This is a genomic window from Mesorhizobium sp. M0152 (assembly GCF_040322415.1).
In the GTDB taxonomy this organism is placed as follows: domain Bacteria; phylum Pseudomonadota; class Alphaproteobacteria; order Rhizobiales; family Rhizobiaceae; genus Mesorhizobium.
In genome coordinates this window covers 1-55,356 of sequence record NZ_JAMYTH010000026.1, presented here as the reverse complement: position 1 = coordinate 55,356, position 55,356 = coordinate 1, and the positions used below count along the sequence as shown (strand labels likewise).

The 55,356-nt window shown below is 64.3% G+C and carries 61 protein-coding genes; 47 read left to right on the top strand and 14 right to left on the bottom strand.

The window, feature by feature from the left end:
- Nucleotides 1-54: 54 nt before the first annotated feature.
- The gene (locus tag NKJ26_RS23355; protein WP_352697400.1) at nt 55-1,245 is read right to left on the bottom strand and encodes a TMEM43 family protein; all 1,191 of its coding nucleotides are present in this window, start codon (nt 1,243-1,245) and stop codon (nt 55-57) included.
- Nucleotides 1,246-1,746: 501 nt separating this feature from the next.
- Between NKJ26_RS23355 and NKJ26_RS23350 the strand changes: the two genes are divergently transcribed.
- On the top strand, nt 1,747-2,457 hold the full coding sequence (locus NKJ26_RS23350) for a helix-turn-helix transcriptional regulator (RefSeq protein ID WP_352697399.1): 711 nt from the start codon (nt 1,747-1,749) through the stop codon (nt 2,455-2,457).
- On the top strand, nt 2,454-3,224 hold the full coding sequence (locus NKJ26_RS23345; RefSeq protein WP_352697397.1) for a helix-turn-helix transcriptional regulator: 771 nt from the start codon (nt 2,454-2,456) through the stop codon (nt 3,222-3,224). Before NKJ26_RS23350 ends, NKJ26_RS23345 begins: the two co-directional genes overlap by 4 nt.
- Before the next feature lie 22 nt (nt 3,225-3,246).
- On the opposite strand, the gene NKJ26_RS23340 is transcribed toward NKJ26_RS23345, so the two are convergent.
- The 6 genes from NKJ26_RS23340 to motA are packed head-to-tail and all read right to left on the bottom strand — an operon-like array spanning nt 3,247 to nt 8,077.
- Entirely contained in the window at nt 3,247-3,681 is a 435-nt protein-coding gene (locus NKJ26_RS23340; protein WP_352603217.1) for a BspJ family T4SS effector nucleomodulin, read from the bottom strand.
- Nucleotides 3,678-4,760 (bottom strand): flagellar biosynthesis protein FlhB, encoded by a 1,083-nt coding sequence (gene flhB / locus NKJ26_RS23335; protein ID WP_352603215.1) that lies wholly within the window; start codon nt 4,758-4,760, stop codon nt 3,678-3,680. Before flhB ends, NKJ26_RS23340 begins: the two co-directional genes overlap by 4 nt.
- Nucleotides 4,761-4,763: 3 nt before the next feature.
- Complete coding sequence (locus tag NKJ26_RS23330) at nt 4,764-5,774, bottom strand: flagellar motor switch protein FliG (protein WP_352697445.1); 1,011 nt, start codon at nt 5,772-5,774, stop codon at nt 4,764-4,766.
- Nucleotides 5,775-5,817: 43 nt separating this feature from the next.
- Nucleotides 5,818-6,204 carry a flagellar motor switch protein FliN gene (gene fliN / locus NKJ26_RS23325; protein WP_352603213.1) on the bottom strand — a complete coding sequence of 129 codons (387 nt, stop codon included), beginning with the start codon at nt 6,202-6,204 and terminating at the stop codon, nt 5,818-5,820.
- 17 nt (nt 6,205-6,221) lie between these two features.
- Complete coding sequence (locus NKJ26_RS23320) at nt 6,222-7,169, bottom strand: FliM/FliN family flagellar motor switch protein (protein WP_352697443.1); 948 nt, start codon at nt 7,167-7,169, stop codon at nt 6,222-6,224.
- A gap of 32 nt (nt 7,170-7,201) precedes the next feature.
- The gene (gene motA, locus NKJ26_RS23315) at nt 7,202-8,077 is read right to left on the bottom strand and encodes a flagellar motor stator protein MotA (RefSeq protein ID WP_352603211.1); all 876 of its coding nucleotides are present in this window, start codon (nt 8,075-8,077) and stop codon (nt 7,202-7,204) included.
- A gap of 148 nt (nt 8,078-8,225) precedes the next feature.
- On the opposite strand from motA, the gene NKJ26_RS23310 reads away from it, so the two are divergent.
- From NKJ26_RS23310 to NKJ26_RS23160, 31 genes are all read left to right on the top strand, one after another.
- Nucleotides 8,226-9,347: a DUF1217 domain-containing protein gene (locus tag NKJ26_RS23310; protein ID WP_352697394.1), complete on the top strand. Its 1,122-nt coding sequence runs from the start codon at nt 8,226-8,228 to the stop codon at nt 9,345-9,347.
- 2 nt (nt 9,348-9,349) lie between these two features.
- The gene (gene flgF, locus NKJ26_RS23305; RefSeq protein ID WP_352697392.1) at nt 9,350-10,072 is read left to right on the top strand and encodes a flagellar basal-body rod protein FlgF; all 723 of its coding nucleotides are present in this window, start codon (nt 9,350-9,352) and stop codon (nt 10,070-10,072) included.
- A gap of 1 nt (nt 10,073) precedes the next feature.
- Nucleotides 10,074-11,486, top strand: a complete 1,413-nt coding sequence (gene fliI, locus NKJ26_RS23300; protein WP_352697390.1) for a flagellar protein export ATPase FliI — start codon at nt 10,074-10,076, stop codon at nt 11,484-11,486.
- Nucleotides 11,467-12,147: a hypothetical protein gene (locus tag NKJ26_RS23295; protein ID WP_352697388.1), complete on the top strand. Its 681-nt coding sequence runs from the start codon at nt 11,467-11,469 to the stop codon at nt 12,145-12,147. The genes fliI and NKJ26_RS23295 overlap by 20 nt, the downstream gene beginning before the upstream one ends.
- A gap of 86 nt (nt 12,148-12,233) precedes the next feature.
- A complete protein-coding gene (flgB, locus tag NKJ26_RS23290) occupies nt 12,234-12,614 on the top strand; it encodes a flagellar basal body rod protein FlgB (RefSeq protein WP_027024236.1) in 381 nt (126 codons plus the stop codon).
- 2 nt (nt 12,615-12,616) lie between these two features.
- The gene (gene flgC, locus NKJ26_RS23285) at nt 12,617-13,033 is read left to right on the top strand and encodes a flagellar basal body rod protein FlgC (protein WP_027024235.1); all 417 of its coding nucleotides are present in this window, start codon (nt 12,617-12,619) and stop codon (nt 13,031-13,033) included.
- Nucleotides 13,030-13,353: a flagellar hook-basal body complex protein FliE gene (gene fliE, locus NKJ26_RS23280; RefSeq protein ID WP_027024234.1), complete on the top strand. Its 324-nt coding sequence runs from the start codon at nt 13,030-13,032 to the stop codon at nt 13,351-13,353. The genes flgC and fliE overlap by 4 nt, the downstream gene beginning before the upstream one ends.
- Before the next feature lie 11 nt (nt 13,354-13,364).
- Nucleotides 13,365-14,153, top strand: coding sequence for a flagellar basal-body rod protein FlgG (gene flgG, locus NKJ26_RS23275; RefSeq protein WP_352603198.1), 789 nt, complete (start codon nt 13,365-13,367; stop codon nt 14,151-14,153).
- Nucleotides 14,154-14,159: 6 nt separating this feature from the next.
- Nucleotides 14,160-14,684, top strand: coding sequence for a flagellar basal body P-ring formation chaperone FlgA (gene flgA, locus NKJ26_RS23270; protein ID WP_502903180.1), 525 nt, complete (start codon nt 14,160-14,162; stop codon nt 14,682-14,684).
- On the top strand, nt 14,681-15,922 hold the full coding sequence (locus NKJ26_RS23265) for a flagellar basal body P-ring protein FlgI (protein ID WP_502903179.1): 1,242 nt from the start codon (nt 14,681-14,683) through the stop codon (nt 15,920-15,922). Before flgA ends, NKJ26_RS23265 begins: the two co-directional genes overlap by 4 nt.
- Before the next feature lie 3 nt (nt 15,923-15,925).
- Nucleotides 15,926-16,513: a MotE family protein gene (locus tag NKJ26_RS23260; RefSeq protein ID WP_352697383.1), complete on the top strand. Its 588-nt coding sequence runs from the start codon at nt 15,926-15,928 to the stop codon at nt 16,511-16,513.
- A complete protein-coding gene (gene flgH / locus NKJ26_RS23255; protein ID WP_352697381.1) occupies nt 16,510-17,214 on the top strand; it encodes a flagellar basal body L-ring protein FlgH in 705 nt (234 codons plus the stop codon). The genes NKJ26_RS23260 and flgH overlap by 4 nt, the downstream gene beginning before the upstream one ends.
- A gap of 20 nt (nt 17,215-17,234) precedes the next feature.
- Nucleotides 17,235-17,726 (top strand): flagellar basal body-associated FliL family protein, encoded by a 492-nt coding sequence (locus NKJ26_RS23250; RefSeq protein ID WP_352697379.1) that lies wholly within the window; start codon nt 17,235-17,237, stop codon nt 17,724-17,726.
- Nucleotides 17,723-18,454, top strand: a complete 732-nt coding sequence (gene fliP / locus NKJ26_RS23245; RefSeq protein WP_352697378.1) for a flagellar type III secretion system pore protein FliP — start codon at nt 17,723-17,725, stop codon at nt 18,452-18,454. Before NKJ26_RS23250 ends, fliP begins: the two co-directional genes overlap by 4 nt.
- Nucleotides 18,455-18,708: 254 nt before the next feature.
- Nucleotides 18,709-19,695: a flagellin N-terminal helical domain-containing protein gene (locus tag NKJ26_RS23240; protein ID WP_352603186.1), complete on the top strand. Its 987-nt coding sequence runs from the start codon at nt 18,709-18,711 to the stop codon at nt 19,693-19,695.
- A 281-nt stretch (nt 19,696-19,976) separates the two neighbouring features.
- Complete coding sequence (locus tag NKJ26_RS23235; RefSeq protein ID WP_352697376.1) at nt 19,977-21,041, top strand: flagellin N-terminal helical domain-containing protein; 1,065 nt, start codon at nt 19,977-19,979, stop codon at nt 21,039-21,041.
- Between the two features lie 133 nt (nt 21,042-21,174).
- Complete coding sequence (gene fliF, locus NKJ26_RS23230; RefSeq protein WP_352697375.1) at nt 21,175-22,824, top strand: flagellar basal-body MS-ring/collar protein FliF; 1,650 nt, start codon at nt 21,175-21,177, stop codon at nt 22,822-22,824.
- 3 nt (nt 22,825-22,827) lie between these two features.
- The gene (locus tag NKJ26_RS23225) at nt 22,828-23,454 is read left to right on the top strand and encodes a hypothetical protein (protein WP_352697374.1); all 627 of its coding nucleotides are present in this window, start codon (nt 22,828-22,830) and stop codon (nt 23,452-23,454) included.
- Nucleotides 23,451-24,785: a MotB family protein gene (locus NKJ26_RS23220; RefSeq protein ID WP_352697373.1), complete on the top strand. Its 1,335-nt coding sequence runs from the start codon at nt 23,451-23,453 to the stop codon at nt 24,783-24,785. Before NKJ26_RS23225 ends, NKJ26_RS23220 begins: the two co-directional genes overlap by 4 nt.
- Entirely contained in the window at nt 24,782-26,305 is a 1,524-nt protein-coding gene (locus tag NKJ26_RS23215) for a MotC family chemotaxis protein (protein WP_352697371.1), read from the top strand. Before NKJ26_RS23220 ends, NKJ26_RS23215 begins: the two co-directional genes overlap by 4 nt.
- The gene (gene fliK / locus NKJ26_RS23210) at nt 26,302-27,675 is read left to right on the top strand and encodes a flagellar hook-length control protein FliK (protein ID WP_352697369.1); all 1,374 of its coding nucleotides are present in this window, start codon (nt 26,302-26,304) and stop codon (nt 27,673-27,675) included. Before NKJ26_RS23215 ends, fliK begins: the two co-directional genes overlap by 4 nt.
- On the top strand, nt 27,605-28,192 hold the full coding sequence (locus tag NKJ26_RS23205) for a transglycosylase SLT domain-containing protein (RefSeq protein ID WP_352697367.1): 588 nt from the start codon (nt 27,605-27,607) through the stop codon (nt 28,190-28,192). The genes fliK and NKJ26_RS23205 overlap by 71 nt, the downstream gene beginning before the upstream one ends.
- A 221-nt stretch (nt 28,193-28,413) precedes the next feature.
- Nucleotides 28,414-29,082, top strand: a complete 669-nt coding sequence (locus NKJ26_RS23200) for a response regulator transcription factor (RefSeq protein ID WP_027024218.1) — start codon at nt 28,414-28,416, stop codon at nt 29,080-29,082.
- Nucleotides 29,083-29,161: 79 nt separating this feature from the next.
- Nucleotides 29,162-30,421 (top strand): flagellar hook protein FlgE, encoded by a 1,260-nt coding sequence (locus tag NKJ26_RS23195; RefSeq protein ID WP_352603172.1) that lies wholly within the window; start codon nt 29,162-29,164, stop codon nt 30,419-30,421.
- A 28-nt stretch (nt 30,422-30,449) separates the two neighbouring features.
- A complete protein-coding gene (flgK, locus tag NKJ26_RS23190) occupies nt 30,450-31,904 on the top strand; it encodes a flagellar hook-associated protein FlgK (protein WP_352697365.1) in 1,455 nt (484 codons plus the stop codon).
- Nucleotides 31,905-31,908: 4 nt separating this feature from the next.
- On the top strand, nt 31,909-32,952 hold the full coding sequence (locus tag NKJ26_RS23185) for a flagellar hook-associated family protein (protein WP_352697363.1): 1,044 nt from the start codon (nt 31,909-31,911) through the stop codon (nt 32,950-32,952).
- Nucleotides 32,953-32,980: 28 nt separating this feature from the next.
- Nucleotides 32,981-33,328: a flagellar biosynthesis regulator FlaF gene (gene flaF / locus NKJ26_RS23180; RefSeq protein ID WP_352603166.1), complete on the top strand. Its 348-nt coding sequence runs from the start codon at nt 32,981-32,983 to the stop codon at nt 33,326-33,328.
- Nucleotides 33,325-33,771, top strand: coding sequence for a flagellar biosynthesis repressor FlbT (flbT, locus tag NKJ26_RS23175; RefSeq protein ID WP_352603164.1), 447 nt, complete (start codon nt 33,325-33,327; stop codon nt 33,769-33,771). The genes flaF and flbT overlap by 4 nt, the downstream gene beginning before the upstream one ends.
- Nucleotides 33,768-34,175 carry a flagellar hook assembly protein FlgD gene (gene flgD / locus NKJ26_RS23170; protein ID WP_352603162.1) on the top strand — a complete coding sequence of 136 codons (408 nt, stop codon included), beginning with the start codon at nt 33,768-33,770 and terminating at the stop codon, nt 34,173-34,175. The genes flbT and flgD overlap by 4 nt, the downstream gene beginning before the upstream one ends.
- A gap of 22 nt (nt 34,176-34,197) precedes the next feature.
- Nucleotides 34,198-34,464 (top strand): flagellar biosynthesis protein FliQ, encoded by a 267-nt coding sequence (gene fliQ, locus NKJ26_RS23165; protein WP_027024211.1) that lies wholly within the window; start codon nt 34,198-34,200, stop codon nt 34,462-34,464.
- Nucleotides 34,465-34,731: 267 nt separating this feature from the next.
- Nucleotides 34,732-36,375, top strand: a complete 1,644-nt coding sequence (locus NKJ26_RS23160) for an MFS transporter (protein ID WP_352697360.1) — start codon at nt 34,732-34,734, stop codon at nt 36,373-36,375.
- Between the two features lie 43 nt (nt 36,376-36,418).
- On the opposite strand, the gene NKJ26_RS23155 is transcribed toward NKJ26_RS23160, so the two are convergent.
- Entirely contained in the window at nt 36,419-37,030 is a 612-nt protein-coding gene (locus NKJ26_RS23155; RefSeq protein ID WP_352697358.1) for a TetR/AcrR family transcriptional regulator, read from the bottom strand.
- A gap of 75 nt (nt 37,031-37,105) precedes the next feature.
- Here NKJ26_RS23155 and NKJ26_RS23150 point away from each other — a divergent pair, with 75 nt between their 5' ends.
- A complete protein-coding gene (locus NKJ26_RS23150; protein WP_352697356.1) occupies nt 37,106-37,834 on the top strand; it encodes a hypothetical protein in 729 nt (242 codons plus the stop codon).
- Here NKJ26_RS23150 and NKJ26_RS23145 read toward each other — a convergent pair.
- Together NKJ26_RS23145 and NKJ26_RS23140 are read right to left on the bottom strand one after the other, a co-directional pair.
- Nucleotides 37,831-39,612 carry a chloride channel protein gene (locus tag NKJ26_RS23145; RefSeq protein ID WP_352697440.1) on the bottom strand — a complete coding sequence of 594 codons (1,782 nt, stop codon included), beginning with the start codon at nt 39,610-39,612 and terminating at the stop codon, nt 37,831-37,833. The two genes, NKJ26_RS23150 and NKJ26_RS23145, sit on opposite strands and share 4 nt — an antisense overlap.
- Nucleotides 39,613-39,767: 155 nt before the next feature.
- Nucleotides 39,768-40,067 (bottom strand): putative quinol monooxygenase, encoded by a 300-nt coding sequence (locus tag NKJ26_RS23140; RefSeq protein WP_027024208.1) that lies wholly within the window; start codon nt 40,065-40,067, stop codon nt 39,768-39,770.
- A gap of 116 nt (nt 40,068-40,183) precedes the next feature.
- Between NKJ26_RS23140 and flhA the strand changes: the two genes are divergently transcribed.
- From flhA to NKJ26_RS23125, 3 genes are read left to right on the top strand one after another with little or no spacing between them, the layout of a single operon-like run.
- Nucleotides 40,184-42,271, top strand: a complete 2,088-nt coding sequence (flhA, locus tag NKJ26_RS23135) for a flagellar biosynthesis protein FlhA (RefSeq protein WP_352697353.1) — start codon at nt 40,184-40,186, stop codon at nt 42,269-42,271.
- The gene (gene fliR / locus NKJ26_RS23130; RefSeq protein WP_352603154.1) at nt 42,268-43,020 is read left to right on the top strand and encodes a flagellar biosynthetic protein FliR; all 753 of its coding nucleotides are present in this window, start codon (nt 42,268-42,270) and stop codon (nt 43,018-43,020) included. Before flhA ends, fliR begins: the two co-directional genes overlap by 4 nt.
- Before the next feature lies 1 nt (nt 43,021).
- A complete protein-coding gene (locus tag NKJ26_RS23125) occupies nt 43,022-43,405 on the top strand; it encodes a hypothetical protein (RefSeq protein WP_352697351.1) in 384 nt (127 codons plus the stop codon).
- Between the two features lie 46 nt (nt 43,406-43,451).
- On the opposite strand, the gene NKJ26_RS23120 is transcribed toward NKJ26_RS23125, so the two are convergent.
- Nucleotides 43,452-43,910, bottom strand: coding sequence for a nuclear transport factor 2 family protein (locus tag NKJ26_RS23120; protein WP_352603150.1), 459 nt, complete (start codon nt 43,908-43,910; stop codon nt 43,452-43,454).
- A 235-nt stretch (nt 43,911-44,145) separates the two neighbouring features.
- Between NKJ26_RS23120 and NKJ26_RS23115 the strand changes: the two genes are divergently transcribed.
- From NKJ26_RS23115 to NKJ26_RS23090, 6 genes are all read left to right on the top strand, one after another.
- Complete coding sequence (locus NKJ26_RS23115) at nt 44,146-44,724, top strand: TetR/AcrR family transcriptional regulator (RefSeq protein ID WP_352603275.1); 579 nt, start codon at nt 44,146-44,148, stop codon at nt 44,722-44,724.
- Between the two features lie 217 nt (nt 44,725-44,941).
- Nucleotides 44,942-45,757, top strand: a complete 816-nt coding sequence (locus NKJ26_RS23110) for an oxidoreductase (protein WP_352697349.1) — start codon at nt 44,942-44,944, stop codon at nt 45,755-45,757.
- Between the two features lie 84 nt (nt 45,758-45,841).
- Nucleotides 45,842-46,414, top strand: a complete 573-nt coding sequence (locus NKJ26_RS23105) for a rod-binding protein (protein ID WP_502899529.1) — start codon at nt 45,842-45,844, stop codon at nt 46,412-46,414.
- Nucleotides 46,415-46,427: 13 nt separating this feature from the next.
- Nucleotides 46,428-46,853: a hypothetical protein gene (locus NKJ26_RS23100; RefSeq protein WP_352603146.1), complete on the top strand. Its 426-nt coding sequence runs from the start codon at nt 46,428-46,430 to the stop codon at nt 46,851-46,853.
- 29 nt (nt 46,854-46,882) lie between these two features.
- On the top strand, nt 46,883-47,398 hold the full coding sequence (locus tag NKJ26_RS23095; RefSeq protein WP_352697347.1) for a hypothetical protein: 516 nt from the start codon (nt 46,883-46,885) through the stop codon (nt 47,396-47,398).
- 208 nt (nt 47,399-47,606) lie between these two features.
- Nucleotides 47,607-47,891 carry an SCP2 sterol-binding domain-containing protein gene (locus tag NKJ26_RS23090; RefSeq protein ID WP_352603142.1) on the top strand — a complete coding sequence of 95 codons (285 nt, stop codon included), beginning with the start codon at nt 47,607-47,609 and terminating at the stop codon, nt 47,889-47,891.
- A 97-nt stretch (nt 47,892-47,988) separates the two neighbouring features.
- Here the strand turns inward: NKJ26_RS23090 and NKJ26_RS23085 are convergent, their stop codons facing one another.
- Nucleotides 47,989-48,570, bottom strand: coding sequence for a GNAT family N-acetyltransferase (locus NKJ26_RS23085; protein WP_352697345.1), 582 nt, complete (start codon nt 48,568-48,570; stop codon nt 47,989-47,991).
- A 157-nt stretch (nt 48,571-48,727) separates the two neighbouring features.
- Nucleotides 48,728-49,861, bottom strand: a complete 1,134-nt coding sequence (odc2, locus tag NKJ26_RS23080) for an ornithine/lysine decarboxylase (protein ID WP_352603138.1) — start codon at nt 49,859-49,861, stop codon at nt 48,728-48,730.
- Nucleotides 49,862-50,403: 542 nt separating this feature from the next.
- Between odc2 and NKJ26_RS23075 the strand changes: the two genes are divergently transcribed.
- On the top strand, nt 50,404-51,600 hold the full coding sequence (locus tag NKJ26_RS23075) for an amidase (protein WP_352697343.1): 1,197 nt from the start codon (nt 50,404-50,406) through the stop codon (nt 51,598-51,600).
- A gap of 3 nt (nt 51,601-51,603) precedes the next feature.
- Nucleotides 51,604-52,503 carry a LysR family transcriptional regulator gene (locus tag NKJ26_RS23070; protein ID WP_352603134.1) on the top strand — a complete coding sequence of 300 codons (900 nt, stop codon included), beginning with the start codon at nt 51,604-51,606 and terminating at the stop codon, nt 52,501-52,503.
- A 65-nt stretch (nt 52,504-52,568) separates the two neighbouring features.
- Here the strand turns inward: NKJ26_RS23070 and NKJ26_RS23065 are convergent, their stop codons facing one another.
- A complete protein-coding gene (locus NKJ26_RS23065; protein ID WP_352697342.1) occupies nt 52,569-53,039 on the bottom strand; it encodes a nucleoside deaminase in 471 nt (156 codons plus the stop codon).
- 310 nt (nt 53,040-53,349) lie between these two features.
- Here NKJ26_RS23065 and NKJ26_RS23060 point away from each other — a divergent pair, with 310 nt between their 5' ends.
- On the top strand, nt 53,350-54,018 hold the full coding sequence (locus NKJ26_RS23060; protein ID WP_352697340.1) for a DUF1007 family protein: 669 nt from the start codon (nt 53,350-53,352) through the stop codon (nt 54,016-54,018).
- A 58-nt stretch (nt 54,019-54,076) separates the two neighbouring features.
- Nucleotides 54,077-55,216 (top strand): nickel/cobalt transporter, encoded by a 1,140-nt coding sequence (locus NKJ26_RS23055; RefSeq protein ID WP_352697439.1) that lies wholly within the window; start codon nt 54,077-54,079, stop codon nt 55,214-55,216.
- The last annotated feature ends 140 nt before the right edge of the window (nt 55,217-55,356 follow it).

Sequence of the window (55,356 nt, the reverse complement as noted above, 5' to 3'; positions counted from 1 at the left end):
GGCGGGCATCAACGGGCATGAAGGAAAGGGCGGCATGGCCGCCCTTTTTTCAAGCTACGTCGCGGCGCCGGTGCTCGCGGCAATCGGCACTGCTGCCTTGCGTGAACGGCCGAGGTAATAGACGGCCGCCGCCGCGATCACGCCGGCTGCCAGGATGGCGATCGCCAGGACCGGCCGGTACCAGAACCAGGCGATCGCAATCGTCGTCGTGCCGACCAGGATCGACAGGAAGAAGGCGATGATGCCGGTGCCCATCCGCGCCATGCTGCCGAGGAACGGGATGAAGTCGAGGATCACGCCGATCGGGCTCAGGAGCAAGGCGAAGCCGATCGTCAGCAACAAAAGACCGGCAGCGCGCAGGAGCCAGGTGACCAGCGTGTTGGCGCTGACCGCCTCGGCGAACATCTTGCCGGCCGGCACCGAGCCGGTATCGACCATCAGCAAAGCGTCGCCCGCTTCCGTCTGGTAGGGCTCGAACCGGCTGCCGGCCTGGCGAGCCACGATGCTGATCACGCCAAGCGGCGCCAGTTCGTAGCCGATGCGGTAATCGCCCAGCGCCGGCGTCGTGGTGTCGGCGCCCAGATAGATCTTGCCGTCGACGACGCTGAGCGGTTTCGTCCCGGTATAGCCGGCCTTAATCGCCGCCGATTTGTCGGACGAAATGGAATAGTCCTTGTCGCCCTCGATGCGGTCGAGCATCGGTGTGTCGAGGTCGAAGGCGACGAGTTTGCCCTCGGGGACCTGGAAGGTCCGGCTGTGGATCGCCATCGGCGGATTCTGGTGACCGTCAGGCTTCTTGAACTCCGACGAGTCGATCGCGCTGTCGCCCCACACTTTCGAATAGCTGTAGGTGGTCACCGTCTCCTCGCCGCCGCCAAGCTTCTTGGTGGTTTCGGATTTGGACTCTTCCTTCCACTGGTACATTTCCGCCGCCCGCGACAGGCGCAGCCCTTGTGCCGCGATGCCGAAATCCGGGTCCGTCAGGCCGCTGTCGGCCGTCACCGGGCCGCTGACATGCACCAGCCTGCCGTCGTTGGCGGTATCGACGCTGTCGGCGCCGATCGAGACCACCGCGCCGGCGCCTTCGGCCAGCGAGCGCGCCGTCTGCACCGCGCGGCCCTCGTTCCAGAACAACCCGATCACCATCAGCACGATCAGAAGCAGCCCGAAGATGACGCCGCCAACCGCACGCTTGATCCGTCCGAACCACGAGACGGATGTAGTTTCCCGAAATGAATCGCTCATCGTTCCCCCGAAACCAACTTTGCCATGAGCCGCGAACTGCGGGCAACCAGATCGGTCCTGCCGCTCACGCGCTCGATTGCGAGAGGTGCCCACCCCATCAGCCGCTCACGAATCTATCGCAACAACAGGCCCGCCGATATGGCCGGCTTGCGCAATCCCGGGCATTTTCATGCCTCGAAGGTCGGAAAATCGGCCTCTGAGTCGCAGCCGGAGTCCACAGGATTCGATTTTGTCAAATCGCGTTTGATGTCAGATTCAACTGCGGCTAGATTAGGCCCGAATCAGCCGGTCCTCGGGGGGCGCGGCAACCACCAAAGTCTCACGTTCCGGAATTTTCCGGCGCCAGACGCGGACGGCTTCGCGTTCCCTGAATGGATTCCGTCTGGTCGGGCGCGGCCCCGCGCCGCGTGTGTGTCTTCGTCAAAGTAACGCGTTTTCGAGTTCGGCGGCTGGCGTCTCCAGCATCCGGACAGCAGAAACGATTCCGGCCAAAAGCAGCAGATGAGCAGTCCCGCCGCGCCTCTTCAATTCGACACTTTGAGCTCGCGCCTGACGTCGCGCGGCGACCTCACCGGCTTCTTCATGGAGTTGACGGCCGAGATCGGCGCCGACAGCTATATGCTGGTCGCGATCGTCCACGACCAGGACCGCAACGATGCGCGCATCGTCTCGTCGAACTGGATCTTCGATGCCATCGAGCTGATCGGAAAGCGGCTGATCGCCGGGCTCGCGCAAGGCGCGCTCACGGTCGCGCCCGGTATCCGCCCAAGACCGCTGGTGGCATCCCAGGCGCCCGAGGCGGACGGATTGGTCTCCGGCGAAGAGGCGCGCCTTCTCGACGTGCTCGGCCATGCCGAGATCTATTCGCTGAGGCTGAATGTCGGCCGCCAGCGCCTGTTCGCCTTGTTCTCGGCCGCAACGGCCGGTCAGATCGACCAGCCGGCGCTGATGAAGGCGCAGTTGAAGTGCTGCTATGCGCTGTCGCACATCCCGCAACTGATCGCCGCCGCCGCCATGCAGGATCCGTTGTCGGATCGCGAGCGCGAATGCCTGTTCTGGGTCTCCGAAGGCAAGACCACCGACGAGGTCGCCGTCATCCTTGGCGTGTCCTCCAACACGGTCAACAGCTACATCACCCACGCCATCCAGAAATTCGCGGCCAGCAACCGTGCGATGGCCATCGCCACGGCGATCAGGAGTGGCATCATTTGAGACACGCCGACATCAAGGACGCCGCCGAGGCCCTTTTCGACGACCAGCGCAGCCCGTTCGGCGCCTTCTCGCTCGGGTCCGAAACGCATCACGCCGTCACCATTCCCGATGCCGTGCGCCGCTGCCGCTGGATTGCCATCGACATCAATGCCTCGGCCTTCGGCATGTTCTTCGTCAGCCCGTCGCCGGAGCGGGCGCGGCTGGTCCCGTGCTTCGATTCCGACTATCCGAGCAACGCGGCGGCGACCAAGTTCATCGCCGGCGCCAATGGTGAAGAGATCGTGCGCCATACACGCATCTCGACCGGACCGCGCTGGTGGACGGATGACGGTGTCGCCGCCATGGCGCAGATGTTCGGCAATCTCGCCTGGAGCGAAGAGATGGCGCCGCTGGTGCCCGGCACCAGCGGCATCGCCTTTCCCGTCCATGCGGACCGAGGCCAGTGCGGCCTCGTGGTATTCCTTGGATCGGAGATCGCGTTGCCCCAGGATGCGCTCTACGAAATCCACGCCCGCTGCTTTTCGCTCTTCGCCGCCGTCGCGCGCATGCGCCCGAGCGACGCCGGCAAGATGCGCGCGATCTCCAAGCGCGAGCTCGAATGCCTGAAGCTGACCGCCAACGGCAACACCAGCGAGGAGATCGCGCGGCTGCTGAAGCTGTCGGTGCACACCGCCAACCAGTACCTCACCCAGTCGACCCAGAAGCTCAACGCCGTCAACCGCAACCAGGCGGTTGCCAAGGCGCTAAGGCTTGGATTGATCGAATGATGCTTGTCGCCGCAACGGCGCGTCAGAACGCCAGCGGCTCGACCTTGCGGATACGCGCCTGTTCGACCACCGCCTCGAGCAGGGCCGTATTGTGCTCGGGGTCCTCGCCAGGCTTCTCGAACGAGACGTAGTTGACCGCGACCGAAGCGCCGTTCTCGTTCAGCGTCAGCTGGAAATACACGGTCACCCCGGGCGGCCTGAGCTCCAGGTCGAGCACGATGCGCGGGCTTCCGCTCCAGTCGACGTGAGCCTCGCCGCCATGGCCGAGCCTGAGCGTGCCCGGCATGAAGAACAGCTCCGCCGCGGAATCGACCAGGTCCGACAGGCAGGCGAAATGCTCCAGCCGGATGAAGGCTATATAGTCTGCGACGTCGATCAGCCTCAGTTCGCCCACCACTTGCTCGATGGCGCTGGCGACGATGATCTCGCGGGATTTTGCGTGCGGTTGCCGGTTCATGAAATCTGTCTGCGCTCAGCCTTTTTCGAGTAGACGATCCGCACCAGTTCGGCGACGGCCTGGTAGAATTGCGACGGGATCACATTATCGACCGAAACTTGCTTGTACATGGAGCGGGCGAGCGCCACGTCCTCGAAGACCGGAATGTTGTGCTCCCTGGCGATCTCGCGAATCTTGAGCGCTACCAGATCCTGCCCCTTGGCCAGCACGAGCGGCGCCGAATCCTCGTCGCGCACATATTTCAGCGCGATCGAGAAGTGCGTCGGGTTGGCGATGATCAGCGTCGCGCGCGGCACCGCCGTCATCATCCGCTTGCGCGCCCGGTCGCGCGCCAGCGAGCGCAGCCGCGACTTGACGATCGGGTCGCCCTCGGACTGCTTGAACTCGTCCTTGACCTCCTGCTTGCTCATGCGCAGGTCCTGCTTCCAGTGGAAGCGCGACCAGACGATGTCGATCGCCGCGATCAGTCCCATGACGAAGACGATCGCCACCAGGATGTCGACGGCGATGCCGCGTATGACGAGGCCGAAGGCGACGGGATTGGTGATCATGCCGGCGAGCAGCTTGCGATGATCTTCCGACAGGGTGAAGACGAGCACGGCGGTGGCGAAGCCGACCTTGCCGAGCGACTTCAGGAACTCGACCCAGCCCTGGACGCCGAACATCCTGTTCCAGCCCTTGACGATAGAGATGCGCGAAAGCTGCGGCCTGATCCGCTCGCCGACGAATTGCGGCATGTTCTGGAGCACCGAGGCGCCGATGCCGGCAACCGTCAGCAGCACCAGCAGGCTTAGGACGGCGCGGCCCACTTCCAAAATGACGATCTTGTAGAGGGCGATGACGTCGGTCTCGGTGTCCATCGGCCAGGCTTCCGGCTTCTCCAGGAACATCGACAGGAACATGCCGAGGTCGACGACGGCATCCTTGGCGTAGAAGACGGTGAACACCAGTATGGCGACGAAGGATGCCAGGATCGCGGTTTCCCTCGAATGGGGCAGCTTGCCCTGTTCGACGGTGTCGCGGATCTTCTTTTCCGTCGCCTCTTCGGTTTTCGAGTCCTTGTCGACCGCTTCGGCCATGCCTTAGGCGGCGTTCTGGGTCGAGGGAAGTTCGAACGCGCCTTCGCGCGAGAGCCGGATCGTCGTCGTCACGATGGTCTTGCGCGCCGCCACGATGTCGGCGGCGGGAATCCCCTCGGAACCCTGTCCGAGTTCGGACTCGATCATGCGCCGGGAGCGCGCGCCGATCGCCGACAGCACCGATTCGGCGAGTGCGGCCGAGGTACCGCGCAGCGCCAGCGTGACCAGTTCGGTCGACAGCCCGTCGAACAGCAGCACGCGAGCCTTCTGGGCGAGCAGCGGCAGATCGTCGAAAGCGAACAGCCGCGCTCGCACGCCCTCGAGATCGGGCGTGCCGGCAGCTTCCAGATCCTGCATGACCTCATCGAGCTGCGGCTTGTCCAGCTCATTGAGCACGCTGGCGACGCGGGCCTGTCCGGCAGAGGTGTCCTTGGTCGAGGTTTCCGCCAGCACGCTGATGCGCAACCGGTTCTCGACGATCCTGGTGGCGGCGGCCGGGACGTTGGCCATGGTCACCATGCGTTTGATGATTTCACCGCGCATCGGCTTCGCCAGCGTCAAAAGCACGCCCGCCGCCGCCTGCGGCGCCAGTTTCGACAGGACCATGGCTGCCGTCTGCGGATGTTCGCCGGCGAGGAAAGCGCTAAGCCGCGCCGGTTCGAGCTTTTCCAGATCGGGCCAGATCGGCGGCGGCCCTTCCGGCGCCGCCTCCGGCTTCTTGTTGCCCATGATGGCGCTCATCTCTTCGGGCGAAAGCGATTCGTTGAGGATGGTGTCCATCCTGTCGGCGGAATCGAGCAGCCCCGCCCCCTCGGTGAATTCGGCCTCGAATTCGGCGACGATGCGTTCGAGATCGCTTTGCGGAATCGTCCTGAGCAGGCGGGCGCCTTCGATCAGCGCCTTCAGTTCTTCCTGCTTGAAGAATTTGAGCAGGCGGCTGGCCGACGGCTTGCCCATCGCCACGAGTATGGCGGCCGCCTTCTGCGCGCGCGTCAGGGTCGCCGGCGTCGTCATGCCTTTCGCCTCCGCTGCCATCGGCAAGCCCTCCGACCCATGTCTAGGCGCCCTTCGTGCCGGCGATGATTTCGGTCAGCCTGATGCCGAAGCGAGAGGGGTCGCTTTCGAGCACGGTGATCTCGCCGCGCGCGATCTTGCGGCCGTTGACCACCACGTCGACCGGCTCGCCGATACGGCGGTTGAGCGCCACCGTCGACCCCTTCTGCAGCGCCATCAGGTCGGACACCGGCATTTCGGTGCTGCCCAGGATGATCTGGACATCGACGGGGATGTTCATGATGACGCTCGAATTGGCCTCTGAAGCGGCCCTGAACGCCAAGTCGGGGCGCTGCTCCTCTTCATGCAGGACCCCGCGCAATTCCTCGATGGCGCGATCGAGCTGCTCGTCCGGCTGGTCGAGGTCTGGTTCTGCCTTGGTCTTGCCCATGCGTCGTCTCCAAAAGCTCAGGCGCGTCCGGCACCAGCCGGCATGAGCCCGTCGATAAAGTCCTTCCCGGCATCGAACGGATGCTTGATTCGGACGGTGTAATTCTGTCCCAGCTTGCCGAACTCGCATACGAACAGCGTCTTGCCGCGCGCGCTGAGGCGCACCCGCGATTGCGCCGTCTCGTCGAGATCGATGACCTGGCCCACTTCCAGATTGGCGAGATCGCCGAGCGTCAGCCGCGCCAGCGGCATGGTGGCCTCGAGCGCCACGGTCGAGCGCATCACCTCTTCCGAAAAGCGTGCGCGCCAGCTGGTCCCGTGATCGTCCTCGCCGATACTGGCGGTGCCGCCGCGGCTGGCCAGCACGACACGCTGCGGAATCGTCACCGTGATGGTGCCGCTATCGGCCGGCGTCGAGATACTGAGCACGATGCGGACCGCCGCGCCGTCGCGCAGCACGTGGCGCCTGGCCTCGGTGCCCGACATGGCCCGCGGTGCGGGCAGGCGCAGGTCGAGCGAGCGCCGGCCAGATCCGTTCAGCGCCTGCGCCACCTCCTGGAATACCATGGTCGAGACATCAGCCTCGATCTGCGACAGGTCGCGCTCGATCGGCGACGCCGGCACATCCGGGTCGCCGCCGAACAGCGTCGAGACCATAATGGCGATCGCCTGGGCATCGATCACCAGCGTCATCGCGTCGGAAGATGCGGGCGAGCCGACGACGGTCATGGCGAAATTGTCGCCGGCGCGCGAACGCGCCTCGGGGACGCGGCCGATCTCGACGGCCCTGAGGTCGACGATCACCGGAACGCCAAGCTCGCCCGCCAGACCTTTCTGCAGCACTGGCACGGCGCGTTCGGCCATGGCGCGGCCGGCGTCGATGACCTGATCGGCCTCGCCGCTGTCGCCGACCAGGCGCTCGATGATCAGCGAGCGCGCTTGCGCGGGATTGCCCGGACTGGTCATGACAATTCCGGCACCGGTCTGTCGCGCATCGCTCAAGCCGCCTTCTTCTCGGCGCTGCCGGTGTTCATCGTGCTCTGCTCGACGGCGTCGATGGTCGGGCGCTCATAGGACGAGATGGTCTTGCGGCCGAACTCGATCGCCACCTGCGGCAGCGCACCGTTCATGTAGGCGAGCAGCGTCTGCTTGACGATTATGTAGAGGCGGTTCTTCTTCTCGCGCACTGTCTTGACCTTGGTGGCGACAGGCCCGACCACCGCGTAGGACAGGAAGATGCCGAGGAAGGTGCCGACCAGGGCCGCGCCGATCAGGCCGCCGAGGATTTCCGGCGACTGGTCCAGCGCGCCCATCGCCTTGACGACGCCGAGCACTGCGGCGACGATGCCGAGCGCCGGCAGGCCGTCGCCGACCGCGACCAGCGCGTGATAGGCCTTCATCTTGTCGGATTTGATGGTCTGGATTTCCTCGTCCATCAGCGCCTCGATCTCATGCGAGCGGGCATTGCCGATGATGATGATGCGGCAGTAGTCGCAAATGAAATGCGTCAGGTCGTGGTTCTTGAGTACGGTCGGAAAGGCCTGGAAGATGGCCGACTCCTCGGGATTGTCGATATGCGCCTCGACCTCGCTGCGCGACTTCGAGCGCAGTTCGCGCATCAGGCTGTGCAGCACGCCGAGCGTTTCCAGATAATCCTGCTCCTTCGGCACCGCCTGCTTGAAGGCTTCCAGAATGCCCTTGCCGGTATCCTTGACCGTCTTCATCGGATTGGCGACCAAGAAGGTGCCCAGTGCTGCGCCGCAGATGACCACGGCTTCCCAGGGCTGCACCAGCACATGCAGATGGCCGCCCATGGCCATGAAGCCGCCCAGGACGCAGCCGAGCGTCACCACCAGTCCAATCAGAATGCCCACGACAGGTCCTTCCGCATTTCACATCAGAAGCAAGGGATAGTCCCCGTGCCTTGTGTGAGGCTTGAATCGGAGCCGCCGTAGACGATTCAGTTTCGCGCAAGGAAGTGGGGTTATCGTACTGGCAAAGCTTCGGCCGGAGGCACATCCTTTGCTCAGTACCTATACCAGCTATCAGCTGATTGCCAAAGACATCGGCAAGTCGATCGACCGCATCGAGCAGCAGCCGACGGTCGATCGCGATACCCAATATTACCTAGCCAACATCACCAAGGTGAAATCGATCGACGATTTCGTCAAGAATGACCGGCTGTTCAAATATGCCATGAAAGCCTACGGGCTGGAGAACATGGACTACGCCAAGGCCTTCATGGTCAAGGCGCTCAAGGAAGGCGTCTCCAATCCCAACAGCTTCGCCAACAAGCTGACCGACAAGCGTTACGCCGAGTTCGTCAGCGCCTTCAACTTCGCAGCCAACGGCGCCGACGCGACCATCTACAACAAGGCGCAGCAGCTGGTCACGAAGAACTACGCCACGCAGGCCGAAATCGCCGGACTTGATCCGAACTCGAGCTATGTCAAGGCCGAGACGACCTACTACCTCGCCAACATCACCAAGGTTAAGTCGGTCGACGAACTGATGTCGAACAACCGGCTCTACACCTATGCGCTTGCCGCGTTCGGTCTCGATTCGGCGACCGAGAACAAGGATCTCATAAAGCAGGTCCTGCAAGGCGGCGTGCGCGACCCCGACAGCATCGCCAACAAGCAGACGAACCCGGCCTATGCCGGTCTTGCCTCGGCCCTCAATTTCGAGGCTTACGGCGCGACCGCCACCACCATCAATTCCGCACAGCAGCCGACGGTCGACAAGTACATGCGGCAGACGCTGGAGGAGGATGCCGGCGAAACCAACGAGGGCGTACGGCTGGCGCTTTATTTCGACCGCAAGGCGCCTGATATCACCAGCTGGTACGATGTGCTGGCCGATACGGCACTTGCCAGCGTGGTGCGCACCGCGCTCGGCCTGCCCGATTCCTTCGCCACCGCCGACATCGATAAACAGGCGCAGCTGTTCGAGCAGAAGCTCGACATCGCGGATTTCTCCGACCCCGAAAAGCTCGGCAAGTTCCTGACCCGCTTCACCTCGATGTACGAGATCAATCACCCGACCTCGACGGCCGTGACGTCGATCAGCGTGCTCTTCGCCAAGCCGGTCACGGCGGGCATCTCCACCGACCTTATGATGGCCATGCAGAAATTGAAGTTCTGATCATGCGGGACAGTCTCTACGTTGCCCTTTCCGCGCAGATCGCGCTCGAGCGCCGGCTCGACACGATCGCCGACAATGTCGCCAACGCCTCGACCGTCGGCTTTCGCGCCACCGGCGTGAAGTTCGAGGACGTTGTGTCGGGTGTCGGCCAGAAATCGGTGTCCTTCGCCTCGCCGGGCAAGACCTATCTTTCCGGCGCGCACGGTGCCTTGACCGAGACTGGCAATCCGTTCGACTTCGCGATCCAGGGCGATGCCTGGTTCGCTATCGATACGCCGGTCGGCACCGTGATGACCCGCGACGGCCGCTTTTCGATGAACGAGAATGGCGAGTTGATGTCGGTCGAGGGTCATCCGGTGCTCGACGCCGGGGGCGCGCCGATCCAGCTCGACCCCCGCAATGGTCCACCCAAGGCCGGGGCCGACGGATCGCTGCGCCAGAACGAGCAGCTCGTCGGTTCGATCGGGATCTACAATTTCGACCCGGGCGAGAATTTCGTGCGCTACGGCAATTCCGGCATCGTGCCTGCGCGCACGCCCGAGCCGGTCACCGACCGGTCCGACGTCGGCGTCGCTCAGGGTTTCGTCGAGGAGTCCAACGTCAATCCGGTGCTGGAGATGACGCGGCTGATCATGGTCCAGCGCGCCTTCGAGAACACCGCCGCCCTGATGCGGCAGACCGATTCCTCCACCGACGAGGCGATCAAGACGCTCGGCTCGAAGTAGCATGCCGCTCCAGCCATCCTTACGCGCACCCGAAAGACAGCTCCAGCCCGCGCCGGAGGACCGGCTTGCCGCGCTTGAACGGATATTGCGGCGCTTCGGCAACGCCGACGCGTTGGTCAAGCGCGGCGGCCTCGTCTCCGAAGTAACGCCCACCCACTACAAGGTGCGCGGCCTTTCCGACTTCGCCAGATTGGGCGACATCGTCGAGCAGCGCGGCCAGGCCGGCGCGCGCCGCGGCGAGATCGTCAAGATCAGCCGCGACGAGGTCGTCGTGGCGCCGTTCGAACGCAGCGCCGACGCCGGTATAGGCGACGCCGTGTTCCGCCGGGGTCCGCTCGCGGTGGCGCCGCACGCCTCGTGGCGCGGCCGCACCATCGACGCGCTCACCCGGGTGATCGACGGCGGCTCGCCGTTGACCAGGGGTGGCGACATGCCGGGCGGTGCCACGACGCCCGGCGCCATGGCCCGGCAGCGCGTTGGCACGGCGTTCATGACCGGCGTCAAGGTCATCGACATTTTCACGCCGCTGTGCCTGGGCCAGCGCCTCGGCGTCTTTGCGGGTTCTGGTGTCGGCAAGTCGACGCTGCTGGCCATGCTCGCCGGCGCCGACGCGTTCGACACCGTCGTCGTGGCGCTGATCGGCGAACGCGGCCGCGAGGTCCGCGAATTCCTCGAGGACACCATCGGCGACAGCATGGCCAAGACCGTCGCCGTCGTGGCCACCAGCGACGAGAGCGCCATGATGCGCCGACGCGCGCCGGACACCGCCATGCGCGTCGCCGAGCATTTTCGCGACCAGGGCCACCGTGTGCTCCTGGTGCTGGATTCGATCACCCGCTTCGCACACGCGCTGCGCGAGGTTGCGACCGGAACCGGCGAGCCGCCGGTCGCCCGCGGTTATCCAGCCTCGGTTTTCACCGAGCTGCCGAAGCTGCTCGAGCGCGCCGGACCGGGCGCGGAAGGACCCGGGATTGAAGGCAGGGGATCGATCACCGCCATCATCTCCGTGCTCGTCGATGGCGACGACCACAACGATCCGATCGCCGATTCCGTGCGCGGCATCCTCGACGGCCATGTCGTGCTCGACCGTATGATCGCCGAACAGGGCCGCTATCCGCCGGTCAATCCGCTGTCGTCGATCTCGCGCCTGGCCGGCAAGGCCTGGAGCGTCGAACAGCGCGCGCTGGTGACGCGGCTGAAGTCCATGATCTCACGCTTCGAGGATACCCGCGACATCCGCCTGCTTGGCGCTTATCAGGGCGGTGTCGATGCCGAGCTCGACATTGCCGTGCGCCAGGTGCCGCTGATCTACGAGGCGCTGGCGCAATCGCCGAAGGACCGCCCGTCGGCCGATCCGTTCTCGGATCTCGCCCGCTATCTCAAGGGAAAGCAAAATGCCGAACCAGGGGACTGAACTCCAGCAGACCGAGCGCATCCTGCGCGAGATGATCGCCGAGGCAAAGGCCGAAGAAGAGATCGAGGTCAGCCGCAACTCGGCCATCGACGGGCTGTTTTCGCCAGGAAAACGGCAGGCGCCTTCAAGGCACGAATGGCCGCAGCCGCCAAGGCCGCAGTTTCCCAAATTGGGCAAGAAGGCGGACCGGCGCGGCGACCTCGTCATCGCCGCGCTCGGCGTTACGCTGGGCCTGACCTGTGCCTTGTTTCCCTGGTACATCTTCTTCAACCAGGAACAGTTCGGCGTTCAGGCGATCAAGTTCGGCGGCACCGGCAGCAATTCGGGACGCGAGGGAGGCGGCGTGATGGCCGAACGCAGCGCGCCGCTGACGGTGAGGGACGTACCCAACGCCAGCGTCGACCTGTTTGCCACCGGAACGTTGCAGGACGATGTCAATCCGATACCGCCCGGCGAGCAGCCCTTCCCGGCCGACGTGGCAAAATTCCGCATGGTTCATGTCGCCAACGGCCGCGCCATGATCGAGGACGATTCCGGCCTGTGGATCGTCCAGCGCGGCTCCACGCTGCCGGATTCCAGCACAGTGTCGTCGATCGAGCAGCGCAACGGCAAATGGGTCATGCTCACCAGCGCCGACCAGGTGATCGAGCTTTCCAGGTAAGTCAGTCGCGGCTCTGCCTTGCGGCCGTCCGCAAGGTCCGCGCAAGACTGGCGGCCTAGTCTTTGGGCACATGCCCGGAGATTCCCATGGAGCCCGTTTCCCTTTTCGATCTCGCCGCCAAGCAAGCGCAGTGGTTGGCCGTTCGCCAGTCGGCGGTCGCCGGCAACATCGCCAACGCCAATACGCCGGGCTACACGGCAAACGATGTCGAGCCGTTCGAGAAGGTGCTCGACCGCGCCGCGGTATCGCTGCAGACGACGCAGGCCGGCCATCTCGGCAACGCGGCGACCAATGCCGGCTTCGCGATCAAGCCGCAGGAAGACGACGGCGTCGTCATGCCGTCCAAGAATTCGGTGGTGCTGGAAGACCAACTGCTCAAGGCCGGTGAGGTGCGCCGCTCCTTCGAGCTCAACACGGCGATCGTCAAAGCGTTTCATTCGATGATGATGATGGCGGTGAAGAGCTGATCATGGACGCACTGACCGCAGCCCTGAAAGTCGCAGCTTCCGGCCTCGGCGCTCAATCGGAGCGCCTGCGCGTGGTTTCGGAAAACCTCGCCAATGCCCAGTCGACCGGCACCACGCCCGGCGCCGACCCATATCGCCGCAAGACCATCAGCTTCGTTTCCGAGCTCGACCGGACCTCCGGCAGCTCGACGGTTGAAGTGAACTCGATCGATCGCGATCCCAGTGACTTCCCCGTCGAGTTCCAGCCCGGCAACGAGGCCGCCGACGACAAGGGCTACGTCAAGATGCCCAACGTCAACGTGCTGATCGAAATGGCCGACATGACCGAGGCCAACCGCTCCTACGAGGCCAACCTGCAAGTCGTGAAGCAGGCGCGCGACCTCATTTCAATGACCATCGACCTGATGAGGAACCAATGATCGTGAACGGCATCGGCGCGCTCAACCTCAAGCCTGGGCTGGGCGACACGGCGACCGACCTGCTTCAGGGCGGCGTTGCACCCACGACATCAGGCAATCTCGGCACGTCCTTTGCCGAAGCGCTGAGCCAGGCGGCCTCCAAGACGGTCAGCACTTTGCAGAATGCCGAGCAGGTGTCGCTCCAGGCGCTCAAGGGCGACGCCGACACCCGCCAGGTCGTCGATGCCGTGATGAGCGCGCAGCAGGCGCTTCAGACCGCCGTCGCCATCCGCGACAAGGTCGTCTCGGCCTATCTCGAAGTCAGTCGCATGGGCATCTGAGGAGCCAGGTCATGAAAGCACTCGCCATCGCCGCCACCGGCATGAATGCCCAGCAGACCAATCTGGAAGTCATCGCCAACAATATCGCCAACATCAACACCACCGGTTACAAGCGCGCGCGCGCCGAATTCTCCGACCTGCTTTACCAGGTCGACCGCACGCAAGGCGTGCCCAACCGCTCCAATGCCTCGCTGGTGCCGGAAGGCGTTTCCATCGGCCTCGGCGTCAAGACGACCGCCGTGCGCAACGTCCACACCCAGGGCGAGCTGACCAGCACCGGCAACAGTTTCGACATGGCGCTTACCGGCAGGGGCTGGTTCCAGATCGAGGGCGGGGACGGCGGTACGCTCTATACCCGCGCCGGTGCCTTCAACACCAATGCGACCGGCCAGTTGGTGACCGTGGACGGCGCCAATGTCATTCCGGCCATTAGCGTGCCTGTCGACGCCGTCGAGGTCATCGTCAACAAGACCGGCCAGGTGTTTGCCCGTATCGACGGCCAGACCGATTTGCAGAATCTCGGCCAGCTCCAGATCGTCAACTTCGCCAACGAGGCGGGCCTCGCGCCGCTCGGCGACAATCTGTTCCAGGAAACGACGGCGTCCGGCCCGGCCAATGCCGGCGTGCCCGGAGATCCCGGCTTCGCCACCATCCAGCAAGGCTATCTCGAGGCTTCCAATGTCGACCCGGTCAAGGAAATCACCGAACTGATCTCGGCGCAGCGCGCCTATGAGATGAATTCCAAGGTCATCCAGGCCGCCGACGACATGGCCTCGGTCGTTTCCAAGAACATCAGGTAACGGATGATGGCGATGCCGGTCTCCTGCTCCGCTTTGCGTCGCACCGCGCTTGTCCTGGCGCTGGTGGCCGGCGGCATGCCGGCTTTCGCTCAGGAGACGGCAAACCAATCGGCCACCCGGATCGCCAGCAATCAAGCTGCCGGCGAGGTCGTGCTGATCCCAAACCGGGTCATCTATCCGGGCGAGACCATCGAGCTCGCCGCCTTGAAACAGGTGACCCTGGTCCCGGGCAAGCACAAGCCGGACGCTGTCGCGACACGCGCCGAGGAGCTGCAGGGCAAGGTCGCCAAGCGCACGCTGCTGCCCGGCCGCTACATCCCCGCCACCGCCCTCCGCGAGGCTTGGCTGGTCGAACAGGGCGCCGCCGTGCAGGTCTTCTTCATCGCTGGCGGACTGACGATATCAGCCACCGCCGTGACGTTGCAGCCGGGTTCGGCCGGTGATCTGGTCAAGGTCCGCAACGTCGACAGCGGCAAAATTCTCTCCGGCACTGTGATGGCCGACGGAACCATCCGGGTCGGCACTTCATGATGCGCGCGCTTGCCCTTTTGCTCGCGGCCGCGCTCGGCCTGCAGCCGGCGCTCGCCGACGGCCTCACGCCGAAGGCCAAGCGCGAGCTTGCGGCCAGGAATGGTGGCGCCTTCGTCGATCCGGAATATGATCCGGCCACCACCACCCGCATGTTCCGCGTCTCGCCCGGGCCAAGCACGCTGCCGCCGGGCCAGGTCGCTTCTCGCATCAAGGACATCGCCCAACTGCAAAGCTCGCGCGACAACCAGCTCGTCGGCTACGGTCTGGTCATCGGGCTCGCCGGATCGGGCGACAGCCTGCGCAATTCCCCCTTCACCGAGCAGTCGATCCGCGCCATGCTCGAAAATCTCGGCATCGCCACCGAAGGCGGCAGCGCGCGCGCCAAGAACGTCGCCGCCGTCATCGTCACCGCCAACATGCCGCCCTATGTGCAGTCGGGCGCCCGCATCGACATCGACGTGTCGTCGATGGGAGACGCCACCTCGCTTGCCGGCGGCACGCTGATCATGACGCCGTTGAAGGCGGCCGATGGCGAGATCTATGCCGTCGGCCAAGGCTCGGTCATCGTTTCCGGCTTCACCGCCAAGGGGCAGGCCGAGCAGCTGACGCAAGGCGTGCCGACCGCCGGCCGCGTGCCGAACGGCGCTATCGTCGAGCGGCAGGTGAAGGCCGAGTTCGATGACCAGGCGATCCTGACGCTGCAACTGCGCAATCCCGATTTCTCGACCGCCATCCGCATCGCCGACGCGATCAACGGCTATACCAGCCAGCGCTTCGGCGCACGCGTTGCGGCCGAGCGCGATTCTCGCACCGTGCAGATCAGGCGACCTAAGGGCGTCTCGGCGGCGCGTTTCTACGCCGAGATCGAGAATCTGGTGGTCGAGTCCGACACGCCGGCCCGCGTCGTCATCGACGAGCGCACCGGCACCATCGTCATCGGCAACGACGTCAAGATCTCGCGCGTCGCCATCAGCCACGGCACGCTGACCGTGCGCATCACGGAAGCGCCGCGCATCGTGCAACCCGAACCCTTCTCCAAGGGCGAAACCGCCGTCGAGCCGTTCACCGCCATCGACGCCAGCCGGCCCGACGCGCGCGTCGCCGTGCTTGACGGACCCGATCTGCAAACCCTCGTCTCCGGCCTCAATCGCCTTGGCGTCAAGCCGGACGGCATCATTGCCATCCTGCAAGGCATCAAGTCGGCCGGCGCCCTGCAAGCCGATCTGGTTCTCCAATAGGCGATGCCGATGATCCCTTTTCTCTCAGCCGATGAAGGACGCCGCACCAGGACTATCCTGCTTGTGGCCGCCGCTCTCACGGCCGTGTCCTTCTCCGGCAACGGCGCATCTGGCGAGGAGGCCGTTCGCCAGCTTCTGCCCGGGGCGCCACCCGCACCGGCGCCACAGCAGTTGGCCAGGGAAAAGCTGCCCGACGAAAGCGAAATCCAGCGCTTCTGTTCCAACATCGCCGATGCCGCCCGCGACCGCCGCTATGTCTTGCAGGCGGACGAACTGAAACAGCTCCAGGCGGGGATCGACCAGCGCATGAAGGCGCTGGACGAAAAAAAAGCTGAATACGAGACCTGGCTGAAGCGTCGCGAGGTCTTCCTGGCCCGGGCCGAGGACAGCGTCGTCAAGATCTATGCCGGCATGAAGCCCGATGCGGCCGCGGAGCGACTGGCGATCGTCAACGCCGATCTGGCCGCCGCCATCCTGATGAAGCTCGATTCACGAAAGGCCGGCGTCATCCTCAACGAAATGGACCAGAAGGCGGCGGCGACGCTCACCGGCATCATGGCCAGCGCGGCCCGAAGGGTAGATCCGTCATGATCCGCAGAATACTCATCCTGTGCGCGGTGGCGGCACTGTCCGGCTGCGGAACCAACCTCAAGGAGATCGGCAGGGAACCGGCGTTGTCGCCGGTCGGTTCCGGCATCGGCAACGACGGAGCTGCGCCCTATAGCTATCCCGAGCCGCCTGCGGCGCCGGTCAAGAAATTCTCGTTGTGGGACGATCGCCAGAGCCGGCTGTTCACCGACCCCAGGGCGTTGCGCGAAGGCGACATTCTCACCGTTAGGATCAAGCTCAACGACAAGGCCAACTTCAAGAACCAGAACGACCGGAGCCGCACCGCCGCGCGCAAGCTGGGTTACGATGTCACGCTCGGATGGGAGGGCAACAGCACGAGCGGCAAGGGCGACGCCGGCCTGAGCTCCAGCACCGAAACCAACGCGGACGGCGAGATCAAGCGCTCGGAGAACCTGGAGCTCAACGTCGCCGCCGTCGTCACCGAGGTCCTGCCCAATGGCAATTTGATGATCAGGGGCTCACAGGAAGTGCGCGTCAATTATGAGCTCAGGGTCCTCACCATCGCCGGCATGGTGCGCCCGTCGGATATCGGCGCGGAGAACACCATCTCCTATGAACGCATCGCCGAGGCGCGCATCTCCTATGGCGGCCGCGGCCGCGTCAGCGAGATCCAGCAGCCGGCCTACGGCCAGCAGGTCCTCGACCAGGTTCTTCCGTTCTAGGCATTGGAGACCGCAGCACCATGGCCAATGTCGAACAGGTTCCGTCTCGCAAGGGTCCTTCCCTTGCCGTCCAGGGCGCCATGCTGCTGGTGGTGACGGCGGCCGCCATCGGCATGGGCTGGATGTCCGGAGGCTATCTCAAGGGCGTCGGCGGACCGGTGCCGGTGCCGGCCGCGCCGGAGAACGAGGGCAAGGTCGCCCAGCCCGACGCATCGGAACCAAGCGCGGGACCCACGCTCGTCGCGCTGGCGCCGATCACCACCAACATCGCCTCGCCGGCGGAAACCTGGATCAGGATGGAGGTGTCCGTGGTCTATGACGCGCCTCAGCCGCCGGCGATGGCCGATGTCATCCATCAGGACCTGCTGGCCTTCGTGCGCACCTTGAAGATGCACCAGATCGAAGGCGCCAGCGGCTACCAGCACCTGAAGGCGGATCTCGAGGAACGCGCCTCGATCCGCAGCCAGGGGCACGCCAAACAAGTACTCATAAGGACATTGCTGGTCGAATGAGGAAGTTCCTTCTCGCCGCCGCGCTGATCGGCGCCGCCACCTCCGTCGCGGCGGCCCAGCAGCTGGATCTCGGCGGCATCGGCAAGGCCGACGGCGCCACTGTCGGCTACATCATCCAGATGTTCGGCCTGCTGACCGTGCTGTCGGTGGCACCGGGGCTGCTGATCATGGTGACGAGCTTCACCCGTTTCGTCATCGCCTTCTCGATCCTGCGCGCCGGCATCGGCCTGCAGTCGACGCCGGCAAACCTCATTCTCATTTCGCTGTCGCTGTTCATGACCTTCTATGTCATGGCGCCGACCTTCGACCAGGCCTGGAACACCGGCGTCAAGCCGCTGATGGACAACCAGATCAGCCAGACCGAGGCCTTCGACAAGATCTCGGATCCGTTCCGCACCTTCATGCTGCACAACGTGCGCGACAAGGACTTCGATCTATTCGCCGACCTTGCTCGCGAGCGCGGCCAGGCCGTTTCGCGTGAGACCGTCGACCTGCGCATCCTGGTGCCTGCCTTCATGATCTCGGAGATCCGTCGCGGCTTCGAGATCGGCTTCCTGATCGTGCTGCCTTTCCTGGTCATCGACCTGATCGTCGCCACCATCACCATGGCGATGGGCATGATGATGCTGCCGCCGACCGTGGTGTCGCTGCCGTTCAAGATCCTGTTCTTCGTCCTGATCGATGGTTGGAATCTGCTCGTCGGCAGCCTGGTGCGTTCCTTCCACTAATCGTCTCTGCGTCTCGCCGTCACGGCCAAAGAAGGCGCCCTCTGCCGGATCGGCCGGCGCGAGGCGCCGTCGAATTTCCCGAAGATTATTTTCGATTAACCGTCCGGTTTAGCCCTTTGGTAGGGACTTGCCGCCATAGTCGCTCGCAGATGGCGGGTGATCGATTTCAACGGTCATGGGCATGATGCCGCTCCGTCATACCGGACAATCCGGTATGTCAAAAAAACACCTGTAAAAACAAGGTACGAGTAGCCATGGCCAGTATCATGACCAATGCCTCGGCGCTGACCGCGCTGCAGAGCTTGAACGCCACAAACAAGAACCTCGAAGCCACCCAGTCCCGCATCTCGACGGGCTATCGCGTCTCCCAGGCTTCGGACAACGCCGCCTACTGGTCGATCGCCACCACGATGCGTTCCGACAATGCGGCTATGTCCACCGTTTCGGACGCGCTCGGCCTCGGCGCCTCGAAGGTCGACACCGCCTACACCGGTATCAGCAGCGCGATCACCACCATCAACCAGATCCAGCAGAAGCTGACCGCATCCTACGGCCAGACGGACGCATCCAAGGAAAAGACCCAGACCGAAATCAAGGCTCTTCAGGACCAGTTGAAGGCCTATGCCGACGGCGCCACCTTCTCCGGCACCAACATGCTCTCGGTGTCCACGGCCACGGGCACCACCGCCGACGTCAAGATCGTTTCGGCCTTCAACCGCAGTGCCGCCGGCGCGGTTTCGATCTCGACGATCGACGTCAACGTCGAAAGCATCAAGCTCTATGACTCCGGCGCTGCTCCGACCGCGAAGGGTATCCTCGACACGGCCCGCCTCGGCACCACCGGCGCCGCGGTCACCACGGCATCGAACCCGACCCTGGGCGCTGCCGCAGCGGCCACCGACACCTATTCGGTCTCCTCGCTGACCATCTTCTCGGGCACAACGGCCGCGAGCGACAGCCAGATCCAGCAGATGATGAACGTCGTCGACGCCGCGCTCAAGGGCATGACGACCTCCGCCACCAAGCTCGGTGCGGCCAAGAGCTCGATCGACCTGCAGAAGACCTTCACGCAGAGCCTGATGGACTCCATCGATCGCGGTGTCGGCCAGCTCGTCGATGCCGACATGAACAAGGAATCGACCCGCCTCCAGGCCCTGCAGGTCCAGCAGCAGCTCGGCATCCAGGCGCTGTCGATCGCCAACGGTTCGTCGCAGTCGATCCTGTCGCTCTTCCGCGGCTGATCGCTCTCAACCGACCACATCAGGCAATCGGGCCGCGCCAAAAGCGCGGCCCGATTTGCGTTTGCTCCAGCCTCGCGCAACCCTCGTTCCTTAACTCTCGAAAGCTGGCCTTTAACAGGCCGTTAACCATATCGCGCTAGTCATGGTTAACCAATAGCTTACAAAACAGGTTGGCGAATCGGCCCGATTGGCACGGCGGCAATCTGCGGGCGGGCCGATGCGGCCTGCGAGGGCAATGCCGGTTCTTGAGAAAGGCTGGCCTCAGAGAAGGAGCGAGTTTCTTGGCGAGCATCATGACAAACGCTGCGGCTTTGACCGCGCTTCAAAGCTTAAACGCCACCAACAAATCGCTCGAACAGACGCAATCCCGGATCTCGACGGGCTACAGGGTCTCCGAGGCCTCCGACAACGCCGCCTACTGGTCGATCGCTACCACGATGCGCTCGGACAATCAGGCGCTGTCGACGGTGCAGGACGCGCTCGGTCTCGGCGCCTCGAAGGTCGACACCGCTTATACCGGCATGAACAACGTGCTGGATACGATCGGCAAGATCAAAACCAAGCTGCTTTCCACCGTCGGCCAGACCGATGCCGCCAAGGCGAAGACGCAGACCGAAATCACGGCACTCCAGGCGCAGATGAAGTCCTTCGCCGACGCGGCCACCTTTTCCGGCTCGAATTTCCTTTCGGTGACCTCCAAGCAGGTCGCGGCCGCCAATGACGGCGTCCAGCCCGACTCGCAGATCGTGTCGTCATTCAATCGCTCCTCGTCGGGCGCCATCTCGCTCGGTACCATCGACATCAACATCGAGAGCACCAAGCTTTTCGACTACGGCCTTTCCACCGAGGTCAAGAACCAAGGCATCCTCGACCGCCAGACCTCGGTCTATTCCACAGCGGCCGCCCAGACCTTGTACGACACCGCCTATGCGACCGCGCTCGCCGGCGGCGCCACCGACATCGCCGCCAACGGCGTCGGCCAGACCGCGGCGGGAGCGGTCACCAAGGTCGACAACGTCTCCGCCTACAATCTCGACATCACGACAGCCGGCGTCACCGACGACATCATCATTCAGATGATCGGCAAGATCGACAAGGTCATGAGCCAGCTGACCGACTCCGCCACCATCCTCGGTTCGGCCAAGAGCAGCATCGACCTGCAGAAGACCTTCACGCAGAGCCTGATGGACTCCATCGATCGTGGCGTCGGCCAGCTCGTCGATGCCGATATGAACAAGGAATCGACCCGCCTCCAGGCCTTGCAGGTGCAGCAGCAGCTCGGCATCCAGGCACTGTCGATCGCCAACAGCTCCTCGCAGTCGATCCTGTCGCTGTTCAAGAGCTAGTCGCACGCGCCGCCTGCGCGTCTCTTTTCCATCCGATTGACGGGCCGCGCCGCAAGCGCGGCCCGATTTCATTTTCGCACAAGCTTCGGGGACTAGTGTTCCGGCGGACAGTCATGCTGGGAGTCGTCGAACCGTGCCGGAACAGATCCAGAGCATCATCTCCAATCTCCGCGGTTTTGGCGTGAAGCGCCTCGCCATGCTGGCGGGCATCGCCATTCTGGTGATGGGCGTCATCGGCATCGCCTCGGTCTACCTGAACCGCCCGGCCTACGACACGCTCTATGTCGGGCTCGACCGCTCCGATGTGAATCAGATCGGCCTGGTGCTGGGCGAGGCCGGTATCGGCTTCGATGTCGGCGCCGACGGAGCCTCCGTGCTGGTGCCGGCCGGCACCACGGCGCAGGCACGCATGCTGCTGGCCGAAAAAGGCCTGCCGACCAGCGCCAATGCCGGCTATGAGCTGTTCGACAATGTCGGCTCGCTCGGCCTCACCTCCTTCATGCAGCAGATCACTCGCGTGCGTGCGCTGGAAGGCGAGATCGCCCGCACCATCCAGTCGATATCAGGCATCAAGGCGGCTCGCGTCCACATCGTCATGTCCGAGCGCGCCAATTTCCGCCGCGACGAGCAACAGCCCTCCGCGTCGGTCGTCATCCGCTATGCCGGCATCGACGCCGAAAAAAGCGCCATGTCGATCCGCCATCTCGTCGCCGCCGCCGTCCCCGGCCTGTCGGCCGACAAGGTGACGGTGCTTGATTCCAACGGCAATCTGCTGGCGGCGGGCGACGATCCCTCCAACACCAGTGCCGCCCGCACGCTGGGCGTCGAGCAGACCGTGGAGGCGCAGATCGGCGACAATATCCGCCGCGCGCTGACCCCCTATCTTGGCCCCGACAATTTCCGCGCCAGCGTCAAGGCCGATGTCAACACCGACACCCGCCAGACCGAGGAAACGATCTTCGACCCCGAGTCGCGCGTCGAGCGTTCGGTTCAGTCGGTGCGCGCCAACGAGAACAACAACCAGAAGCAGGCCTCGACCCCGGCCAGCGTCGAGCAGAACCTGCCCGAGACCCAGACCACGGCCACCGACGGTCCGCAATCATCCTCGCAGAACGACCGCAAGGAAGAGATCACCAACTACGAGATCAACTCCAAGAAGATCGCCACCGTCTCCAACGGCTACAGCGTCACCAAGATGTCGATCGCCGTCGTCGTCAACCAGGACCGGCTCAAGTCGATCCTTGGCAAGGATGCGACACCGGACCAGATCGCCAAGCGCGTCGCCGACATCCAGAAGATGGTAACCTCGGCCACCGGCTTCGACGACAAGCGCGGCGACGTCATCGACGTCTCGGCGGTCGAGTTCATCGACGGCCTGGACGGCGAGGCGATCCCGCAGGCGGGAATGCTCGATTCCATCGGCCAGCATGCCGGCACGATGATCAATGCCGGCGCCTTCATCGTCGTGGTCTTCCTTGTCGCCTTCTTCGGCCTGCGGCCGATGGCGGCGGCGCTGACGGCGAAGGCGACGCCTGCCATATCGGGCCCCAATTTCGATGAAGTCCAGCGCTCGCTGCCGACACCGGAAGCCTCGGCTTCCGCCGATGCGGGTGCCGCCATCGGCGCCTTGCCAGGCGCGCGGCCAGGCTCCAACGCCCTCGACGACCTCCGCCAGAAGATCAGGCCGGCGCCGCAGGAGAGGCTTGCCCGCATGGTAGACATCAACGAGGAGCGCACCGCGCAGATCCTGCGCAAATGGGCGGCCCAGGAAGTCGCGGCGTAAACCATGCCCTCCGTAGCCCTTTTCGATCTTCTCCCCGATTTTGGCACGCGCACGCAGCGCGTCAGCCAACCTCAGGCCGCGGCCGATGCCCCGGCCAGGCCCGAGCAGGCAACTCCGCAGGCTGACATCGGTACTCTTATCGCCGAGGCGGTCGCCCAGGCGGAGGTCACGCTCGCGGAACGCCTTTCGGTTGCCCACGAGGCAGCGTTGGAAGCGGAACGCCAGGCCCATGCCGAGGAGGCAAGAGCCTTTCTCGAAAGCTTCGCCGGCGACCTCGGCACGGCCGTTTCGTCGCGCATCGGCGCCATGGAGGCGCGCGTGACGGACCTCGTCGCGGCGACGGTCGCGCGCATAATCGGCGGCGTCGTCAGCGACGACCTGCAGAAGCGTTCGCTTGAAGCGCTCGCCAGCGCGATCCGCGAAGCGGTCGGCGACGGCGAAGCGGTGCGCATCGCCGTTCGCGGGCCGCTCTCGCTGTTCGAGACGCTGAAAACATCGCTTGGACCACGCGCGGCAAATCTCGACTTCGTCGAGGCGCCCGGATTCGACCTCACGGTCGTCATCGACGAGGCGGTATTCGAGACGCGCATGGCCGAATGGTCGGCAACACTTTCCGAGGTCCTGTCATGAGCGTCGCCGACGCCGATCAAGGCAGGCACGAGATCATCATCGTGCGGCGCGGCCACGACGACCACGACGAGGGTCATCATGGCGGCGTCTGGAAAATCGCCTTCGCCGACTTCATGACGGCCATGATGTGCTTCTTTCTGGTCATGTGGCTGATCAACGCCGCCAACGAACAGACCAAGTCAGCCGTCGCCAGCTATTTCAACCCCGTCAAGCTGGTCGACCGCACGTCGAGCCGCAAGGGCCTGGAGGATCTCGGCGACGGGCCTCGCGCGATAGGGCTGACGGCCGACAACCCGCAGGAGGCGACGGCCAAGTCCGGACAGGGCGGCACAGGCGGCGCCGGCTCATCCGACCACAAGCAGGACAAACAGCAGCCGCAGCGGACGGAACAGCCCGACGAGCAACTCTTCGCCGACCCTTACGCGGTGCTTTCGGAAATCGCCACCGATACCGGGGTGATGCAGAACGTCAGCCAGAAGGGCGACGGCGGCGCGCAGAGTGCCGGCCCGGCGACGGGCGCCTCCGGCGGCGCGTCCTATCGCGACCCTTTCGAGCCGGACTTCTGGTCGCAGCAGGTCGCGGCACCGGGCGCCGAGGCCAGTGCCCAGCGCCCCAGGATCGAGGGCGACCCGCTGAAGCCCGGCGACAAGGTCGCCGAGACGCAGGTCGCCAGGGTCAAGGCCGTGCCGCCGGCACCGCCCGTCAAGGACGCGCCGCTCGAGCCCTTGGCAAAGGATGACAAGGCGGCAGCCGCGGCGATGGCCAAGGCCGGCGACAGCAAGCCCGCCGAGGCGGCCAAGATAGACAACACCGCTGCCGTGCAAGAGGCCGCAAAGCCCGATGCGGACGAAAAGGCGCCGACCGCTGCCGCGCAAAAGGCAGCCGCCGACGTCAAGCGGCAGCTGGCCGACGCCTTCAAGCCTGGCGACAAGCTGCATGATGGCGTCTCGGTTGAAGCCACCGACAAAGGCGTCATCATCTCGATCACCGACCAGCTCGATTTCGGCATGTTCGAAGTCGGGTCGGCGGTGCCGAGCCGCGAACTGGTGCTGGCGATGGAAAAGATCGGCCGCATCGTCAACAGCCAGAAAGGCACCGTCAGCATCAACGGCCACACCGACGCGCGGCCCTTCCGCAGCGCCAGCTACGACAATTGGCGGCTGTCGACGGCGCGCGCGCATTCCGCCTATTACATGCTCGTGCGCGGCGGCGTCGACGAACGTCGTATCACCGAGGTCGCCGGTTTCGCCGACCGCCAGCCGAAGGATGCAGCCGATCCCATGTCGGCGGTCAACCGACGCATCGAAATCCTGATGGCGACTGGCGGATGAAGCGGCTGGCGCTCACCCGCCGCGTGATGGGCCTGTTGCTGCTGGCCGCCGGCCATCCGTCGGCCGGCTTCGCCCAGGATATGCTACAGCCCTATCAGCTGGTGCGCTCGCTGCAGCTCATCCAGGACCGCATCGCCGCCGGGGATCATGCCGCGCTGCCGATGCAGGCCAAGCTGCTCGAGATGACCGACGCGCGGCTGCGCGAGGCGGATGCCGAGGATTTCAAGGACTCCAAGAACTTTCGCGCACTTCTGGTCTACGGCATGAGCGGCGGCAATCCGATGACCGTCGAGGCGGCGGTCTCGCGCTCCATCACGGACTCTCGGAACCTGGCCATCACCAAGGGCATCATCGACTATCTGAACGGACGGCCCGGCGAAGCGATCGAAGCCCTGAGGCCGATCGATCCGATGGCCGTGCCCGGCGATCTCGGCGCGTTCCTTGCTCTGGTCAAGGGTTCGCTGCTCGCCGGCGATGAGCCAAAGGCGGCGCTCACGCTGCTCGACGAGGCCAGACTGCTCGGCCCCGGCACTCTGGTCGAGGAAGCAGCCTTGCGCCGCTCGGTCGGCATTGCCGTGGCGCAAGGCGACGCGGCACGGTTCGCGCTTGCCTCCACCCAGTATGTCGAGCGCTATCTCTATTCGCCCTATGCCAGCCAGTTCGCCGACTCCTTCGTCTCCGGGGTCATCGCGCTGCATATGTCGATCAGCCAGGACAAGCTTGCCGACATCACCTCCATGATGGACCCCGAGCGCGAGAAGGTGATCTACCTGCGCATCGCCCGCCGTGCCGCGATCGACGGCCTGAGCGAACTGTCGGCCTTCGCCTCGGCGCGCGCCGAGCAAGGTCGCGATGGCAACACCAATCTGGGCGATCCGCGCGCCCTGCTCTATTCCAGCCTGTCGACAGTGACGTCCGGCACCATCGAGGACGTGCGCGTCAAACTGGGCAAGATCGACCGCAGCAGGCTGTCGGAAGGCGACCGCGCCTTGCTCGACGCCGCCCAGGCGATCGCCGGCGAAGTGGTGGCGCCGCCTGCTTCCGTTTCCGCCGCAACTCCAGCGCCGGCAGCCGTTGTGCCGCCGCCAGGACCCACGCTTGTCGCCGCCCCGCAAGCCGACGAAGAGGCCGAACTACCGCCGGTCGAAGGCGTGGTTTCCGAGCAGGCCGCTGCTGCGCCATCCAGCAGCCCCGCGGCCGCTGCACCGGACGCGCCGGCTCTGGCAGCCCCAACCGATGCGCCGACTGTCGTGCCCGCGTCGGCGCCCCCCCCCCGGCCCCGGGCGGGCCCCCCCCCCCCAGGCCCCCGGGACCAAAAACCAACCCACCACCAAATGAAGGAACCACTAGGTTGTGGCGCCCCCCAAAAACCCCCCCCCCACCGCCCCGCCCGCCACGCCCGGCCCGCGGGCCCCCCGCCCCGCCGCGGCGGGCCCCCCGACCCGACCGATGCCGCCATGACCAAAACCCGTCGACAGCTCGATCTGATCGACCAGATGCTTGGAGCCGCCCCGAAATGACCCCCAGCCTCGGCCAGGCCCTGCCAGGATTTACCGCCGCGCGCTCGTCTTCGGAGCAGCCGGGCGCTGCCGGAAAGAACGACGAAACGGGTTTTGGCAAGATGCTGCACGGCAGCGCGAGCCACCCGGAAAGGCAGCCGGCGACCGAGACCGGGGCGCGCGATAAGCGCTTGAGCAAGCTTGCCGCCGGCCTTGCGGCGCGTGAGGGCGAGGACGAGCCGGTGCCGGCCGGCAAGCCAAGGGCAGCACCCGCCGGATCGCCGGCGGCGAAGTCGATGAAGGACGCCAAGGACGCTGCTTCGGGCAAGGACACGGATGCCGATACCGATACCGATGTTACCGCGGCCGAAGCCGGCGCTGCACCGCTCCAGGATCATCTGCCGCTGCTGATCGCCTTGCATGACCTGCGTCATTTCTCGACATCGGGGAAGTCGGCTAACGCAAGCGAAGGCGGACCAGACGCGGCTGTCGACGGGCAACTCCTGCCGACGGCCTATCGGATGAAATCCGCCGCAGGGTACGACGACCTCGAACCCGTGTCGAAATCCGAGCGGGCGGCGATCGTCGATGGCGCACTGACCAACCTTGAGTCCGTCAGCGATGCCGCCTCCGGTACGCCAGGCCGCGATCCTGCGGCCGCGACCGGCGCGCTGCTCGAAACGAAGACGGCCGAAGTGCCGGGCGTGGAGCCGAAGCAGGCGACGCACCAGCCCAGGTCCATCGCCGACGTCCAGTCCTCGCTGCGGTCCGAAGCCGGAAAACAGCTCTCGACGGCAGAACGCATCGACGTGGTCTTCGAGCGCAGCTTCCCGGCTCCGCCGCAAGTTCCGATGAGCCAGGCGGCACTTAGCGTGATCGGCGCCATAACCGCCGATGGCGGCCCGCGCCAGGCGCTTTCGACAGCCTCCGCGACCGCCCAGCTGGCCGGCCCTGTTGCCGTTCCGACACATGTGTTGAAGATCGAACTCCACCCGGCCGAGCTGGGCATGGTCACCGCCCATCTGCGCCTGGCCGGGGAACAACTCTCGATTGAATTGAAACCCGAAACGCACGATGCCTACCGCCGGCTTTCAAGCGACAGCGAGGCGATCGTCAAGTCGCTGCGTGGATTGGGCTTCGAGGTTGACAAGGTGACCATAATGCAACCGGGAATAGCAGTCCCGGCTACGACCCGGGCGGATGCAACCGCTTCCCAGGCCGCGGCACCTGGCCGCGAGCAATCCTCATTTCAGCCCGGCAATTCAGGCGGCGGCAACGGCGGCCAGCAACCGGGTCAGCAATCCGCCAGGGGCAGCCATGATGACGCGCAGGACTACGGCCGCGCCGCTTCGCCTTCTCGCGAGCGCGCTGGCGGCGATATCTTTATCTAGCCTCGCGGACAGCGCCGCCGCCGCCACCAATGCTTGCGAGCCCGAGATCCTGCGCGCCGCCGATCGCTATGGCGTGCCAGCCGGTATCCTCTATGCCGTCGGCCTGACCGAGACCGGCAACAAGGGCAGCCTTCAGCCCAACGCGTTGAATATAGAAGGAAAAGCGGTCTTCCCAAGAAGCCGGACGGAAGCACTTGCCACCTTCGCCAATGCCCGGCGCGAAGGCAAGACGCTGATCGATCTCGGCTGCATGCAGATCAACCACCATTATCACGCCTCGCATTTCCGCAGCGTCGAGGACATGCTCGACCCGCGTCAGAACGTCGACTATGCGGCGCGCTTCCTGGCCAGTCTCCACGCCCGCCACGAAACCTGGTCGATGGCTGTCGCCCGCTATCATGCCGGCCCCGACAACGACCCGGCACAGAAGGTCTATGTCTGCCGCGTCATCGCCAATATGGTTGCCACCGGTTTTGGCAAATGGACGGCCCACGCGCGGACTTTCTGCAACCCATAAGCGTATTTGTCACTTCTGCTCCGCCAATCGCGCGGTCCCGCGGTTGTCGTTTGACTTGGTCAAGACTTGCCCCGCCAAGCATATCCGGTTGCACGCTAATGCAACCGGCACGATTCCGGACTCCCAAGAAAATAGCTACAAGAAATGACGGTTGTTCAGGATTCCCGCCAACGGATACCCCTCTCCTCACGGGGCAAATGATTTGATTCGGAGGCGGGCCGATGATCGTTATCGTTGACGAGCGAGAGCTCGTAACAGAGGGATACAATTCACTTTTTGACCGTGAGGGCGTCGCCTGCGCAGGCTTCGCATCCGGTGAATTCGGCGAGTGGGTGAACTCGGCCGCCGACACCGATCTGCGCTCGGTCCGGGCCTTCCTATTAGGTGACTGCCGCGAAGGCACGATCTCTCCGCGCCAGATCCGCGACCGCACCGGAGCCCCGGTCATTGCTCTCAGTGAGCAGCATTCGCTGGAGAACACGCTGCGGTTGTTCGAGAGCGGGGTCGACGACGTCATCCGCAAGCCGGTTCACATCCGCGAGATACTGGCCCGCATCACCGCCATCCGCCGCCGCGCCCATGAGGACGTCGCCTACACCGAGATCGGCGCCATGCGCATCTTCATGGACGGCCGCGATCCCGAGATCAACGGCCAGCCGCTTCCCTTGCCGCGCCGTGAGCGCCGTATCCTCGAATATCTGGCAAGCAATCGCGGCCGGCGCGTAACCAAGACCCAGGTCTTCAACGCCATCTACGGCATCTTCGACGAAGAGGTCGAGGAGAACGTGGTGGAAAGCCACATCAGCAAGCTGCGCAAGAAACTGCGCGAGAAGCTGGGCACCGACCCGATCGATTCCAAACGCTTCCTCGGCTACCGGCTCGTGTTCTGATGCCGTGCCGCGCCAGCCTCGCGCAAGACACGACGCGTAGCCTCGCTGCCAGTGGCATGGATATTGCGGAGACATTTCGATGAGCCTCTACGGAATGATGCGGACCGGCGTTTCCGGCATGAACGCCCAGGCGAACCGCCTGTCGACGGTCGCCGACAACATCGCCAATTCCGACACCACCGGCTACAAGCGATCCTCCGCCGAATTCTCGACGCTGGTCATGCCATCGACGGGCGGCGCCTACAATTCCGGCGGCGTCACCACGACGATCAGGCAGGCGGTCAGCGATCCGGGCGTGCTCCAATACACCACCTCGGTCTCCGACCTCGCCGTCAACGGCGATGGTTTCTTTGTCGTTCAGGATCCGAGCGGAACACCTTTGCTGACACGGGCCGGCGCCTTCGTTCCCGATGCGCAGGGCAGGCTGGTCAACGCGGCCGGCTTCCAGCTGATGGCCTACAGCTACGACAACGGCGTTCCCGCGGCGACGGTGAACGGCTTCGAAGGGCTGGTTCCGGTCGTGATCTCCGATCAAGGCATGACGGCGACGCCAAGCACCGAGGGCACCTACAGCGGCAATCTCCCCGCCGGCGCGACGCCGGTCGCGACCGCCAACCTGCCCGCCGCCAACGCTGCGGGCGCCCAGTACACGTCGAAATCCTCCATGGTTGCCTATGACAATCTCGGCAACAAGAAGCTGCTCGACGTCTACTTCACCAACACCGGCGCCGGCACCTGGCAAGTGGCGGTCTTCGATCAGTCGAAGGCCACCCCTGGAACATCGTTCCCCTACACCGCGGGCGGCTTTCTGGGTTCGGCCAACCTGACCTTCGACAACACCACCGGTAAGCTGACCGGCGCCACTACCGGCGTGTCGTTCACCGTGCCGAACGGCGCCAGCCTCAACCTCGATCTGTCGAAGCTGACGCAACTCGGCACCGGCTTCACGGTTTCGGACGCCGAGGTCAACGGCAACGCACCGAGCACCATCGACAAGGTGCAGATCAGCAAGGACGGCACCATCTACGCCCAGTACAAGGACGGCTCCACCAAGGCGCTCTACAAGATCCCGCTGGCCGAAGTGCAGAGCCCGGACCAGCTCAAGGCGCTTCCCGGCAACGTTTACGCGCAGGGCACCGAATCCGGCGCCGTGCGCGTCGGCTTTGCCAATGAAGGCAAGCTCGGTTCCATCGTCTCAGGCGCGCTCGAAAATTCCAACGTCGATATCGCCGAGGAATTGACCAACATGATCGCGGCGCAGCGCAGCTATACCGCCAATTCGAAAGTCTTCCAGACCGGTTCCGACCTGATGGATGTCCTTGTCAACCTGAAGAGATAAAACCGGGCACCGCCCGTGAAAGACCAGCATGTCGCTATCCACCGCATTGAGCATCGCCCAGTCGGCGCTTATGAATACCGCGCGGCAGACCAGCGTTGTCACGCGCAACATCTCCGACGCTTCGAACCCGGACTATACGCGCCGCATCGCTGCCGTCACCAGCATGGCGCCAGGCGCGCGTTCGGTCGATATCCAGCGCGTTAGCAACGATCTGCTTTTCCGCCAGAACCTCGGCGCTCTTTCGGCCTGGAGCGGCCAGAGCACGCTCTACAGCGGCATGGATCAGCTGGACGTCTCGGTGAACGGCGTTGACAATGCCTCCTCGCCTTCGACCGCCATCGGCAATCTGCAGCAGGCGCTGCAGCTCTACGCCACTTCGCCGTCCAACCAGAATCTCGGCGCAAGCGTCATCGACGCGGCCAAGCAGGTGGTGCGCTCCCTGAACGAGGGCTCCAGGGCCATCCAGGATTTCCGCACCCAGACCGACGGCCAGATCGCCACGGCAGTGAGCGATCTCAATTCCCTGCTGAGCCAGTTCCAAGATGCCAACCAGGCGGTGATTTCCGGAACCCGTTCCGGTACCGACGTGTCCGATGCGCTCGACCAGCGCGACGCGCTGTTGAAGAAGATCTCGGACTACGTTCCGATATCGACCTTCACGCGCGGCGACAATGACATGGTCATCACGACCGGCGATGGCACGACGCTGTTCGAAACCATACCACGCGCCGTCAGCTTCACGCCTTCGGCCGGCTATACCGCCGGTGTCAGCGGCAATGCCGTCTATATCGACAATGTACCGATCTCGGCGGGAATCGGCGGCAACACCAGCGCCAGCGGCAAGCTCGCCGGCTTGCTGCAGTTGCGCGACGACATCGCCTCTACCATGCAGAGTCAGCTCGACGAGACCGCGCGTGGGCTGATCACGGCCTTTGCCGAGACCGCGCCTTCGAACCCCGATGCCGCCGGTCTGTTCACCTGGTCGGGCGCACCGGCCGTGCCGGCCGCGGGCACGCTGGTCGACGGCCTTGCCGCGACGATCAGCGTCAACGCCGCGATGGATCCGGGCACCGGCGGCAATGCAGCGCTGCTGCGCGACGGCGGCGCCAACGGCGCGGCCTATATCGCCAACACCAGCGGCGGCCCATCCTATTCCAGCCTGCTGATCGCCTATGGCGATCGGCTCGACAAGCCAATGACGTTCGATCCCGCCGCCGGGATTTCGGCAACGTCCAGCGTTACCGACTATGCCGCCAATTCGATCGGCTGGTTTCAGGGCGTGCGTCAGCAGGCCTCGACCGCCGCCGATGCAAAGGAAGCACTGGCGTCGCGCAGCGCCGAGGCGCTGTCCAACGCGACCGGCGTCAACGTCGATCAGGAAATGTCACTGATGCTCGATCTCGAACACACCTATCAGGCATCGGCCCGGATGATGAAAACCGTCGACGACATGATGACGGCCCTGTTGAACGCGGTGGGATAAGCCAATGACCTCAGTATCCTCGGCCGCCCTCTCCAATGCCATGCGCTATCAGCAGATGCGCATGCAGGCCGAACTCGTCAAAGCGACCAAAGAGTCCTCGACAGGCAAGGTCGCCGACGTCGGCCTGGCGCTGGGCGGGCGTACCGCCCAGTCCGTCACTTTCTCGCGCGACCTGGACCGGCTCAACGTCATTATCGATTCCAACGGGCTGGTCGCGGCCCGGCTCTCGTCGACCCAGAAATCACTTGGCCAGCTCTCCACCGTGGCGCAGACCTTCCTGTCCAGCCTGACGACCGCATCGTCGGGCGACAACTCCGATACGCTGACCCAATCGATGGGCCAAACGACGATCCAGCAGCTTGCCTCGATCCTCAACACCAGCGTCAACGGCGAATACCTGTTTGCCGGCACCAACACCGACGTCAAGCCGATCAACGATTTCACGGCGGCCGGGTCCGCCGCCAAGGCCGCCTTCGACGCTTCCTTCGTCTCCCATTTCGGTTTCACGCCCATCGATCCGGCCGCGGCCAACATCACCGCCGCCCAGATGGACGATTTCATCACCAACGACGTCGAACCACAGTTCCTCGGCGCGGGCTGGCAGACCAACTGGTCGAATGCCACCGACGAACAGATCGTCAGCCGCATTGCGCTCAACGAAACCACCGCGACTTCGACCAGCGCCAACAGCGACGGCATCAAGAAGCTGGCCATGGCAGCGGCCATGGTCTCCAGCCTGATGTCCACCAACATCAGCCAGGCTGCCAAGGACATGATCGTCGACCGTTCCGAGTTGCTGGTCGGCGAAGCGCTGAGCGGCATCGGCCAGGTCCAGTCGCAGACCGGCATCGTCCAGAAGCGGGTATCCGACGCCAGCGACCGTATGACGACGCAGGTCGACCTGTTCGAACGGCACATTCTCGATCTCGAAGCTGTCGATCCGGCCGAGGCCGCGACCCGCGTCGCCAATCTGACGCAACACATCGAAACGTCCTTCGCTCTGACGGCGCGCCTCCAGCAACTCAGCCTGCTGAATTACCTGACCTGAAAACTCCAGCGGAACGGTAGAGCCAACGATGTACCAATTCTCCTACGCCGACATCCAGAGCACGTCCGTCTCGGATGCGAAGGATCGCGAACGGCAGCTCCTGACCCGCTCGATCGACATGCTGGCGGCGGCGGCCGCGATCGGCCGCGATTCGATGGAGGCGGTGGAGGCGCTGCATTTCACCAATCGCGTCTGGACCATCTTCGTCGAGGATCTCGGCTCGAGCGACAACGCGTTGCCGAAGGAACTGCGCGCCAACCTGATCTCTATCGGCCTGTGGCTGCTGCGCGAGGCGGAGGACATCCGCCAGGGCCGCACCAACAATTTCGAAGGGCTGATCGAAGTGTCCCAGATCATCCGGGACGGCATTCAATGAGCAACACGCTGAAGATATCGCTGAAGCCCAACGAAAAGATCTACATCAACGGCGCGGTCATCCGCGTCGACCGAAAGGTCACCGTCGAATTGATGAACGACGTGCAGTTCCTGCTCGAAAGCCATGTGATCCAGGCCGACGACGCCTCGACGCCGCTCAGGCAGCTCTATTTCATCCTGCAGGTCATGCTGGTGAACCCGACCGGGGCCGGCGAGGCACGCGAGATGTTCCGACGCTCGCTGCCGCTGCTCCTGGCAAGTTTCGAGGACGCCGAGATCGGCAGCGCGCTGAAACAGATCGACCGCATGGTCGGCGAGGACCATATCTATGAGGCATTGAAGGCGATCCGTTCGCTTTATCCTCTCGAACGCCGCGCGCTTGGCGGCAATGACGATGTTGTGGGCGCACCGCGTCCGCTGGCAGTGGGAGCACGCTACCGATGACCGTGGACATGACGACGACGTTGCCGGTTGGCGCCAACCAGGCCACCCAGCAGACCTCGAAGACCGCTGTCGACTACCAGTCTTTCCTGAAGCTTCTGATCGCCGAGATGAAGAACCAGGATCCGACCAAGCCGATGGATTCGACGCAATATGTCGCCCAGCTCGCCACCTTCTCCCAGGTCGAGCAATCGGTGCAGACCAACACCAAGCTCGGCCAGATCATGCAGTCCTCGGCGCTGTCGCAGGCCGATGCGCTGATCGGGCGCTCGATCACCTCGGCCGATGGCAACACGACGGGCACCGTCGCTTCCGTGCGCCTTGCCAGCACCGGCCTCATCGCCGTGCTGCAGAACGGCACGGAAATCGCGGTCGGCCCGGGCGTTTCGGTCAAGGCGGCGAGCTGACGAGGCCGGCAGAGCCGATCCGATGAACGAGGCCGACGCTCTCGATATCGTCCAGTACGCGGTGTGGACGGTGCTGACCGCGTCCGCCCCCGTGGTGCTGGTCGCCATGGCTGTCGGCATCGGCATCGCCCTGATCCAGGCGCTGACGCAGGTCCAGGAGATCACCCTGACCTTCGTGCCCAAGATCGTCGCCATCATGCTGGTAGTGGCGCTGACCGGACCTTTCATCGGCAGCCAGATATCGGCCTTCACCAACGTCATCTTCGAGCGCATCGAAAACGGATTCTGAGCCCGCCGGGGAAAGTTGCGCCCGCGCGCCGGCGGCCAGACCAGCAACCGGCTCGCCGAAGCGCTACGGGGCCATCGTGAGCGACGCGCACCGGTCCATTCGTATCCAGTCTGACGCGGGATGGAGGGCTTGGACCGCCTCTATCTCATTGTTGGACCATGGTCTTTTTCGAAAGACATTCGCCCTTTGCGACGCCATGCCCTAGTTTCGGCAATGATCTGGGCGAACCGATCATCCGACGAATCAGCACGACATGGCAGGGACCCGATGATTGACGAAAAGCCGGAAAGCGAGGGCGTCTCGGCGCTGGCGCCCTTCCGGCACGGCATTTTCCGCGCGGTGTGGGCGGCAAGTCTCGCTTCCAATTTCGGCGGCCTGATCCAGGGCGTCGGCGCGGCCTGGATGATGACCACGATCGCCACCTCCTCCTATCAGGTCGCGCTGGTCCAGGCCTCGACCACCTTGCCGATCATGCTGTTTGCGCTCGTCGCCGGCGCCATCGCCGACAGCTTCGACCGGCGCAAGGTGATGCTGGTCGCCCAGATCTTCATGCTGGTTGTTTCCGTGCTTTTGACCGTGTTCACCTATTTCGGCCTGATCACGCCCTGGACGCTGCTCGCCTTTACCTTCCTGATCGACAGCGGCACGGCGCTGAACAGCCCCTCATGGCAGGCTTCGGTCGGCGACATCGTCCCCCGCAACAAGGTGCCCGCCGCCGTCGCGCTGAACTCCATGGGCTTCAACCTGACGCGCAGCGTTGGCCCGGCGATCGGCGGCATCATCGTCGCCGCGGCCGGCGCGGCGGCGGCCTTCGCGGCGAACGCGGTAAGCTATATCGGCCTCATCGTCGTGCTGGCGCGCTGGAAACCGGACCTGCCGGCATCGACCTTGCCGCGCGAAGCGCTGGGGGCGGCCATGGGCGCCGGCCTGCGTTACGTCGCCATGTCGCCCAACATCGGCAAGGTGCTGGTCAGGGGCTCGGCCTTCGGCTTCAGCGCCGGCGCGGTGCTGGCATTGCTGCCCCTGGTCGCACGCGACGTCGTCAAGGGCGATGCCTTGACCTACGGCATCATGCTTGGCGCCTTCGGCATCGGCGCCGTCGGCGGCGCATTGATCAGCGTGCGGCTGCGGCAGCTTCTGTCCAGCGAGACGATGGTGCGCTGTGCCTTCGCCGGCTTCGCGCTTTGCGCCTTCAATGCCGCCGTCAGCCAGCATGCCTGGCAGACGTCGCTCGGCCTGCTGGTCGGCGGTGCCTGCTGGGTGATCGCGCTGTCGCATTTCAACGTCACCGTGCAGATGGCGACGCCGCGCTGGGTGGTCGGCCGGGTGCTGTCGGTCTATCAGACCGCCACCTTCGGCGGCATCGCGCTCGGCAGCTGGATCTGGGGCGTCGTCGCCGACGCGCATGGCGCCGAATCCGCGCTGATCGCAGCCGGCATCGCCATGCTGGCCGGCGGCGCCATCGGCCTGCTTCTGCCGCTGCCGCAACAACAGGTGCTCAACCTCGACCCGCTCAATCGCTTCAAGGAACCGCATCTGGGCCTCGACCTGAAGCCGCGCAGCGGGCCCATCGCCATCATGATCGAATACATCGTCCGCGACGAGGACGTGCCGGAATTCCTCGCCACCATGGCCGAGCGCGGCCGCATCCGCCGCCGCGACGGCGCCCGCAACTGGACGCTGGCGCGCGACCTCGAAAATCCGGCGATCTGGATCGAGCACTATCACACGCCGACCTGGCTCGAATATGTGCGCCACAACCGGCGCGCCACCCATGCCGACGCCGTCATCGGCGAACGCGTGCGCGCCCTGCACAGCGGCGACGAGCCGCCGCGCGTGCGCCGCATGATCGAGCGCCCGACGACCGCCGGCACGGCCCTCGTGCCGATCAAGGGACCGATCGAGCACTGATGAATGCCGCCAGAACTGCGTTTCGGGTCGGGTAAAAGCGCGCTTAATCTGAACGCGCGGCGGAAATCTCGCTGTCTTGTTTCGCGAGCAGGGCGAGAAAACCATCGAGGCTCTGCTTCATCAGCAATTCAGCCTTTTCGGCGCCGCCCCATTGCGCGAACTGGCCGTCAATCCACATGCGGGCGAGTCCATAGACCAGTGCGCGCGCCTGCAAGGGAACACCTTCCACATCCATTGTCCGCAGTTGGCCGGCGGCGCGTGCGTCGTCCAGTATCCTCACCATCAGATCGCGGATCTCCTCGTTGAGCTGAACAAGCGTCTCGGAGGCATCGAAGTCGATCGCCCGCCGCATTGAAATGACCTCGAAATGCGTCGGGTTATCGATGACCCAGCGCAAATAGGCGGAACCTAGGGCCCGAAAACGCGACAGCGGATCAAGGTGTTCCGCTTTGTCCAGTTCGACGGAAATCTGGGCGCGAAACCGGCGCATCGCCTCCTCGGCCACGGCGGTCATCAGCGCGGTCTTGGTCGGAAAATGCCGGAACGGCGCTCCGGACGACACTCCGGCTCGTTTTCCGGCCTCACGCACCGTCACCTGGTCGACGCCATCCTCCTTGGCGATAGAAAGGGCCGCGTCGATCAGCGCCTGCCGCAAACTGCCATGGTGGTATGTCTTGCGTTGTGTCCGCATGCCGCTGTCCGAACGTGCTTCGATTTTTAGGCTGATATCGTGGCAGCCACCACAATTCCCGAATCGATGCAAGCACGACTTACTTCTGTGTTGCAATGGCCGCCGATTAATGTAAGTGATGATTACATTTATCGCTCCGGAGGCACCATGAACGTCATCGCACCATCCCTGACAGCAAGCACAACGAGCCGCTGGTGGCTTTTCTGGCTTCTAGCGGCGATCATCCTTGCGCTATCCGGGCTAGTCGCATTTGGCGGCGACTTTTCGGTCGAGGCCGTCCGTCGGGTCATCCGGCTCACCGCACAGATGTCGCTCGTCCTGTTCTGCACCGCTTTTTCGGCAGCGGCACTCGCACGCCACTTGCCGAGTCGATCGACGCTGTTCCTGCGCCGCCATCGGCGTCAGATCGGACTGGCCTTCGCCTTCTCTCACGGCGTCCATGCGATCGCTCTTGCCGTGTTCTCCCGGATGGATCCGGCGCAGTTCGACGACGCCACGGATCCGGCGATGTTCATATTCGGCGGCCTTGCCTATCTGTTCATCGTTGCCATGGCCGCGACCTCCTTCGATCGCACAGCCGCGTGGCTCGGGTCACGCGCATGGCGCCTCCTTCATACCGTGGGCGGCTACGACATATGGCTGACCTTCATGATCGCCGAGGGCAAGCGCGCGGTTCATGACGCCTACTATTGGCCGTATGTAGTTCTCCTTGTCGCTGCCCTGGCCATGCGGTGGCTGCGCGGAAACAGCGGCCAGGCTGCCCGCTAACCCTCGCCAGACAGGTCCCGGCGTGCCTTTTCGAGTTCTTCGGCGTAGCGCCGCATCAAATGGCCCTCGGTCAGAAGTCCGAGCACGATGTGGTCGGTGAAATCCTCGACGACGGCCAGTTCCTCGGCGCCGGCGCGCTGGAACGTCTCGGCGGCGGACTGCACGTTCATGCTGGGCACCAGGACGGCATCCTTGTATTTGGCAAGGTCGCGCACAGCGATCTCTCCGTCGGAGAGATCGCTGTGCAGCTCGGCCACGATCAGCACGCCGACATAATGATCCTGCGCCTCGACGGCGATGACGCGCTGGGCGGATCCCAGCGGCACCTGCTTGCGGAAGGCGGCAAGCGTCGTCGAGGCATCGATGGTCTTGATGTCCTTGCGCATCATCGAGCCGACGGTGAGACTGCGCATCCAGCCGACATCGTGGGCGCTGCGGATGGTTTCGCCGCGCAAATGGAAGCGCCATGTCGAGAACGAATAGCCGAAGGTCTCGCGCACCAGGATCGCCGCCATGATCGAGGCGGCCAGGACCACGCCGGTAAGCGTCAGGTCGCCGGTCGATTCCAGCGCCAGGAACGTCATCGTCAGCGGACCGCCGACGACGCCGACGGCCAGCGAGGTCATGCCGACGACGGCGGCGACGGCGGGGTCGATGCCGGTCGCCGGCGAGACGAGGGCCATCACGCCCGCGAACGCCTTGCCGAGCAGCGCGCCGAGAAACAACGAGGCGAAGAACAGACCGCCGCGAAAGCCCGACCCCAGCGAAACCGCCGACGCGGCCAGTTTCAGCACGAAGACGCTGGCCACCACGGTCAGCCCATAGTTCATGGCGAATTCGCGATGCAGCGCGCCATGGCCGCTGGACAGGACCTGCGGCGTGATCAATCCCAGCAGACCGACGATGATGCCGCCGATGACGGGACGCAGCGAGGCATCGACCGACAGCCTGGCAAAACCGCGTTCGATCAGCGTCACCAGTTGCATGATGGCGACCGAGGCAGCGCCGCCGAGCAGGCCAAGCAGCAGGAACGGCAGGTATTGGCCGGCGGTGAGCGCCGGCAGGCCTGAAAGCTCCAGCGGAAACGGCACTCCGCCAAACACCTCCGCGGTCAGCGAGGCCGAGACCGCCGCCGCCATCACCGGCGCCACATTGGCGACCGAATAGATGCCGATAACCAGCTCGAAGCCGTAGAAGGCGCCGGTCAACGGCGCGTCGAAGGCGGCGGCAATGGCGCCGGCGGCACCGCAGCCGACCAGGACCCGGACATCGTTGCGGCGCAGCCTGAACATGCGCGCCAGCCTCGACGCCAGGCCGGACCCGACCTGCGTATAGCCGGCCTCCAGCCCGACCGAAGCGCCGAAGCCGCTGGAGATCATCGTCTGGCCGGCGATGATGAAGGTATCGGTCAGCGACATGCGCCCGCCATAGAGCGCGTTGGCCTCGATCGGATCGACCGGCGTGCGGAACTTCCGGATTCTCAGCCAGATCACCGTCAGCCCGAGCAGGATGCCGCCGATCGCCGGGACCAGCGCCTGCATCGGACTGGCGAGCGAGAACATGCCCGAAAGCCTGCCGCCGGGCTGCACGCCGAACAGCAGCCAGTGCAGGTCCTGCACGATCTGGCTCATCGCGGTGACCAGTATGCCCGCCATGCCCCCGACGACGCCGGCCAGGATGACCACCGCGATGCCGCGTGCCTCGAGCAGCGGCAGCGATCTGATCAGCACCGCGCGCAGCCGGCGGGCATAGACTTGCGGGTGGTTTCTGGAAAGCACCAAGGCGGCTCGCCGATATCGGAAAAGACAGGGAAGGCTCGCCTGATACGCCCGGCGGCATGGCATGGCAACCATATTGGCGATACCTTGCCACCAGCCGGCACGGATCCTGAAGTATTCGACGGCGGCTGAGCGGCATCCGGCCGGCGCGTCGCTCAGGTCGGCTTGGGATCGCCGGCTTCATAAAGCACGAGGTTGCGCTCGCCGATGCCGAGCGCCGGCCAGCTCGCACGCCAGTCCGCAATGTGCGGCGTGCGGAAATGCGCGTCGAGCGCTGCCCGGTCGCTCCAGACTTCCGTGACACGGATGAGCCCGGCGTCGAGGACATCCTGAGCATAGGAATATTCGAGGCAGCCGGGCTCGGCGCGGCTGGTCGAAACCATGCGTTCCATTGCGGGCTTTGCCTGCTCAAGCTTTTCCGGCGGCAAGCGAACGGTGCCGATGATCAGGAGCATGGTCTTTCCTTCTTTTGAGACGGTCGAACCAGCCAGTCTCCCACCCTCGCGCAAGCTTGGCCAGCTACCCTCGCCGGGCTGTCGCATGCTCGGCAGTCTATGGTTCGAGGACTTGAATGGCGATCAGCGAAAGCATCCAGCCCGGCGCGGTGGCCAAGAACGGCCGCGACATCTTTTTCGCGCTCGGCATCGTCATTATCCTGGCCGTGCTGTTCCTGCCGATCCCGGCCTTTCTCATCGACATCGGCCTTGCCTTCTCGATCGCGCTGTCGGTGCTGATCCTGATGGTGGCGCTGTGGATCCAGCGGCCGCTCGATTTCTCCTCGTTCCCGACGGTACTTCTCATCGCCACCATGCTGCGGCTGTCGCTCAACATCGCCACCACGCGCATGATCCTGTCGCACGGCAACGAAGGCACGCACGCCGCCGGCTATGTCATCGCCGGCTTCTCCAAACTGGTCATGGCCAGCGATTTCGTCATCGGCCTCATCGTCTTCATGATCCTGATCGTGGTGAACTTCATCGTCATCACCAAGGGCGCAACGCGTATCGCCGAGGTCGGCGCCCGCTTCACGCTCGACGCCATCCCCGGCAAGCAGATGTCGATCGACGCCGACCTTTCCGCCGGCATGATCGACGACAAGACCGCGCAGTTGCGCCGCCGCGAACTGGAGGAAGAATCCTCTTTCTTCGGCTCGATGGACGGTGCTTCGAAGTTCGTCCGCGGCGACGCCATCGCCGGCCTCATCATCACTGCCATCAACATCGTCGGCGGCATCGCCATCGGCTATATCAGGCACGGCATGGGCATGGGCGAGGCGGCCGACGTCTTCATCAAGCTGTCGGTCGGCGACGGTCTCGTCACCCAGATCCCGGCGCTCATCGTTTCGCTCGCCGCCGGCCTGCTGGTTTCCAAGGGCGGCACCCGCGGCTCGACCAACCAGGCCGTGTTCGGCCAGCTCGGCGCCCATCCGCGTGCCCTCTACGTGGCGGCGGCGCTGCTGGTGCTGCTCGGGCTGATGCCCGGCCTGCCGTTCTTCCCCTTCTTCGCGCTCGCCGGCGGCATGGCTGGCCTCGGCTATGTCATTCCGATGCGCCACAACCGCGCCATCGCCGAAGCCGAAGCGCTGAAGAACCAGGAGAAGGCGACCAAGGCCGAGGAAGAGAAGAACTCGGTCAAGGCCTCGCTCGCCACCGCCGAGATCGAGCTCTTGATCGGCAAGCAGCTTTCGACCCGGCTGCTGACGTCGCATCAGGAACTGGTCTTCCGCATGGGCAAGATGCGCAAGAAATTCGCCCAGCAATACGGCTTCGTCGTGCCGGAGGTGCGCGTCGCCGACGATTACGCCATCCCGCCGAAGAGCTACCAGATCAAGGTGCACGGCACCGTGGTCGCCGAGTACCAGATGCGTGTCGGCGAGATCATGGTGCTGCTCGGCAACCGCGACGTGCCTGAAATACCCGGCGAGGAGATCCGCGAGCCGGCCTTCGGCATGCGCGCCTATTCGGTGATGGAGACCTTCGCCGAGGATTTGAAGCGCGAGAACTACACCTTCGCCGACAATTTGTCCGTGCTGCTCACCCATCTCTCCGAGGTCATCCGCAACAACCTGCCGCAGCTTCTGTCCTACAAGGACATGAAGGCGCTGCTCGAACGCCAGGACCAGGAATACCGCAAGCTCGCCGACGAGATCTGCACCACGCACATCTCCTATCCCGGCCTGCAGGCGGTGCTGAAGCTCCTGCTGGCCGAGCGCGTCTCGATCCGCAACCTGCATCTGATCATCGAGGCGATCGCCGAGATCGCGCCGCATGTGCGCCGCACCGAGCAGATCGTCGAGCATGTCCGCATCCGCATGGCCCAGCAGATCTGCGGCGACCTCTCCGAAGGCGGCGTGCTCAAGGTGCTGCGCCTCGGCAACCGCTGGGATCTCGCCTTCCACCAGAGCCTCAAGCGCGACGCCAAGGGCGAGGTGCGCGAGTTCGACATCGATCCGCGCCAACTGGAAGAATTCGGCCAGGACGCCACCAAGGCGATCAAGAAATTCCTCGAGGCCGGCGAGCGCTTCGTCCTCGTCACCGCGCCCGACGCCCGCCCCTATGTGCGCATGATCATCGAGCGCCTGTTCACCACGCTGCCGGTGCTGAGCCATGTCGAAATCGCCAAGGGCGTCGAGATCAGGGTGCTCGGGACCATATCGTGAGCGTTCTCTCGCAAGGCGTCGTCATCGCGGCGTTCCTCGCCTTCTGCCGGATCGGTGCCTGCTTCATGCTGATGCCGGGCCTGTCCAGCGCCCGCGTGCCGGTGCAGGTCAGGCTGTTCGTGGCGGTTGCCGCCACCGGCGGCCTGCTCGCCTTCCTGTGGGACAAGATCTTCCCCTTCGTCGATCCGCGCCCTCAGGTGCTGGTGCCTATGATCATCTCGGAACTCCTGGTCGGCGGGCTGATAGGTGCCATGACCAGGCTCTACATGGAAGCCTTGCGCTTCATGGGCTCGGCCATCGCCATGCTGATCGGCTATGGCGGCTCGGGCGGGCCGGCGATCGAGGAGCCGGAACCGCAGGCGGCCCTTGCCGCCATCATCTCGTTCTCGGCGCTGCTGATGCTCTTCGTCTTCGATTTCGACCATGAGATCGTGCGCGCGCTGGTCACCTCCTACACGGTCGCGCCGGTCAACGTCTTCTTCAACCCGCAGGCGGCACTCGTCGATGTCGCCGACACCGTGTCGGACTCCTTCTTCCTGGTCATCCGTTTGGGCAGCCCGTTCGTCGCCTATGCCCTTCTCGTCAACCTGACGATCGGCTTCGTCAACAAGCTGACGCCGCAGATCCCGATCTATTTCATCTCGCAGCCCTTCGTCATCGCCGGCGGCATGATCATCTTCTATTTCGCCGTCGGCACCATGCTGTCGCTGTTCGTCGACGGCTTTGTCGACCTGACGCTGGCGAGGTGACATGAGTACGCGCAAGGACCGCCTGAAGAAGCTGGTCAAGGTGCAGGAACAGTTGAAGGCGCTGCACGAAACCCGTCACGCCACCTTCCTGGCCGCCGCAAACGCCGCCGAGGCCGAAGCCAGGGATTTGGTCGGGCATTTCGACCAGGACAATTCCCTCTCCGGCCTGTTCCCCGACCTCTACCACCGCCGCATCGCCCAGGCCGTCGTCCGCCAGGAGGCGAGCCTCGAAAGCGCCAAGCAGGAGGCCAGCCTGATCGCCGCGGCAAGCGCGCGCACCAACATGGTCGAGCGCGCCTACAAGACCGTACGCAACCGCGACGAGCGCGAGCGTTCGGACCGCGAACGGCTGGACCTGATCGCGCAGAAGCGGGGGCAGGAGTAGAGGAGGAGGTCTGCTATTGGACCGAAGCGAACCTTCGCAGGCAACGCTAGCTTATTATCTGTTCGGCGACAGCTTCTTCGAGACCAGCTGCCGCCTGGGCAGCAAGACCGCGAGCCGCTGCCTGTGAATCGTAAAATTCCTCAAGCGCGTGGACTTTGCCCCACCGCAGGGTGAACACATGGAGACCGCGGTTAGCGTACGAGGTGTCGCCGTTGAGCAGGGTTGCGGTGCCATCCCACTGGGCAAACACAGTGGTATGCCACGGCCAGCCCTTCACCCAGATGTGGTTGACCGTGAGATGGAGAGTGGGCAGAACACGGCCGAGGCGCTCAAACCAGCGGCGCAGGGCTTCCTTGTCGTGACGCTCTCCACCGAGCGCGTGGGCGCCGCCAACCCGGTGATGGACATGCGGCGCGAGCGCTTTCACCGCCGCATCCCAGCGATGATTGTTGACGTCATCGAAGCTCCGTCGGATCGATTTCTCGACAAAATAACTGTATAGCATATCATCTCTCCTCCAACTCATTCGGTAGCGTGATCGAAGGCACCCTGTGGCGAGCCGTTCGGACGCGAGAGCTCCCGGCCAGCACCATGCTGGGTCTTCGCGTCAGGTCAGCGCATGGTCGCGTCGGCTCGCAGGTATGGTTTTGCGGATCATCTCATATCCCCTTTTTTTGGATTGCGTTCGACTTCTATATCGTTTATAGATTACGGATGCAATCTAAAAGAGGGAAATGGCGATGCGCGTAACTCGCACTCAGGCTGCGGAAAACCGTGAAACCGTGATCAATGTGGCAAGCCGCCTTTTTCGGGAGCGAGGCTTTGACGGCATCGGCCTTAAGGATCTGATGAAGGGTGCCGGGCTGACCCAAGGTGCTTTTTACAAGCAGTTCGAGTCAAAGGACGACCTGGCGGCGCAGGCATCCAGGCGCGCGATGGAAAGCGCCACCCACAGGTGGTCGGCCGCGACTGCGGCGGATCCTGGGAAACCGCTCGACGCGGTGATCTCATTCTACCTCAGTATGGACCATCGCGAAGAAAAGATGGACGGCTGCCCGGTCGTTGCGCTCGGCTCGGATGCGGCCAGGCAAGGCGCCGAGGTAAAGGCGTCGTTCGAGGCTGGGATCAAGGAGTACCTTGAGATGCTCGGTGGTTGGGTTGGCGAGGCCGACGGCGAGAAGGCCGGCGACAAGGCCATGGCCGTTCTCTCGACAATGGTCGGCGCGGTACTGCTCTCAAGGGTCGTCAACGACCCCGAGCTCGCGCAGGCATTTCTGCATGCGGCGGCCGATCAGGTTCGCGAAGCAGTCGCCGCCTGAGTGGTGCGGGGCAGCGCCGCCGGCGCACCAAAATGACAGGAGAATAGATGCGACGAATAATCGTCACAGGCACGGGAGCGGTCACGCCGCCTTGTTCGGGCGCTGGACTGTTCCGCAGGACGACGCGAACGCCCCGAGGTGCTGATCATGACATCCTTCGCTCCAAGCTTTCGTGCCTCTCCTATTCCGATCCAACACAAAGAAGGAGATGACGTCCATGAACAAGACCAATCTAGGCGTTGCCCTGGTGACGGGGGCATCCACCGGCATCGGGCATGCAACGGCCAAGGCCCTGCAGAACGCGGGCTTTCGTGTGTTCGGAACCAGCCGCCGCACGAACCCCAAGCCGTCCGACGGAGTTACCATGCTGACCTGCGACGTCACCGATGACGCGTCCGTTGCAAAGCTGGTCGATGATGTGTTGGCCGAAGCCGGACGCATCGACCTGCTTGTCAACAACGCCGGCATGGGACTGTTTGGCGGCGCGGAGGAGTCCTCGACCGCCCAGGCCCGGGCACTGTTCGACGTGAACGTCTTCGGCGTGTTCCGCGTGACCAACGCGGTATTGCCGGCAATGCGACGCCAAGGGAAGGGCAGAATCGTTAATCTAAGTTCGGTGCAGGGGTTCATCCCCGCCCCTTATTTCGCGCTCTACTCGTCGACCAAACATGCCATCGAGGGTTATTCCGAATCGCTCGATCACGAATTGCGCACGTTCGGCATACGCGTTTCGCTGGTGGAGCCCGCCTACACCCGTACGTCATTCGAGGACAATCTCGCCGCCCCCGATCAGTTGCTTGATATCTATGACTCCGCGCGCGCCGGCATGACTATGGCCGTGCGGAAATCGATGGAAAAAGGCGATGCGCCCGAAGTGGTCGCCGAGACCGTTTTGGCCGCCGCGATCGATCCCGCTCCGAAGAAACGTTATGCGGCGGGAAAAATAGCACGCCAGGTCAGTTTCCTGCGCCGTTTCGTGCCCGCGTCCGCCTTCGACAAAAGCCTGCGAAAGCAGCTCGGGCTGCCGGTCTGACGTTGCCCCCTTGCCCCCCGCAAGCCTGCCACAAGCTTGTTGCGGCATGGTCTGGCCAAGGGAACCGGCAAAAGGCGGACTTTCTTGGCGATCTCTCCACCCAGCGACATCGTGATGGATGTCGCCCGAGCAGTCGATCCGACGGATATCGAGGCCGCACGCGCCGCGCTGGCCAGGCGCGCGGGTGGTGCTGCCGCTCCGTTTTCGGTCGATACCGCGGCTTCCGTCGATGCCGGCTCGATCCTGTCGCGCGCCACCGCCGACAAGGCCGCGGCGACGGCCGATCCCGCCAGGAAATTCAAGAAGTTCGAGGCTATGGTCCTGCAGACCTTCATCCAGAACATGCTGCCCAAGGACACCGAGGGCGTCTATGGCACGGGTCTGGCCGGCGACATGTGGAAATCGCAGCTCGCCGAGCACGTCGCCGATGTCATGGCCGAGCGCGGCGGCATCGGCATCGCCAAGTCGCTGGTGGCCGACCACTATCTCGAGGGCAAGCGCAAGGTGCCGATCGGGCCGGTCTCGGGCGGACCGGAAAAGACCGAGATCGACCGGCAAACCCGTTTGTCCACCTCGCTCGTCCAGGAATTGCAGCGCAAGGCCGCCAGGTCGATGACCGGCGACGAGACAACCATAAAAACAGACATCAAGATCTAGACTGGGAAACACCATGGCTGACTCTTCGGAATTCACCGCCAACCTGCCAGCGCGCACGACCGCGCCGGAAGCACCGACCCCTTTCGCGCGGCCTGGAAACCTTGCCGCCATCATCGGCCGCATCGAGGAGGTGGTCGAGCAGGAGACCGCCGGCATCCGCACCGACACCGGCTACGACCTCAAGTCGTCGAACGCCCGCAAGAGCCGCTATCTCTACGAACTGACCCGCGCCATGAAGGGCGGCAGCGAAGCCGAGTTCCTCGAACAGCACCGCGAGGGCCTGATCCGGCTGCGCCAGAAGCTGGCGAAGAACGAGGCTGCGATCCTGGCGCATCTGAGCGCCGTCAACGAGGTCGCCAGCCTGCTGCGCAGCGCCATCCAGCGCGCCGAAACCGACGGCACCTACTCCGCCGGCGAGTTCGGTAGGATGAAAGGGTAAAGCGCGGTCATGCCACGCTTGGGGTCCGAATGATCAAGGTTATCGCCATCGCCGTCTGGATCTGCGCCGCCACGCTCGGCGCGGTGTTCTATTCGTTCCAGGCAGCGGGCAAAAATGGCGTCGGCGAGACCCCGAAGCCGATGCTGGGCGGGCTGGACTACGTCAAGACCGAGGTCATCTCGGTGCCATTAATCCGCGACGCCAGGATCGACGGCTATTTCCTGACCAAGCTGGTCTACACGGTCGAGCCCGAGCAGATAAAGAAGCTGTCCATCCCGGCCGAGGCGCTCATCACCGACCAGGTCTACTCCTACCTCTATTCCAATCCCCAGATCGACTTCACCAAGAAGGAGACGATCGACCTCGACGCCTTCCGCGCCGCGATCCGCGACACCGTCAACACCCGTGTCGGCGCGACGCTGGTGCATGAGGTTCTGGTCGACCAGGTCAATTTCCTGTCCAAGGACGAGATCCGCGACAACTGGCTGCGCCGCAGGAAAAGCGACACGGCGTCGGAAATGACCAAGGCCGTCAAGGCGCATTGAGCAATTCTGTGCGCCAGGCATCGGCGGTCTCGGCAAACCGCCCGGTGCGGCGATAGGAACCAATCCCGGGGACCGGAACCCGTTGACGTAAACGTCAACGCGAAGCTATATGCGACGGCGATCATGGTCGCGGGACCATGCGGGCAGCACGCTTCGGCCGGACTGACGTGCCGTAGCGCGACGGATTCAACCAGACAAGGAGAACAGCGTGAGCGTTCAGGAGATTGCCGACAAGATCAGGTCGCGCGTGGCAAGCAGCGGGTTCGATCGTTCCGTGAAGTTCGACACCGGCGGCGACGGCGTCATCGTCATCGACGGTGCCGACGTCTCGACCGCCGACGCGCCCGCCGACTGCACCATCAAGCTCTCGCTCGACGATCTCGACTCCCTGATCGCTGGCGACCTGAACCCGACCATGGCGTTCATGACCGGCAAGATCAAGGTCGAAGGCGATATGTCGGTCGCCATGGCGCTAAGCCAGTTGATCGGCTGACCACGCCCAAAGCGCCCAGACGACAGCGCCTCCAAGGCACAAGAAACGCCGCCTTTCGGGCGGCGTTTCCATTTGAGCGGCAATTGGCGTTCAACCTTCAGGCAGCCAGCGTCGGCGCCTGTGCCTTCAGCTTGCGCCCCGCTGCCTTCAGCGTGCCCCCGGCGCCGGCAAGCGCGCCGCCCACCAGTTCCAGCGCCAGCAGGCGGTGCCGCTCATAGGGGCCCGGCATGGCAAGCGAACCGGTCTTTGCAGCCGAGAAGCCGAAGCGCCCATAATAAGGCGCGTCGCCGACCAGCAGGATCGCCGCGTGGCCGAGACGCGCGGCTTCGGCGACCGCATGGCGCATCAGCGCCGAGCCGATGCCTGCACTCTTGAGCGATGGGTCGACCGCCAGGGGGCCAAGCAGCAGCGCTGCCGGGCCGCCCTCGCCCAGCGTGACGTCCCAGAGCCGCACCGTGCCCATGACTGCACCCGAGGCGTCGCGCGCGACGAAAGCCAGGCCTTCCGAGGGCCGCCGGCCGCGCCGCAGCTTCTCGGACGACTTCGTCTTGCGCTTCGGCCCCATGGCATGGTCGAGCAGCGCTTCGCGCGCCACGATGTCGTCCGGCGTTTCGGCAACGACGAAAGACGGCGTCGGCGATTTACGTGAGGCGACCCCCTCTGGCCACTTCGTGGCCATCTCCCCCTCGAGGGGGGAGATTCCGCGCGCAGCGCCTTCAACGAAATTTGCAATGTCCATTTCCGCGATCCCTAGCGAGCGGATATCTGTTCCACAGGCGAGCCCGGGCGGGCGACAAACGCCCACCGGGATGATCTGAGCAGCTCTTGCGAGTTCCTCAGATCACGTAGGATCGGAGAGGCTCGAAGCCGTTGAAGGCGACCGCCGAATAGGTGGTCGTGTAGGCGCCGGTGCCTTCGATCAGCACCTCGTCGCCGATGGTCAGCGACAGAGGCAGCGGATAGGGCGTCTTCTCGTACATCACGTCGGCCGAATCGCAGGTCGGTCCAGCGAGCACGCAAGGCGCGGTCTCGGTGCCGTCATGCGCGGTCACGATCGGGTAGCGGATCGCCTCGTCCATCGTCTCGGCCAGGCCACCGAACTTGCCGATGTCGAGGAACACCCAGCGCACATTGTCATTGTCGGCCTTCTTCGAGATCAGCACGACTTCCGACTTGATGACGCCGGCATTGCCGACCATGCCGCGGCCCGGCTCGATGATCGTTTCCGGGATAGCGTTGCCGAAATGCTTGCGCAGCGCCGAGAAGATCGCCTGGCCATAGGCCTGGGCCGCCGGCACGTCGCGCAGATAGCGCGTCGGAAAGCCGCCGCCCATATTGACCATCTTCAAGACGATGCCCTCCTCGGCGAGCGTCGCGAACACCGTCTTGGCGTCGGTCAGCGCACGGTCCCAGGCCGTCAGGTCGGTCTGCTGCGAGCCGACATGGAACGATACGCCATAAGCATCGAGGCCAAGTCCCTTGGCATGGCGCAGCACGTCCACGGCCATATCAGGCACGCAGCCGAATTTGCGCGACAGCGGCCATTCGGCGCCCTCGCCGTCGGTCAACACGCGGCAGAACACGCGCGCGCCGGGAGCGGCGCGGGCGATCTTCTCGACTTCCTCGACGCAGTCGACCGCGAACAGGCGGATGCCGAGCTGGTAGGCGCGTGCGATGTCACGCTCCTTCTTGATGGTGTTGCCGAAGGAGATGCGGTCCGCCGGCGCACCAGCGTCCATCGCCATCTCGACTTCGGCAACCGAAGCGGTGTCGAAGGACGAGCCCATCGCGGCAAGCAGGCGCAGGATTTCCGGCGCCGGATTTGCCTTCACCGCATAGTAGATCCTGGAATCGGGAAGCGCCTTCTCGAAGGCGCGGAAATTGTCGCGCACGACATCGAGGTCGACGACGAGGCAAGGGCCGGTCGGACGTCGGGTAGCAAGGAAGTCAAGGACGCGCTGTGTAGCCATCGGGTTTCTCCATCACGCCTTCCGGCGTGCAATAAGGCTGCGGAACGCGGGCTGTCGGCCTCGCGAACACGCGGTGGACAAAGGCGGGACGGAAATCCATGGAACCAGCCGGTGGAGACCCCGGAACCATGAAACGCCGTCTCGCGGCGATGAACCTTGGCCTTGCCCGGCTTCGGTTCGCTTTGTCTGCCTTGGCTTGGACTGGGAGAACCCCGTTCCGCACTGCCGGCAATGAAGGTGTGCCTCTTCAGTAACCCCGGTCTTTGGACAACCGGCAGAGAACCAGAAAGGCCCGCACCGTCGTTGCTTCAAGGTGTCCTCGGTCTGGCGGTTGGCCGCTAAACCGACTGGAGGGGTTGGCTCCAGTTACCTTACCGATTTCCCTCACCATTCGAGGATCGGCGGACACCCACAGGCACGTGCGACTTTGGGCAAGCGCGATATAGGGGCGAAGGCTTTCACAATCAATAAAAATCGTGTCCAAGGTTGTAAAATTTGCTGCATCGAACAATGCTGGCGCAATCGTATCCGGATATCGAACGATGACAGGCACGCACGGCCCTCTCAACGCCTTTCTCGATCTCCCCCAGGTGCCGGTGGCGCATGCCGAATTCGGCCCGCTGGCCGGCCTGCGGCTGGCGGTCAAGGACATCTACGACGTCGCCGGTTACCGCACCGGCTGCGGCAATCCCGGGAAATTCGCTGAAAGCCCTGCCGCCTCGCGCACAGCGCCGGCCGTACAGATGATTCTCGATGCAGGGGCACGCTTCGTCGGCAAGACCCAGACCGACGAGTTTGCCTTCGCGCTGTTCGGTCAAAATTCACATTTTTCGTTTCCAGTGAACCCGGCAGCGCCCGACCGCGTCACCGGCGGCTCGTCATCGGGCTCGGCGGCGGCGGTGGCGGGCAGGCTGGCTGACATCGCGACAGGCTCCGACACTGGCGGCTCGATCCGCGCGCCGGCGAGTTTTTGCGGATTGATCGGCCTGCGCACCACGCATGGCCGCATTCCGCTCGATGGCACCATGCCGCTGGCGCCGAGCTTGGACACATTCGGCTGGTTCGCCGACGACATCGAGACCTATGAGACCGTCGGCAAGCTGCTGCTTGGCCGCGACCCGCACCAGCACCCATTGAACCGCCCGCTGGTGCTGACCTGGCTGGACGAGATGGTCGCCCGCCCGGCGCTTGCCGAATATGCCGAGATGAGGGCGCTGGCGGGCGCGGTCTTCGGCGCGCCGGAGGCGCCGGCAGCCAACTTCACCTCGTCTCCGGATGAACTCTACTGGTGCTTTCGCCGGCTGCAGGCCAAGGAAGCCTGGGCGGTGCATGGCGAATGGATCACCAGCGGCGAGCGGCACCTTGGCCCCGGGCTCGAGGAGCGGTTCGGCTTTGGCCGTGCCGTCGACGACCGGATGGCACACGCCGAGGAGGTGCGCCGGCTGACCTTTCGCGGCGAACTCAGCGCCCTGCTAGGCAAGGACGGTTTCCTCGTCCTGCCGACGGTTCCCGGCCCGGCGCCCTATGTGGACAGCACGCCGGAGCAGTTCCAGGCCTATCGCGAGCGGGCCTTGCATCTTTTGTGCCTTGCCGGCCTTTCAGGTTTTCCGCAAATCACCTTGCCCATCGGCTCGGTCGCCGGTGCCCCGTTTGGCCTGTCGCTGCTTGGCCCTTCCGGCAGCGACATTGCCCTGATACGGCTCGGCCGGAAACTTCTCGATGCGGCACGAAAGGCCTGACCAATGGACACACTGACCCGCATGCGTGCCTTCATCGACGTGGTCGAGGCCGAGGGCTTTTCGGCGGCGGCGCGCAAGATCGGCCGCTCAAAGGCATTGCTGTCCAAATATGTGCGCGAGCTCGAGGACGAGCTCGGTGCGCTGCTGCTCAACCGCACCACCCGCCAGTTCTCGATGACCGAGGCCGGCCACACCTATTACCGGCGCGCCTCGGAGATCGTGCGCGAGGTCGACAGCCTGGCCGACGCCGTGAGGGAATCGTCCGGCGACGTGCGCGGCAGGATCAAGCTGTCGGCGCCGCGTACCTTCGCCGACGCGCCGGTCGGACAGTCGCTGATCGACTTCGCCAAACAGCACCCCGACATCGTGCTCGACATCCAGCTCGACGACCGCTTCGTCGATCTGGTCGAGGAGGGTTTCGACCTCGCGGTGCGCATCTCGCGGCTGGAGAACTCGTCGCTGATCGCCAGGCGCCTGGCGCCGTTTTCCACCAATCTCTGCGCTTCTCCCGAACTGATCGCCAAGCATGGCATGCCGACACGGCCGCAGGATCTCGGCCGCATGCCGTGCATCGTCGACACCAATGGCCGTGGACTGAACAACTGGCCGTTCAAGGGCGACAATGGCGATCCGGTGAGCGTCGCGGTGTCGGGTCCGATCGAGGTCAACAGCCCGATGACAGCGAGAGCCGCCGCGGTGGCCGGGCTCGGATTTTGCGTCCTGCCGGATTTCATCGCCGCGCCCGACATCGAGAGCGGGCGGCTGGTGAAGGTCATGGATGACCGCATCCTGTCCGGCGGCGGCATTTTTGCCGTCTACCCGCACCGCCGCTATCTGCCGGCCAAAGTCCGCGTCTTCGTCGACTTCCTGGTTCAGTGGTTCAGGACGCGCGACGCTGCCTGATCGGCCAGGCTCCAGGGCAATTCCAGGAAAAATGTGAAACGGTTTCCCCGGAAAAGCGCTTAGCTCTAAGCCTTGCCCAGATGTTTCGGCCAGAATTCCTGATGGACTTCGGCGGCTTCGTCTTCCAGGTTCGGGCCAACCACGGTGACGATGCGCGCGCCGGTTTGCAACACCGCCCGGCTCGGCACGTTCAACCCGATCCCGGCGATCTCGCCAAGCCGCGCTTCGGAGCACGCAAACACCATGCGCCCGATGCCTGACCAGTAGATCGCCCCGGCGCACATCGCGCACGGCTCCGTGCTGGTGTAGAGCGTGCAGTCGGCGAGAAAAGCAGTGTCGTAATGCTGCGCCGCCAGTTTAACGAGGTTCATCTCGGCATGGTTCGTCATATCGTGGCCGGTGAAGACGCTGTTTTCGGCGCTCAGGATTATTTCGCCGTCCTTCACCAGCACCGAGCCAAACGGTTCGTCGCCGCGTTGCATCGCGGATTTCGAGAGCGCGATCGCCTCGCGTAAAAACGGCTCGTGGTTTTCCATCAGAGTCTTTCCCATAAAGCTAGAGTGGGACTTTGTCTTGAATCGGAGGGATTTCCAAGCGGCTGCAAATCAGATGCAAGTCGGCGATCTGCATCGCCGCAACCGTCATCTTCTGGCTCCAGTGAGCCCAGGCATGATCCCGAAAGGAGTATCCGATTTTCGCTGGAGATCCCGCTCTATCGTCGAATCAGAACCTCATTCGGGTTCCATCGGGATGAAACAGGCTCCCTGCCGTCTCGCGGTCCCATTTTCGCCCCCTTTCTGGTAACTCTCGACATCCTCTCCGAAACCAAGGGAATCGCGACCGCGAATGCATCTGAAACGGCACGCAATCATGCTGGCTTCGGCCCTGACGGTAAATTTTGCCGCCGTCGTACCGGCGCAGGTGCATCCGCACGTCTTCGCCGAGGCTCGCCTCGACGTGATCCTCTCTCCGGATCATCAAAGCGTGAAAGCGCTGCGCCATCTCTGGCGCTTCGACGATCTGTTTTCCAGCACGGTGATGATGGAGTTCGACAAGAACTCCGACCTGAAGCTCGATGACAAGGAACTGAAGGAGGTCGCCGACACCGTGCACGCCTCGCTGGCCGAGTTCAACTATTTCCAACTCGTCACGCAGGGCGGCAAGGACGTGGCGATGACGCCGCCGCCGCATCTTATGGCCAATTTCGACAACGACCAGTTGATCATTCTGTTCGAATCCGAACCGAAGGTGCCGATCAAGCTGACCGGCACGATCGATATCGGCGTCTACGATCCGACTTTCTACACGGCGATCGACTTTACCGAGGATTCCAACATCACGGTTCAAGACCTGCCGTCGAACTGCACCAGCAAGGTGGTCCGTCCGGATCCGGATGAAGCGATCAAAGAAAACCAGAAGACCCTGACGGAGGCCTTCTTCAACGATCCGACAGGAACCGACATGAGCAAGATCTTCGCCACCAAGCTTGAACTGACCTGTCAGCCGGAAGGATGAAGCCGTGACGAAACCGTCCCTGCGTTTGGCATTCGGCCTGTTGGCCATCACCTTCGTGATGATGCATTTCGCCAACACCGCCCATGCCCAGAGTTCGCTCGGCATCGGCGTCAATGACGGCATGGCGCCCACCACCGGCCCGTTCGCCCATATGCTGATGTGGATCAATCTCAGGCAGCAGGAATTCTATCGCGCGCTGGCCACGGCTATGAAGGCGATGCGCCAGGACGGCAGCAAGCTCTGGGTGCTCATCGGCCTGTCCTTCGCCTACGGCATCTTCCACGCCGCCGGTCCCGGCCACGGCAAGGCGGTGATCTCGTCCTACATGGTGGCCAACGAAGTGGCGCTGCGGCGCGGCATCCTTTTGTCCTTCGTCTCGGCCCTGCTGCAGGGCCTGACCGCGGTCGCGGTGATGGCCGTCGCCTATTTCGTCCTGCGCGGCACCGCCGTCTCGATGACCGACGCGGCCTGGTTCATGGAAATCATGAGCTTCGTCTTCGTCACCCTGTTCGGTGCCTGGCTGTTGTGGCGCAAGCTCGGCCCCTCCGTCCTGCGCCTGTTCGGCAGAGGACCCGCCTACAGCCTGTCGGCGGCTCACGCCGGCCATCCTCATGGCGGTCATTCCCATGCAAGCCACTCGCCCGCAGGACATTCTCACGCCGGCCATTCGCACGCTGCTCACAGCCAATCGGCGCATGCCCATTCGCACGCGCTGCACGTGCATGACGATCACGACCACGCGCATGATCATTCGCACGATCATCACGATCACGGCGCGCAAGATCACGCCCGCCACGATCACGCGGCGGGCGAGGTCTGCGAGACCTGCGGCCATTCGCATGCTCCAGATCCGGCGCTGCTGTCGGGCGACCGTTTCGACTGGCGCACCGCCTGGACGGCGGTGGCGGCGGTCGGCATCCGCCCCTGCTCCGGCGCGCTGATCGTGCTCAGCTTCGCGCTTCTCAACGGGCTCTGGCTCGGCGGCCTGCTGTCGGTGCTGGCGATGTCGATCGGCACCGCCATCACCGTCTCCGCGCTGGCCACGATCGCGGTGACCGCCAAGAACTGGGCGGTGTATTTCGCCGGCGACGGCCGCATGGGCAACCGCATCCACTCGATCGTCGAGATCGGCGGCGCCGCCTTCGTCTTCCTGTTTGGATTGCTGCTGCTGTCGGCGAGCCTGGCGACGGGCGGGTGACTTTTTCGCGCCATCGCCAATTGCCGATTTCAGCGCCGCCCCTCATCTGCCTGCCGGCATCTTCTCCCCGTGAAGGACGGGGAGAAGGGGCTGGCCGCAACGTTGGCGGTCCCCCTCTCCCCGTCCTTCACGGGGAGAGG

What these genes read in the sequence shown, in the direction of transcription:
- NKJ26_RS23355 (WP_352697400.1), bottom strand. Translation starts at nt 1,245, where the DNA reads ATGAGCGATTCATTTCGGGAAACTACATCCGTCTCGTGGTTCGGACGG.
- NKJ26_RS23350 (WP_352697399.1), top strand. Translation starts at nt 1,747, where the DNA reads ATGAGCAGTCCCGCCGCGCCTCTTCAATTCGACACTTTGAGCTCGCGC.
- NKJ26_RS23340 (WP_352603217.1), bottom strand. Translation starts at nt 3,681, where the DNA reads ATGAACCGGCAACCGCACGCAAAATCCCGCGAGATCATCGTCGCCAGC.
- flhB (WP_352603215.1), bottom strand. Translation starts at nt 4,760, where the DNA reads ATGGCCGAAGCGGTCGACAAGGACTCGAAAACCGAAGAGGCGACGGAA.
- NKJ26_RS23330 (WP_352697445.1), bottom strand. Translation starts at nt 5,774, where the DNA reads ATGACGACGCCGGCGACCCTGACGCGCGCGCAGAAGGCGGCCGCCATA.
- fliN (WP_352603213.1), bottom strand. Translation starts at nt 6,204, where the DNA reads ATGGGCAAGACCAAGGCAGAACCAGACCTCGACCAGCCGGACGAGCAG.
- NKJ26_RS23320 (WP_352697443.1), bottom strand. Translation starts at nt 7,169, where the DNA reads ATGACCAGTCCGGGCAATCCCGCGCAAGCGCGCTCGCTGATCATCGAG.
- flgF (WP_352697392.1), top strand. Translation starts at nt 9,350, where the DNA reads ATGCGGGACAGTCTCTACGTTGCCCTTTCCGCGCAGATCGCGCTCGAG.
- fliI (WP_352697390.1), top strand. Translation starts at nt 10,074, where the DNA reads ATGCCGCTCCAGCCATCCTTACGCGCACCCGAAAGACAGCTCCAGCCC.
- NKJ26_RS23295 (WP_352697388.1), top strand. Translation starts at nt 11,467, where the DNA reads ATGCCGAACCAGGGGACTGAACTCCAGCAGACCGAGCGCATCCTGCGC.
- flgB (WP_027024236.1), top strand. Translation starts at nt 12,234, where the DNA reads ATGGAGCCCGTTTCCCTTTTCGATCTCGCCGCCAAGCAAGCGCAGTGG.
- flgC (WP_027024235.1), top strand. Translation starts at nt 12,617, where the DNA reads ATGGACGCACTGACCGCAGCCCTGAAAGTCGCAGCTTCCGGCCTCGGC.
- fliE (WP_027024234.1), top strand. Translation starts at nt 13,030, where the DNA reads ATGATCGTGAACGGCATCGGCGCGCTCAACCTCAAGCCTGGGCTGGGC.
- flgG (WP_352603198.1), top strand. Translation starts at nt 13,365, where the DNA reads ATGAAAGCACTCGCCATCGCCGCCACCGGCATGAATGCCCAGCAGACC.
- flgA (WP_502903180.1), top strand. Translation starts at nt 14,160, where the DNA reads ATGGCGATGCCGGTCTCCTGCTCCGCTTTGCGTCGCACCGCGCTTGTC.
- NKJ26_RS23265 (WP_502903179.1), top strand. Translation starts at nt 14,681, where the DNA reads ATGATGCGCGCGCTTGCCCTTTTGCTCGCGGCCGCGCTCGGCCTGCAG.
- NKJ26_RS23260 (WP_352697383.1), top strand. Translation starts at nt 15,926, where the DNA reads ATGCCGATGATCCCTTTTCTCTCAGCCGATGAAGGACGCCGCACCAGG.
- flgH (WP_352697381.1), top strand. Translation starts at nt 16,510, where the DNA reads ATGATCCGCAGAATACTCATCCTGTGCGCGGTGGCGGCACTGTCCGGC.
- NKJ26_RS23250 (WP_352697379.1), top strand. Translation starts at nt 17,235, where the DNA reads ATGGCCAATGTCGAACAGGTTCCGTCTCGCAAGGGTCCTTCCCTTGCC.
- fliP (WP_352697378.1), top strand. Translation starts at nt 17,723, where the DNA reads ATGAGGAAGTTCCTTCTCGCCGCCGCGCTGATCGGCGCCGCCACCTCC.
- NKJ26_RS23240 (WP_352603186.1), top strand. Translation starts at nt 18,709, where the DNA reads ATGGCCAGTATCATGACCAATGCCTCGGCGCTGACCGCGCTGCAGAGC.
- NKJ26_RS23225 (WP_352697374.1), top strand. Translation starts at nt 22,828, where the DNA reads ATGCCCTCCGTAGCCCTTTTCGATCTTCTCCCCGATTTTGGCACGCGC.
- NKJ26_RS23220 (WP_352697373.1), top strand. Translation starts at nt 23,451, where the DNA reads ATGAGCGTCGCCGACGCCGATCAAGGCAGGCACGAGATCATCATCGTG.
- NKJ26_RS23215 (WP_352697371.1), top strand. Translation starts at nt 24,782, where the DNA reads ATGAAGCGGCTGGCGCTCACCCGCCGCGTGATGGGCCTGTTGCTGCTG.
- fliK (WP_352697369.1), top strand. Translation starts at nt 26,302, where the DNA reads ATGACCCCCAGCCTCGGCCAGGCCCTGCCAGGATTTACCGCCGCGCGC.
- NKJ26_RS23205 (WP_352697367.1), top strand. Translation starts at nt 27,605, where the DNA reads ATGACGCGCAGGACTACGGCCGCGCCGCTTCGCCTTCTCGCGAGCGCG.
- NKJ26_RS23200 (WP_027024218.1), top strand. Translation starts at nt 28,414, where the DNA reads ATGATCGTTATCGTTGACGAGCGAGAGCTCGTAACAGAGGGATACAAT.
- NKJ26_RS23195 (WP_352603172.1), top strand. Translation starts at nt 29,162, where the DNA reads ATGAGCCTCTACGGAATGATGCGGACCGGCGTTTCCGGCATGAACGCC.
- flgK (WP_352697365.1), top strand. Translation starts at nt 30,450, where the DNA reads ATGTCGCTATCCACCGCATTGAGCATCGCCCAGTCGGCGCTTATGAAT.
- NKJ26_RS23185 (WP_352697363.1), top strand. Translation starts at nt 31,909, where the DNA reads ATGACCTCAGTATCCTCGGCCGCCCTCTCCAATGCCATGCGCTATCAG.
- flaF (WP_352603166.1), top strand. Translation starts at nt 32,981, where the DNA reads ATGTACCAATTCTCCTACGCCGACATCCAGAGCACGTCCGTCTCGGAT.
- flbT (WP_352603164.1), top strand. Translation starts at nt 33,325, where the DNA reads ATGAGCAACACGCTGAAGATATCGCTGAAGCCCAACGAAAAGATCTAC.
- flgD (WP_352603162.1), top strand. Translation starts at nt 33,768, where the DNA reads ATGACCGTGGACATGACGACGACGTTGCCGGTTGGCGCCAACCAGGCC.
- fliQ (WP_027024211.1), top strand. Translation starts at nt 34,198, where the DNA reads ATGAACGAGGCCGACGCTCTCGATATCGTCCAGTACGCGGTGTGGACG.
- NKJ26_RS23160 (WP_352697360.1), top strand. Translation starts at nt 34,732, where the DNA reads ATGATTGACGAAAAGCCGGAAAGCGAGGGCGTCTCGGCGCTGGCGCCC.
- NKJ26_RS23140 (WP_027024208.1), bottom strand. Translation starts at nt 40,067, where the DNA reads ATGCTCCTGATCATCGGCACCGTTCGCTTGCCGCCGGAAAAGCTTGAG.
- flhA (WP_352697353.1), top strand. Translation starts at nt 40,184, where the DNA reads ATGGCGATCAGCGAAAGCATCCAGCCCGGCGCGGTGGCCAAGAACGGC.
- NKJ26_RS23125 (WP_352697351.1), top strand. Translation starts at nt 43,022, where the DNA reads ATGAGTACGCGCAAGGACCGCCTGAAGAAGCTGGTCAAGGTGCAGGAA.
- NKJ26_RS23120 (WP_352603150.1), bottom strand. Translation starts at nt 43,910, where the DNA reads ATGCTATACAGTTATTTTGTCGAGAAATCGATCCGACGGAGCTTCGAT.
- NKJ26_RS23115 (WP_352603275.1), top strand. Translation starts at nt 44,146, where the DNA reads ATGCGCGTAACTCGCACTCAGGCTGCGGAAAACCGTGAAACCGTGATC.
- NKJ26_RS23110 (WP_352697349.1), top strand. Translation starts at nt 44,942, where the DNA reads ATGAACAAGACCAATCTAGGCGTTGCCCTGGTGACGGGGGCATCCACC.
- NKJ26_RS23100 (WP_352603146.1), top strand. Translation starts at nt 46,428, where the DNA reads ATGGCTGACTCTTCGGAATTCACCGCCAACCTGCCAGCGCGCACGACC.
- NKJ26_RS23095 (WP_352697347.1), top strand. Translation starts at nt 46,883, where the DNA reads ATGATCAAGGTTATCGCCATCGCCGTCTGGATCTGCGCCGCCACGCTC.
- NKJ26_RS23085 (WP_352697345.1), bottom strand. Translation starts at nt 48,570, where the DNA reads ATGGCCACGAAGTGGCCAGAGGGGGTCGCCTCACGTAAATCGCCGACG.
- odc2 (WP_352603138.1), bottom strand. Translation starts at nt 49,861, where the DNA reads ATGGCTACACAGCGCGTCCTTGACTTCCTTGCTACCCGACGTCCGACC.
- NKJ26_RS23075 (WP_352697343.1), top strand. Translation starts at nt 50,404, where the DNA reads ATGACAGGCACGCACGGCCCTCTCAACGCCTTTCTCGATCTCCCCCAG.
- NKJ26_RS23070 (WP_352603134.1), top strand. Translation starts at nt 51,604, where the DNA reads ATGGACACACTGACCCGCATGCGTGCCTTCATCGACGTGGTCGAGGCC.
- NKJ26_RS23065 (WP_352697342.1), bottom strand. Translation starts at nt 53,039, where the DNA reads ATGGAAAACCACGAGCCGTTTTTACGCGAGGCGATCGCGCTCTCGAAA.
- NKJ26_RS23060 (WP_352697340.1), top strand. Translation starts at nt 53,350, where the DNA reads ATGCATCTGAAACGGCACGCAATCATGCTGGCTTCGGCCCTGACGGTA.
- NKJ26_RS23055 (WP_352697439.1), top strand. Translation starts at nt 54,077, where the DNA reads ATGATGCATTTCGCCAACACCGCCCATGCCCAGAGTTCGCTCGGCATC.